The 57,671-nt window shown below is 39.2% G+C and carries 40 protein-coding genes (2 of these 40 cut by a window edge); 5 read left to right on the plus strand and 35 right to left on the minus strand.

Features of this window, described 5'->3' with window-relative positions; all coding sequences use genetic code 11:
• The 6 genes from ACQ334_RS15420 to ACQ334_RS15445 all read right to left on the minus strand — a co-directional run.
• Positions 1–625 carry the 5' portion of a fumarylacetoacetate hydrolase family protein gene (locus ACQ334_RS15420; RefSeq protein ID WP_430989136.1) on the minus strand. 233 nt of this gene lie to the left of the window's left edge, so the window shows 625 of its 858 coding nt (coding positions 1–625); it begins with the start codon at positions 623–625; its stop codon lies beyond the left edge, outside the window.
• 505 nt (positions 626–1,130) lie between these two features.
• Complete coding sequence (locus tag ACQ334_RS15425; protein ID WP_430989137.1) at positions 1,131–1,895, minus strand: SDR family NAD(P)-dependent oxidoreductase; 765 nt, start codon at positions 1,893–1,895, stop codon at positions 1,131–1,133.
• 120 nt (positions 1,896–2,015) lie between these two features.
• A complete protein-coding gene (locus ACQ334_RS15430) occupies positions 2,016–2,354 on the minus strand; it encodes an L-rhamnose mutarotase (RefSeq protein WP_430989138.1) in 339 nt (112 codons plus the stop codon).
• A gap of 12 nt (positions 2,355–2,366) precedes the next feature.
• The gene (gene fucP / locus ACQ334_RS15435) at positions 2,367–3,659 is read right to left on the minus strand and encodes an L-fucose:H+ symporter permease (protein ID WP_430989139.1); all 1,293 of its coding nucleotides are present in this window, start codon (positions 3,657–3,659) and stop codon (positions 2,367–2,369) included.
• A 120-nt stretch (positions 3,660–3,779) separates the two neighbouring features.
• Complete coding sequence (locus ACQ334_RS15440) at positions 3,780–5,213, minus strand: glycoside hydrolase family 28 protein (protein WP_430989140.1); 1,434 nt, start codon at positions 5,211–5,213, stop codon at positions 3,780–3,782.
• A gap of 268 nt (positions 5,214–5,481) precedes the next feature.
• Positions 5,482–5,853: a winged helix-turn-helix transcriptional regulator gene (locus ACQ334_RS15445; protein WP_430989141.1), complete on the minus strand. Its 372-nt coding sequence runs from the start codon at positions 5,851–5,853 to the stop codon at positions 5,482–5,484.
• 128 nt (positions 5,854–5,981) lie between these two features.
• Between ACQ334_RS15445 and ACQ334_RS15450 the strand changes: the two genes are divergently transcribed.
• Positions 5,982–6,389 carry a DoxX family protein gene (locus tag ACQ334_RS15450; RefSeq protein WP_430989142.1) on the plus strand — a complete coding sequence of 136 codons (408 nt, stop codon included), beginning with the start codon at positions 5,982–5,984 and terminating at the stop codon, positions 6,387–6,389.
• 27 nt (positions 6,390–6,416) lie between these two features.
• Positions 6,417–7,055 (plus strand): NAD(P)H-dependent oxidoreductase, encoded by a 639-nt coding sequence (locus ACQ334_RS15455; protein WP_430989143.1) that lies wholly within the window; start codon positions 6,417–6,419, stop codon positions 7,053–7,055.
• An 83-nt stretch (positions 7,056–7,138) separates the two neighbouring features.
• Here the strand turns inward: ACQ334_RS15455 and ACQ334_RS15460 are convergent, their stop codons facing one another.
• Entirely contained in the window at positions 7,139–7,519 is a 381-nt protein-coding gene (locus ACQ334_RS15460) for a DUF4625 domain-containing protein (RefSeq protein WP_430989144.1), read from the minus strand.
• 131 nt (positions 7,520–7,650) lie between these two features.
• On the opposite strand from ACQ334_RS15460, the gene ACQ334_RS15465 reads away from it, so the two are divergent.
• From ACQ334_RS15465 to ACQ334_RS15475, 3 genes are all read left to right on the plus strand, one after another.
• Positions 7,651–8,838: an MFS transporter gene (locus ACQ334_RS15465; RefSeq protein WP_430989145.1), complete on the plus strand. Its 1,188-nt coding sequence runs from the start codon at positions 7,651–7,653 to the stop codon at positions 8,836–8,838.
• Between the two features lie 219 nt (positions 8,839–9,057).
• The gene (locus ACQ334_RS15470; RefSeq protein ID WP_430989146.1) at positions 9,058–9,393 is read left to right on the plus strand and encodes a hypothetical protein; all 336 of its coding nucleotides are present in this window, start codon (positions 9,058–9,060) and stop codon (positions 9,391–9,393) included.
• Between the two features lie 10 nt (positions 9,394–9,403).
• Positions 9,404–9,922, plus strand: coding sequence for a hypothetical protein (locus ACQ334_RS15475; RefSeq protein ID WP_430989147.1), 519 nt, complete (start codon positions 9,404–9,406; stop codon positions 9,920–9,922).
• A gap of 23 nt (positions 9,923–9,945) precedes the next feature.
• Here the strand turns inward: ACQ334_RS15475 and ACQ334_RS15480 are convergent, their stop codons facing one another.
• From ACQ334_RS15480 to ACQ334_RS15615, 28 genes are all read right to left on the minus strand, one after another.
• Positions 9,946–10,878, minus strand: coding sequence for a glycoside hydrolase family 43 protein (locus tag ACQ334_RS15480; RefSeq protein WP_430989148.1), 933 nt, complete (start codon positions 10,876–10,878; stop codon positions 9,946–9,948).
• Between the two features lie 369 nt (positions 10,879–11,247).
• On the minus strand, positions 11,248–13,095 hold the full coding sequence (locus tag ACQ334_RS15485; RefSeq protein WP_430989149.1) for a glycoside hydrolase family 2 protein: 1,848 nt from the start codon (positions 13,093–13,095) through the stop codon (positions 11,248–11,250).
• Positions 13,096–13,139: 44 nt separating this feature from the next.
• On the minus strand, positions 13,140–14,384 hold the full coding sequence (locus ACQ334_RS15490; RefSeq protein WP_430989150.1) for a DUF2264 domain-containing protein: 1,245 nt from the start codon (positions 14,382–14,384) through the stop codon (positions 13,140–13,142).
• A 51-nt stretch (positions 14,385–14,435) separates the two neighbouring features.
• On the minus strand, positions 14,436–16,271 hold the full coding sequence (locus ACQ334_RS15495) for a glycoside hydrolase family 35 protein (protein WP_430989151.1): 1,836 nt from the start codon (positions 16,269–16,271) through the stop codon (positions 14,436–14,438).
• Positions 16,272–16,295: 24 nt separating this feature from the next.
• Positions 16,296–17,507, minus strand: coding sequence for a glycoside hydrolase family 88 protein (locus ACQ334_RS15500; RefSeq protein ID WP_430989152.1), 1,212 nt, complete (start codon positions 17,505–17,507; stop codon positions 16,296–16,298).
• Between the two features lie 224 nt (positions 17,508–17,731).
• Positions 17,732–19,042, minus strand: coding sequence for a BNR repeat-containing protein (locus tag ACQ334_RS15505; protein WP_430989153.1), 1,311 nt, complete (start codon positions 19,040–19,042; stop codon positions 17,732–17,734).
• A gap of 108 nt (positions 19,043–19,150) precedes the next feature.
• The gene (locus ACQ334_RS15510) at positions 19,151–20,770 is read right to left on the minus strand and encodes a RagB/SusD family nutrient uptake outer membrane protein (RefSeq protein ID WP_430989154.1); all 1,620 of its coding nucleotides are present in this window, start codon (positions 20,768–20,770) and stop codon (positions 19,151–19,153) included.
• Between the two features lie 23 nt (positions 20,771–20,793).
• Positions 20,794–24,114: a TonB-dependent receptor gene (locus ACQ334_RS15515; RefSeq protein WP_430989155.1), complete on the minus strand. Its 3,321-nt coding sequence runs from the start codon at positions 24,112–24,114 to the stop codon at positions 20,794–20,796.
• Positions 24,115–24,286: 172 nt separating this feature from the next.
• Positions 24,287–25,399, minus strand: coding sequence for a FecR family protein (locus ACQ334_RS15520; RefSeq protein ID WP_430989156.1), 1,113 nt, complete (start codon positions 25,397–25,399; stop codon positions 24,287–24,289).
• Positions 25,400–25,498: 99 nt separating this feature from the next.
• The gene (locus ACQ334_RS15525; RefSeq protein WP_430989157.1) at positions 25,499–26,092 is read right to left on the minus strand and encodes an RNA polymerase sigma-70 factor; all 594 of its coding nucleotides are present in this window, start codon (positions 26,090–26,092) and stop codon (positions 25,499–25,501) included.
• A 49-nt stretch (positions 26,093–26,141) separates the two neighbouring features.
• Complete coding sequence (locus ACQ334_RS15530; protein ID WP_430989158.1) at positions 26,142–27,386, minus strand: glycoside hydrolase family 88/105 protein; 1,245 nt, start codon at positions 27,384–27,386, stop codon at positions 26,142–26,144.
• A gap of 19 nt (positions 27,387–27,405) precedes the next feature.
• Positions 27,406–30,261, minus strand: a complete 2,856-nt coding sequence (locus tag ACQ334_RS15535) for a glycoside hydrolase family 2 protein (protein WP_430989159.1) — start codon at positions 30,259–30,261, stop codon at positions 27,406–27,408.
• 3 nt (positions 30,262–30,264) lie between these two features.
• Positions 30,265–32,739, minus strand: a complete 2,475-nt coding sequence (locus tag ACQ334_RS15540) for a glycosyl hydrolase 115 family protein (RefSeq protein ID WP_430989160.1) — start codon at positions 32,737–32,739, stop codon at positions 30,265–30,267.
• A 151-nt stretch (positions 32,740–32,890) separates the two neighbouring features.
• Positions 32,891–33,844: a family 43 glycosylhydrolase gene (locus tag ACQ334_RS15545; protein WP_430989161.1), complete on the minus strand. Its 954-nt coding sequence runs from the start codon at positions 33,842–33,844 to the stop codon at positions 32,891–32,893.
• A 4-nt stretch (positions 33,845–33,848) separates the two neighbouring features.
• A complete protein-coding gene (locus tag ACQ334_RS15550; RefSeq protein WP_430989162.1) occupies positions 33,849–35,234 on the minus strand; it encodes an immunoglobulin-like domain-containing protein in 1,386 nt (461 codons plus the stop codon).
• A complete protein-coding gene (locus tag ACQ334_RS15555; protein ID WP_430989163.1) occupies positions 35,200–36,726 on the minus strand; it encodes a glycosyl hydrolase family 28 protein in 1,527 nt (508 codons plus the stop codon). Before ACQ334_RS15555 ends, ACQ334_RS15550 begins: the two co-directional genes overlap by 35 nt.
• Positions 36,727–36,737: 11 nt before the next feature.
• Positions 36,738–38,207, minus strand: a complete 1,470-nt coding sequence (locus ACQ334_RS15560; protein WP_430989164.1) for a family 43 glycosylhydrolase — start codon at positions 38,205–38,207, stop codon at positions 36,738–36,740.
• Positions 38,208–38,463: 256 nt separating this feature from the next.
• Positions 38,464–39,027: a hypothetical protein gene (locus ACQ334_RS15565; RefSeq protein ID WP_430989165.1), complete on the minus strand. Its 564-nt coding sequence runs from the start codon at positions 39,025–39,027 to the stop codon at positions 38,464–38,466.
• A gap of 114 nt (positions 39,028–39,141) precedes the next feature.
• Complete coding sequence (mgrA, locus tag ACQ334_RS15570) at positions 39,142–40,158, minus strand: L-glyceraldehyde 3-phosphate reductase (RefSeq protein ID WP_430989166.1); 1,017 nt, start codon at positions 40,156–40,158, stop codon at positions 39,142–39,144.
• Positions 40,159–40,265: 107 nt separating this feature from the next.
• On the minus strand, positions 40,266–42,230 hold the full coding sequence (locus tag ACQ334_RS15575) for a glycoside hydrolase family 97 catalytic domain-containing protein (RefSeq protein WP_430989167.1): 1,965 nt from the start codon (positions 42,228–42,230) through the stop codon (positions 40,266–40,268).
• An 18-nt stretch (positions 42,231–42,248) separates the two neighbouring features.
• Positions 42,249–43,640, minus strand: coding sequence for a TolB family protein (locus ACQ334_RS15580; protein ID WP_430989168.1), 1,392 nt, complete (start codon positions 43,638–43,640; stop codon positions 42,249–42,251).
• A gap of 46 nt (positions 43,641–43,686) precedes the next feature.
• Complete coding sequence (locus tag ACQ334_RS15585) at positions 43,687–45,108, minus strand: hypothetical protein (protein ID WP_430989169.1); 1,422 nt, start codon at positions 45,106–45,108, stop codon at positions 43,687–43,689.
• A 64-nt stretch (positions 45,109–45,172) separates the two neighbouring features.
• Complete coding sequence (locus ACQ334_RS15590) at positions 45,173–46,822, minus strand: alpha-L-fucosidase (protein ID WP_430989170.1); 1,650 nt, start codon at positions 46,820–46,822, stop codon at positions 45,173–45,175.
• Between the two features lie 131 nt (positions 46,823–46,953).
• Positions 46,954–49,785: a glycosyl hydrolase gene (locus ACQ334_RS15595; protein ID WP_430989171.1), complete on the minus strand. Its 2,832-nt coding sequence runs from the start codon at positions 49,783–49,785 to the stop codon at positions 46,954–46,956.
• Between the two features lie 191 nt (positions 49,786–49,976).
• Positions 49,977–51,224: an oligogalacturonate lyase family protein gene (locus ACQ334_RS15600; RefSeq protein WP_430989172.1), complete on the minus strand. Its 1,248-nt coding sequence runs from the start codon at positions 51,222–51,224 to the stop codon at positions 49,977–49,979.
• 307 nt (positions 51,225–51,531) lie between these two features.
• Positions 51,532–52,959: an arylsulfatase gene (locus ACQ334_RS15605; RefSeq protein WP_430989173.1), complete on the minus strand. Its 1,428-nt coding sequence runs from the start codon at positions 52,957–52,959 to the stop codon at positions 51,532–51,534.
• Positions 52,960–53,503: 544 nt separating this feature from the next.
• Positions 53,504–56,452, minus strand: a complete 2,949-nt coding sequence (locus ACQ334_RS15610; protein ID WP_430989174.1) for a sugar-binding domain-containing protein — start codon at positions 56,450–56,452, stop codon at positions 53,504–53,506.
• Between the two features lie 246 nt (positions 56,453–56,698).
• A protein-coding gene (locus ACQ334_RS15615; protein WP_430989175.1) for a glycoside hydrolase family 88/105 protein crosses the window boundary here: on the minus strand, positions 56,699–57,671 show its 3' portion. It continues 170 nt past the right edge of the window; 973 of the gene's 1,143 nt are visible here — the last part of the coding sequence; the start codon falls outside the window, past its right edge; its stop codon occupies positions 56,699–56,701.

Here is a 57,671-nt window from a genome sequence, read left to right on the forward strand (position 1 = left end):
TTGTATCGTTCACCTTCAACCACAAACGTAAATTATGCGGATCGGTAATTTCATCTTTGGTTACCAGCCAGGGGCCAATAGGGGCAAATGTATCGCAACCTTTTCCTTTATCCCAGGTGCCGCCACGTTCCAGTTGAAATTCTCTTTCGCTCACATCATTATGTAAAGCATAACCTGCCACATAATCCATCGCTTCATGCTCTTCTACATAACTGGCCTTTTTTTCTATTACAAAAGCCAGCTCCACTTCCCAATCTGTTTTTACGGAATTCTTTGGAATGGTGATCGTATCATCCGGACCGTTTAAAGAAGTGGTGGATTTAAAAAAGATGATCGGTTCTTTAGGTATCGGCGCATTGGTTTCTTTAGCATGTTTGGCATAGTTTAATCCAATACAAACAATTTTTGAAGGCCTTGCTACCGGGCTGCCCAATCTTTCTCCATCCGGCACTTTGCGCAGCATGTCTTTATGTTGATGCAGCATCCATGCTAAGTGCGGCAATCCGCCATTGGCAAAAAAACTTTCATCGTAATCTTTAATAAAACCACTCACATCATAATTCACTCCATCAATATGTACCCCGGGTTTTTCTTTTCCCATTTCTCCAAACCTGATTAATTTCATTTTTTTTATTTTTTACGGGTGAGTCACCCCTTCAAGGGTGGCTCACCCAGTTCATGATCATTTACTATTTGTAGTGCTGATACATCCTCTGTTGTGTAACCGCTTTATACTTTGCCGGGTGAGTCACTCTTTAAGGAGTAACCCACCCAGTTGTCAATCATTTAGTATTTTGTAGTGCAGGTACGCCTCAACAAAATGACTCTGCTTGTTTTGTAACTGCTTTTTATTTTACCGGGTGAGCCACTCTTTAAGGAGTGACCCACCCAGTTGTCAATCATTTAGTATTTTGTAGTGCAGGTACGCCTCAACAAAATGACTCAGTTTGTTTTGTAACTGCTTTTTATTTTACCGGGTGAGCCACTCTTTAAGGAGTGACCCACCCAGTTGTCAATCATTTAGTATTTTGTAGTGCAGGTACGCCTCAACAAAATGACTCAGCTTGTTTTGTAACTGCTTTTTATTTTACCGGGTGAGCCACTCTTTAAGGAGTGACCCACCCTAACGGTTAATTATTCAACTTAATAAATCCACCGTCAATAGGATAATCATTGCCCGTTACAAAGCCGGCTTCATCACTGCATAAGTATAAAGCTAATGCAGCAATTTCTTCCACAGTGCCCATTCTGCCAATAGGCTGACTTTTGGATAATTTTTCAAACATCTCTGTTTCTTTTCCGGGATAATTTTTTGCAATAAATCCATCCACAAATGGCGTATGCACTCTTGCAGGTGAAATAGAATTGCAGCGGATATTCTCCTGTAAATAATCTTTCGCCACACTTAACGTCATTGCAAATACAGCGCCCTTACTCATGCTATATGCAAAGCGATCAGGTATGCCCACCCATGCGGCAATAGAAGCCACATTTAAAATCACACCGCCATTGTTATTTTTAAAGATGGGAATTATTTCGTGCAGGCAATTATAAGTGCCCTTTACATTTACGTTAAATACTTTGGTAAAATCTTCTTCGCTGGTAGTAGCTGCTTTGCCCACGTTAGCAATACCTGCACAATTCACTAAAATGTTTATGGAACCTATGGCTGTAAAAACAGCATTTACTTTTTGCTGATTACTTACATCACAGCTATGTGCAATAGCTTTTCCTCCTAAAGTTTCAATTTCTTTTGCAGCCTGCGTGGCACTTTCTTCATTCAATTCAATGATATGCACTACAGCACCTTGTTTTGCAAATACGGTGGCTATCGCTTTACCAATACCACTTCCTCCTCCTGTAACTACTGCGGTTTTATTTTTTAACGAAAACATAATGCCGATTTCTGATTTATGATTTTGGATTTATGATTTGTGTGAGGTTAGCCTTCAGGTATGACTAAAACTTTTGACCGAAGGTTCTTTACTCACAACTGACGACTCACGACTCACGACTCACACTAAATTAAAAATTTCTTCCATCAACACCCATTTTTCTCCTTCTTTTGCCCAGGGTAAAGCCAGTTGATATTTCCACATCAGCTGTTCCCATTCCTGCACTTTTGGGTTGGCAGCATCCATTGCTGCTTTGGTTTCAAAATTAAAAGAATCGTAGGTATCCATTATCATGAACAGTCTGTTGCCGGTGCGGTAAATTTCCATTTGTGCAATACCGGCATCAAAAATACTTTTCTTTATTTCGGGCCAGGCATTTTCAGTTTTATGCCAGTGTTCGTATTCGGCAATTAAAACAGGGTCGTCAACAAGGTCAAGTGCGAGGCAATATCTGTTCATGCTACAATAATTTTATGCTGTTACATTTTTTACTTTATAGCCACTAAACCCAAACCATCCCACTACTGCAAAGCAAATCAACGGAACTATATACCCATATTGAAAATGCTTAGTAACGTCTGCAATATATCCCATTAATGGAGGAAAAACAGCTCCTCCCACAATTGACATAATGATCAGGCTCGATCCTGGTTTCGTATCTACTCCCAGATCTTTGATTCCTAATGCAAAAATAGTTGGAAACATGATTGACATAAAAAATGCCACCCCAATAATTGCATATATTGTTATTATGCCACTACCAAAAATTGTTACACTCATTAACACCACACAGATCACCGCATATATCGCCATCAATTTAGGCGGTGCAACAATTTGCATTAAAGCCGTTCCTACAAATCTTCCTAACATAAAAGCCAGACCAGCCGCACCAGAATAATAAGAAGCCTGTTTATCTGTAATACCAACAGCCTTTGTAGCATATAACACTAACAGGCTCGTAATACAAACCTGCGCACCTACATAAAAGAATTGTGCAACAACTGCCCAGGTAAGATGTTTATGTTTGAACGCATGTAAAAAACCTTTTTGTCCTTCCTGCTCATCCTTATCCCTTATATCCGGCAATTTTGTAAATAAGAAAACTGCTGCAATTATTAATATTACACAACCCAAAATAATATAAGGCAGTTTTACAGATGAGGTTTCACTTAACAGGTAAGCAGTTCTTGCACTCTCTGTCATAGCTGCCAATGCATCGTCTTTAAGCGGATCTTTGGAAAGAATAAGATAGTAACCAACAATGGGTGCAAGGAATGCAGCCAATCCGTTAAAGGACTGTGCAAAATTTAAACGTTGTGTAGAAGTGGCAGGGTCGCCTAATATTGTTGCATAAGGATTAGCAGCAGTTTCTAAAATAGTTAAACCACAAGCTACAATGAATAATGCGGCAAGAAAAAAAGCATATAACATTGTATTGGCCGCAGGAACAAATAAAAAACACCCTGTTGCAAATAAACCCAGGCCGATCAATATACCTGTTTTATAGCCGTGTTTTTTTATGATCATGCCTGCAGGTATGGCCATTAGGAAGTAAGCAATAAATACAGCGGAGTCAACAAGAGAAGCTTGTAATGTAGTAAGACTGAAAGCTCTTCTTAAATGTGGAATAAGAATCGGATCAAGGTTATGTAAAAAGCCCCAGAAAAAGAAAAGGCTGGTAACTAATATAAAAGGAAAAAGATAATTTGTTTTTGCATTTGCGTTAGTTGATGCAAGCGGAGCAGGTTGAACTGGTAATGCCATGTTGTTGATAGTTAGCCTCGTTAATGTTTATAATATGAATTATTGTTATGGTTGCACTAAAGATATTCCTTATTTGAAAAAGTATTGCACGAATTAAAAAAAAATAGTGTATTCAATAAATCATTTCAATCTTTCTTCATTAGCCTGGCCGCTAACTTTTGCAGGTGGCGCTGCCTTATCAATACTCAGGTTAAAATTATTATACTTCCAGCCTTCAATATATTCCATCGTACCTAATACTTCTGCAGAAACAGTGCTGTTGCTGAATACAAAATTCTTTAGGGTGGATTGCGGATAACCTACGGCTTCAAATACAAGTTTTGCATGTGTGGCAGTGATATTACTGATATAGAAATTTTTTGCCACAGGAATACCTTTTTCCGGCGGCGTTACTTTCTGCAACATCGATTTCCAGTGTGCAGGAATAGAATCGTATGAATAACCTTTTGGTAATTCCGAATAACTGTATGCCGGGTACCAGTTTAAATTAAATTGAAAAACATTTCTTACAGAATCCAATACAGAGTTTTGAAAATAAATATCTTCCACTACACCGCCTCTTGTAAAAGCAGATTTTACACGCAGGCCATTATCGGTGTGTTTGGCATACAGGTCGGTTGCTAAAATATGATTGATGCCTCCTGAAGTTTCGCTACCCAATGTTACCAGCCCGGCACCTCTTCTTGCCACACATTTGCGTATCACCACATAAGCAGTAGGCCTGTTCACACGCAAACCATCCCAGTCTCTTCCGGCTTTTAAACAAAAATTATCATCGTTACAATCAATATCACAATTCTGTATTAATACCCATGTAGAGGAATCAATGTCAACCCCATCGGTACTTGGCCCGCTACCATCTTCATTATTTTTTATAACAATACCATCAACAGTTACCTGTTTGCTGTATAATAATTGCACCGTCCAGAAACCGGCGTTTTTAAAAGTCAGTTCTTTTACGGTTACATTTTCTGCATTTTGCACGAGTACGGTTCTGACTCTTTTCACATCGTAATCAACTATCCATCGCAGCCCTTTTGCATCATACTCTTTCCGCATCCTCCAGTATTTATCCCAACAAAATTTACCTCTTGCATTTACAATGCCTTTGCCTGCAATGGCGGCATTTTTTACATCAATTAAATTAATCAATGCTGCCGGCCAAACCATTTCCAATCCGGCTACTCTTGTATTAATATCGGGATAGTCATCAAAATTCTGAGAGCCTAAAATTAAAACGCCTTTATCAACCTGTAATACCACATTACTTTTTACAAAGATGCTGCCACTTATATAAGTGCCGGGTTTAAATGTTACCACACCGCCACCTTTGGCAGCACAATCATCAATTGCTTTTTGAATAGCCCTGGTGTTTACTGTAGTGGTATCGCTTACCGCACCATAGTCATTTACACTGAATATTTTTTTTGAAACAGGAAAAGATCTGGAACCAACCTTACTCACCCAATCCATTTTGGGTGTTTGTGCTTTAGCTGCACCGGCAACCAATAGAAAAACAACCAGTAACCCTGGTAAAAGCCTTTTATATATCATAGCAATCAATGTTAAGCTTGTAAAGTACATTATAAAGGCAAGGGTGGTATCCTGTTGTATCCTGACCGGCGGTAATGGTGATAATGAATTGATGAGCAATAGCATTATGCTAAAAAGCAATAATCAATGTTCAATGCTCAATTTTCAATATAAAATACAGGTTCATTCTTCCCGGATATGCAACACAAAACGCAGCTGTATTTTAATTGAGTATTGAACATTGTGCGTTGAACATTGCACATTAATTTAGAGTTCAGCCATAGCGCTGCTACACCCCTTGCTTCTTCATGATCCTCCTCCTGTGCTGCACGCCCCATGCCCTTAGTTCCACAATCACTTTATCCAACGAACTGCCATAATCTGTTAAAGAGTATTCCACCCTTACCGGTACGCTATCATACACCGTGCGTTTTACCAGCTGGTTTTGTTCCAGGTCACGCAATTCTTTGGAGAGCATCTTATCGGTAATGCCCTGTACATCTGCCGCCAGTTCTTTAAAACGTTTGTTGCCGAACGATAAAGAAATAATGATGGGTAATTTCCACTTACCACTTAAAAAATCTAATGCATCCCTTACCGGCAGCAACATGCCCATGCATTGTTTATGGTCTTTGGCGGGGGTGGTTTTTTCTGTAATCATAAATTCAATGTTTAAACACTATACTGGAGTATAGCGCTTTACTAAAGTATAGTACTATATAAAGTATAGCAAATGTACATAAGTTTGCAGTGTCAAAAAAAAATAAATCAAACACAAAATTTACAACCATGAAAAAGAACACAATAATTTACTGGGTAGCAACAGGCATTTTTTCTTTTATGATGCTGTTTAGCGCTTACAGTTATATTACTAAACCTGAAATGGCAGCTGCCTTTAAACACCTGGGCTTCCCGGATTATTTCAGAATTGAACTTGCCATAGCCAAAATTTCAGGCGCATTGGTTTTGATCATACCTCAAATACCGGTGAAAATTAAAGAGTGGGCTTATGCTGGTTTTGGTATTACGTTTATCTCGGCAACCATTGCACATTTTGTAAGCGGCGACCCTGCCAATTATGTAAGCATGCCCATCATTTTTCTTGCAGTGCTGATCGTATCCAATGTTTTCCTTTACAAGAAAAACAAACCGGCATTGGTTAACATCAACAGCAATATCAAGACATCATTAGCATAATCATATAAAACATATAAAAACATAAAAATGGAATTACTAGAAAACTTAAACTGGCGCTATGCCGTAAAAAGAATGACCGGTAAAAAAGTACCGCAACAAAAAGTGGATGCCATCTTAGAAGCGGCACGGTTATCTGCTTCTTCTGCCGGTTTACAACCGTATAAAATTATAGTTGTGGAAGACGAAGCGGTAAAAAAACAATTACAGCCTGCTGCATATAATCAACCACAGATAACTGAAGCATCGCACCTGCTTGTTTTTGCGGCCTACGAAAAAATAACCGCACAGGATATTGATGATTTTATTAACCTGCAGGCTACAGTGAAAAATGTAGCTGCAGAAAGCCTGGCACCTTTTAAAGAAAGATTGGTTAATACTATTTTACCAAGGTCAGAAGCAGAGAATTTTAACTGGGCTGCAAGGCAATCATACATTGCATTAGGCACTGCATTAATTGCTGCTGCTAACGAAGCAGTTGATGCCACGCCAATGGAAGGCTTTGATCCGGCAGCCTTTGATGAAATTTTAGGTTTAAAAGCACTGGGACTTAAAAGCGTAGCGTTACTGGTTTTAGGTTACCGTGACGAAGCCAATGATTTTTTAGCCAAGGCACCTAAAGTGAGAAGGGATATGAAAGATTTTGTGGTGAATTTTCCTGCAATATAATTTTCAATTTATAAAAAGGGTTTGTTGCTTTTTATAAAGCACAAACCCTTTTCTTTTACCTGAACAAGAGCGCCTTTTTAATATTAGTTTACTGTAACAATTATTTCTTTTGTGGTTGAATTGCCGTCTTTATCATTTCCTTCCACTTCTACTTTATAAGAAGCTTTCACCAGGTCGGGTATTCCATATTTACTGGAGAAATTATAGGAAGTAGTATTTACGCCACTGAAATGATTGTGAAAGAATTCAAAATTGGTGGTGAGGTTGGTCATGTGTACAGCAACTTCAATCAGTTCTGTTGTGCAGGTAATATTTCCTGTAACACGTATCGTATCTCCTTTTACAAAATGCTGATTTTCCGAAGGCGTATTTACCACAATTACCGGTACCGGACGTTCCGGCGTTTCATTTTTTTTACACCCTAATACCAGGCAGAGGCCGGATAAAACAACTATTTTTTTCATAAAGGATAATTTCTTTAGAAAACGGCTGTTTAAAACCAAAGGTTGCCTCAGCAAAATACTCTCCTGTAAATACTACTTTTAAAAGTCTGGTCAAACCTACATTTTGATACCATTGATTTTAATTTATCTTTGTGTCATTATTACACAATTTGACAGCAACTACCACCTTAGCGCCGGCATATTCCAAACTACAGATCCGCATTGCGGTATCAGTTTTCTTTTTTTGCCAGGGCGTGTGTTTTGCCAGCTGGGCCAGCCGCATACCGGATATTAAAACAGCCTTACATTTAAATGAAGCTGCATTAGGAACTCTTTTACTAGGTTTACCCATCGGGCAATTTGTTACGATGCCTTTTAGCGGCCGGGCTGTTACCAGGTTTGGCAGCAAAAATGTATTGCGTATTGCCATATTGTTTTACGCTTTTGCATTAACCAATATTGGTTTGGTAAATGCACCGTGGCAGTTGGCTTTGTGTTTATTTATGTTTGGTGTTAGTGGTAACCTCTGTAATATTTCAGTGAATACACAAGGTGTAAATGCAGAAGCCATGTATGGCAGGCCTATTATGTCTTCCTTTCATGGCGTGTGGAGTACAGCGGGTTTTACAGGAGCATTAACCGGTTTGCTGATGATGAAATTACATGCAACACCTTATGTGCATTTCTGGATCATTGCAGGTATGGTGATGATATTATCTTTTATCTTTTCAAAATATTTATTACATACCCCAACCAGTAAATCGGCAGCATCTTTTAAACGTATGAGTATGCCGCATGGTTTATTGTTGCAATTGGGTATCATTGGTTTTTGTTGTTTGAGTTGCGAAGGTTGTATGTTCGACTGGAGTGGTGTTTATTTTAAACAGGTAGTAAAGGCTGAAGGTTCGATGGTATCATTAGGTTATGCCTGTTTTATGATCATGATGGCAACAGGAAGATTTGTAGGTGATAAACTGGCTGAAAAATTCAGCAGAAAAAAAATGGTGCAGGTAAGTGGCGTATTAATTTTCAGCGGAATGATGTTTGCCGTACTGCTACCCTATTTAATTACGGCAGCTATTGGTTTTTTAATTGTTGGTTTTGGTGTAAGTACAATCGTTCCATTATTATACAGTACCGTTGGTAAAGCTGATTTAAAAGTTTCTAAAGGTATTGCCATTGCTACGGTAAGCAGTATTGGCTTCCTCGGTTTTTTAATGGGGCCTCCGTTGATTGGCTATATTGCTCAGTTAGCAGGTTTACAATATTCATTTATGACGATTGCATTTTTGGGATTGGGGATTAGTTTTTTGATTAGCAGGGTGAAGGAGATTGAGTGAGGGGATATTATTTTAGTGCTTAACTACATATCTTTCTAAATACCAACCTAAATAAGTTTAAAGTGCTACAATTAGGCTCATTATAGTTTAATGAGCCTAATTGTTTAAAATATAACAAAAGTCCCAATTCAAGAAGTTTAACTCTCACAAATTTTTCATTAATACATTTTAATAACCCTCCTTTCAGTTTACAATCACTACATTTGAATAAACCGAACTATGAACAGAAAATTTATTAAAAAAATAAAGGAATGTATCGAAAAAGATAAGTTAGAAGAAGCTCAAAACTTTATTGACGATCTAATATCTTCTCTTAATGAAGATTATAAAAATGAGTTTTATCATGAATGTCTTTATTTGTTAGGCATCATAAACACCAAGAAATTTAGCAGTACAGGTTCTAATCAATTCTCTAATGAGGCACGTACTTATTTTACAAGTGCCAATAATTACTATTTGGCTATACATAACAAAAACTCCGTTAACTATCTGGAAGCAATTCAATATACGGAAAATGCTTATCGATTTAAAAATATTAAAATCATTAATTCTTAAAGGAGTAATTATGAAAAAAATAATTTCACTAGTCATAGCAATCATAATCGTAAATTTTACATATTCACAAAGCACAAATGAGCTTGATAAAAAAAATGGTATTAACAAATTTAAATTAGGAACAAGCTATGAAGTATATAAAAAAGATTTAACTTTTATAATGACAACAAAAGAGACAGGATGCAAAATGTATAAATATACAGGACCAAATATTGTTGTTTTATTAGGAAGTATTTATGAAGAAATTAGCTTACTTTTTTATAAACAAAAGCTTTACAGCATAAATATTTATTACACTAATCTATTGGACCCCGACGGAATCAAGATAAGAAAAAGATTAACAGTGTTGTTTGGACAACCTAAGAGTGTTAATCTAGACAATTTTGATTGGGCTTATCGTTGGACAGGAGAAAAAGTTATTTTGGGCTGGGATAAAGTTTCTTGTAATAGTGATTATAAACCTTGTGTTCATATGGCCTGGGTTACATCTCAAGCTATTAGAAGAGAAGTTGAAGGAGGTGAATTTTAAAAATTTTATAAATAATTGTAACCCTATTTATAATACTCATTAAATTTCTCCAACTCTTCCTCACTCACCACAAAAATACTTCCATGCCTTATTCCTTTTGGCAAACTAATTTTATCACTCACGTCCGTCCAGTTCTTTAGGTCTGTTGATTGCACCGCACCATATTTATGATCCCTGTACTTATCAAAATATACCACCCAGGTATTCCCGATCTTTACTGTTGTGGGGCCTTCTGCCCAATAGTTACCGGTGATAAGCGCAGATGGTGAAGAGAATTTTTTATTTAATTTTTTACTGGTGGCCATTTTAATATTCTTCTGCGGCGGTATCCTTGTTTCGTCTTTTAAGAACATGATGTATTTTTTTCCATCGGGTACAATGGTGGCATCAATTACATTAAAGCCTTTATCGTATAATAATTTTGTTTTGCTGAAAGTTTTAAAATCTTTAGTAGTTACATAATACAGGCGGTGATTGTAGCCGCTTTCCACAACACTATCCATTTTATATTTACCGGCAATGGTAGTAGCCCAGTAGATCATGTAGTACTTTTTCTTTTTATCATACGTAATTTCGGGTGCCCAGCAATTTCTTGCGCTGTCCTCTCCTTTCATTACCGGAATAAATTGTTGTTCGCTCCAATGTATTAAATCGCTGCTATTGGCATAACCAATGCCTTTATCATTCCAGCTCACTGTCCATACCATATGAAATAATCCATCTTCGCCTTTGATGATGCAGGGATCTCTCATTAATTTATCATTGGCTACCATTGGTTTTAGTACTGAGCTATCATGGTTTAACGCAGTCCAGGTATAGCCATCTTTACTGTACGCTAAATGCAAACCATCCTTGCCATTGTTATTGAAATAAGCAAACATGTACACTGCATTATTTTGTGCAACGGATTTTAGCTGGGCTATAAAAAATATTACAAGACAAAAAACAATTCTCATAAATATTTTTAAGCGGGTATCTTTTATATTTTTATTTAACAAGAGCATTGTGGTATTTATTTTTTTAATTTTCTAGGCCCATAAAAATAACAGTTACAGTGTATAAAGTGCAAATAAATTTTAAAACCCCGGCATTGGGCTAAAGCCCGTTTGGGAGTGAGAATTTTATCCCTGCCCTGAAGGGCAGGGCAAGTCATGAAGGGCTGGACAAATCATGAAGGACTGGGAAAATCATGAAGAGCTGGGCAACAATCCTGGAAAAGAAGTTTGCCACTAATGACAGGAATTAACACTAATAAAAACCATTCGTGAAAATTCGTGTCATTAGTGGCAATCAATAATTACGCAGTAATTTATCCGCAGCGCTGCTTATTTATCATAAAGCTTTTCCATCTCATCATAATACGCTTTCAGGATATAAAAAGATTTTTTCTTCCTGCCTTCATTATCAATTACACCTTTCCTGTTCCAGCCTTCCTGGTTAATCGGATTATTTCTTTTAGGTGATTTAAAATCGCATAATATCCAGGGAGAAAAACCAATATAATTATCCGGCATCCTTTTCATCATGGCAATTTGTTCCCGGTAATACCACATTTGATAATCCTCGCTAAAACGGGTTAATGAATCTGCAAAGAAACCGGTTTGCGCTTCTGCGCCGGTCTCACTAAAAAATAAAGGTTTATTAAAAACTGTTTCCCATTGTGCGGTACGGCAACTGCCCGGTAAACCGCTGTACCAACCAAGGTATTCATTTACCGAAACCAGGTCGGCATCATTACCCAATACATCATCAATAATATTTTTTCCATTGTTGTAATGCACTTCCAATGCTGCAGATACTATTCTTGTGCTGTCTGTTTGTTTTGCCGTTCTTATTAAATTTTGCATAAATAAATTCCTGGCATCACTAACAGGTGTTTCGTTACCTACCGACCAGATGATAATACTTGCCCTGTTCTTATCTCTCATGATCATTTCTGCCAATTGTTTTTTCGCTTTCGCCAATACTTCTTCATTAGTAAATTGAATGGTCCAGTACACCGGAATCTCCGACCATACCAATATGCCTAATGAATCTGCCATCCTGGTCATGTTTTCATTATGCGGATAATGCGCCAGCCTTACCATATTACAATTCAATTCCTTTGCCCAGCCCAGTAATTTTGCAGCATCAGCATAACTATTCGCTCTTCTTACTTCTTGTGCAATTTCTTCATGAATACAAATGCCTCTTAAAAAAACGGGCTTGCCATTCAGTAATATTTTTTTGCCTTCCACTTTCACTGTCCTCAACCCGATCTTATCTTTTATTTTTTCTTCGCCTGAAGAAACCAACACTTCGTAAAGCTTGGGCGTTTTCGGCGACCATAACTGTATATTTTTTACCGGGAATTTAAACGACACCTCACTACCTGTGACAGTAACGGCATTTTTTATTTTCAATTCCGGAATTTCAATCACCACTGTTTGTGAAGAAGCAGTATTTAATTTAAGAGTACCTTCAACCACTGCATTTTTAGGATCGATGATTTTACCTGCTGCTGCCGGTTGTAACTGGATGGTGTAATCCTGTACAAACACAGGCGGTACCTCTACCAGTGTTACATCACGGGTAATGCCACCGTAATTCCACCAATCCGTATTCAATGTAGGTACTTCATCGGCATACCGTTTGTTATCGGCCTTTACCACTAAAAAATTTCCTGTGGGTTTTAAGATAGAATCTGCAATTTCAAAATTGAATGGTGTAAAACCGCCTTTGTGTGCGCCGAGTTTTTTACCGTTTAAATACACATCGGCTTTGTAGTTAACTGCACCAAAATAAATATACAGGTGATTGGCTGCATTTTGTTTTTTATAATCAAATGTTCTTTGATACCATAATGTGCCTTCGTAATATAAAAACTTAGGGTCCTGCGAATTCCAGTCGCCGGGTACTTTAAGCGAATACTTTACATTATAACCATGTTCCTTACGGTCCCAGCGGTTTACCTGTACCGGGTTATTCCAGTATGCTTCGCCATCATTGGGGGCACGTTCTTTAAAGCGGTAATCGTAAAAGCCGGTTTCATACTGATCAACAATATAATTCCATATACCGTTTAAGCTGGTGGTTTTACGGGCTTGTATGTTGGTGATTAAATTTTGCTGGGCCATTAAATTATTTGCAATAATTATCAGCAAACAAAAAACTACAATCTTTTTTCTTTTCATTTTTATTTTTTTATCCGGGGTTGTCACCCTCATGTGAAATTCATTTATTCCACTGCATGATCAGCAGGGAAATTTTGTCCGCTCCATACTTTTACAGCTGTCCATGGCATATCAGGTTTGCTCCAGAAATCATCTGTAGCAGGTAAGCCTAATGGCAAAAATATTTCGGAGCAGAGGTACACACTTCCGGTATTGATATAACTTTCTGCCAGCCCGGGTTGCGAACCATACAAGCCAATATTTAACCAGCCTTTATCAGTAAATGTTTGTGGCGCATCCAATGTTTTTTTCAGCACCGCTGTTAATGCACAACGAATTTGCTCCGGTGCAAGTTCTGCAGGCAACTGGTGTGTAAAAGCCATATTAGCCAGGTGATGAAAAGCCCCGCCACGATAAGTGATCGATCTTCCTGTAATTGGAAAACTTCCATCTGTATTGATCAACCTTTCCTGTATTACTGCATAACGTTTAGAAATTTTATCCAGCTTTTGAGCAAACAGTTTGTAGCTGCTATCTTTTTTATTTACTGTTGCAACAATAGTTTGCAGGTAAGGCTGAATTACATAACTGTTGTAATAATCATAATGAAATTCCATTCCGTCAGAAAATAAACCATCACCCGTGTACCAGTGATTAGCAAATTCCTTTACGCCAAAATCAATTCTTACTTTATCATAAGGGAGATCATATTTGCAGAAAAAAGTTTCGATCATGGCCGTAAACAATAACCAATTACTATACACAGGTACTGTATTACGGGTAGTTAAAAAAGCGTCCTGTATATTTCGTTTGGTAAGTGTATCGCAATTTTCCCAGAGCCACGGGCAACGCACTAATGCCAATGAAAGAAAAGATGCATCTACCAATGGTTGTCCGCCTGACCATTGTAAATAATCTTTTGCATTGGGATTAACTGCATTAGACAAGGCTTTTACTGCCAGCTGGCGATATTCATCACGTAATTTTTTTTCTTCGTTATCACCCTCACCCGATTGCAGCCAGGGTGCAATGCCCGAAAGTGTTCTTGCAAATGCTTCTAAATAGGCAGCCTTGCCTCTTGCAATTTTATTGTCCACCTTTTCAGATAAAACTACAGGCATTTTTTCTTTTAATGTATTGGCCGCCAGATTGGTTAAAACAGGGCGTGCAATTTTATCTAGATAGCCAAGCCATAATTTTCTATCCTTAGTGGTGGCATTGTTTTGTGCATACAGGTTGATAATGCAAAACATACTACAACAGAACAATATTATTTTTTGCAGCTTTTTATAACCAATATAAAAATACATGACGTTATTTTTTTGATATTCTGTTATGCAATCAATGCCATTTGAAATTGATTATTTTACAATTGCCGGATACAATTCTGCCAATACAGGCTTCTCCACACTTTGCAATATTATTTGATCGGTTTTCAACAATTCCAGTATCGCTATTTTATTTTGTCCTTTCTTCAACCATTCTGCAGGAACATATAGGGTTTGCTGCGGGCCGATATACCAGTACCTTCCTAAATTATGCCCGTTTACCCAAACCACACCTTTACCCCAGTTGTGCATATCAAAATAAGTATCCGCAATTTCTTTTAGTTCAATAGTGGCCGTTTTAATAACAGGTGCATCAGCCGCCGGTTTTTTATTCTTTAAACCTATTGCATTTATATTATCAAAAGGTAGTGAATACATTTGCCAGTTGTTTAATTCTTTATCGCCTAACAAAACTTTTTCTGTTATGCCTTTTTTATTTTTTAATAAGTAAGGGCCAAAATTAATACGGCCAAGATTTTCCACCAGTATTTCTAAAGTCACTTTTCCTTCCGGCACTGTGATCATTACGCTGTCCTGCTTTAATCTTCTGTCTAACACTGCTACCCTTTTTCCATTGATAAAAATTATTCCATAGTCTCGAAGGTCTTTAATTTTTAAAAGGCCCGATGTAGCACCGGTGATATCTGTTCTGTACAAAACAAAACCATACGCCTGGTTAAGGTCTTCAAAAGTTAAAGGCGTGGCATTTAATTTTGCTTTGGGTAAAACGTCAAACAAACCGGTGGCTTGTGTAAAATTTATTGCCGGTAATTTTATTACAGGCTTTGCTGCAGGCACATCAGGCAAAACGGTACCGGCAGGTAAATTTTTCTGGATCACTTTTCTAAAGTCCATAAACTTTGGTGTAGCATTCCCTGCTTCATCCAGTGGTGCATCATAATCATAACTGCTGATCTGTGGTTCGTAAGGATTTCTATCATTGTAATTAGCACCATTCATAAAATCACGGGTAGTGCCGCCATGAAACATGTACATATTAATAGAAATACCGGCTGATAATACACGCTCTAACCCCGGTGTATATTTTTCTGCAGGCACCGTATGGTGTTTTTCTCCCCACCAGTCAAACCAGGCAGGATACCATTCGGCCACATAGAAAGGGCCTTTGCCATCATGATTGGTTCTGACTAAATTTTTTATTTCATCCGGCTTATCTGTTCCGTTTACTGCAGGCAACAATCCATCCAGGTGCCCGTCTTTTACATCACGTACAGGATCACAGGTGTACAACAATCCGTCGAAACCTGCTTCAATAAACATCTTGCGGTTAACGTCTAAATACATTTTATCTTTTCCATAAGAACCATATTCGTTTTCCACCTGTACCATAATAATATTGCCCCCATGGTTTACCTGCAATGGGGCAAGACGTTTGCCCAGTTCCTTAATATACTTTTTGTACTCCGCCAAATACTGCGCCTCTGTACTTCTAACGGTTAAGCCTTTTTCATTTTGTAACCAGTAAGGATACCCGCCAAATTCCCATTCGGCACATACGTAGGGGCTGGGGCGTAATACTACCCACAAGCCTTCTTCTTGTGCAGTTTTTACAAATGCGGCAATATCATTGTTACCTGTAAAATCAAATTTGTCTTTTTGAGGCTCATGCAAATTCCAGAATACATAAGTACCGATAGTATTCAGTCCCATTGCCTTTGCCATTTTCATTCTCTGCCGCCAGGCTTCTTTAGGTACACGTGGGTAGTGCATTTCGCCTGAGATCATTTGAAACGGTTTTCCATCTAATAAAAAAACAGAATCGCCTAATACAAAGCTGTGTACATTTTTTTGTGCCTGTGCCGAAAAGCAAAGAAGGCCGCAGCAAAAAATAAATAGTATAAATTTCATTGGTTACTTTTAATTTTTAGTTTTTTATTTCTTTGTACTATTCTTATAGCGCAGCATTGCTTCTACAAAATAATAATCGCCATAGGTAAGCGGTACATCAATCTCTGTTTTGTTTGGCATATGCCCTACGCCATGTTGTAAAATAAAACCGCCATTAGTTCCTGCAGCAGCTTTATATTTTTCTGCAGAGAGATTCTTTAAGATCATTTCGGCAGTGGCAAAATATTTTTTTGCTGTTTTTTTATTTACATAACCACTCAGCTCAATAAATGCGGATGCCATTATTGCTGCAGCAGATGCATCCCTTAATGCATCAGGAATATCCGGTGCATTAAAATCCCAGTAAGCAATTTTATCAGCAGGAAAATTGGGATGATTTAAAATGAAGCTGGCAATTTTATTGGCCTGGTCAAGATATTTTTTGTCTTTTGTTTCCCTGTAAGTTTCTGTATAGCCGTACAAACCCCAGGCCTGCCCCCTTGCCCAGGCAGACTCATCTGCGAAGCCTTGTGCCGTTTTTTTCTGTTGCACTGCACCTGTAGTGGCATTATAATTCAAAACATGATAAGAACTGTTATCGGCACGAAAATGATTTTTCATTGTTGTGTTGGCATGTGATACTGCAATTTTATAAAAAGAGGAATCGCCACTTGCCTGTGTTGCCCAAAATAATAATTTTAAATTCATCATATTATCGATGATCACTAAATATTCATTCGGTTTCCCGTCCCATGATTTGATGCAACCTACTGCCGGATTAAAACGTGTGGCCAGCGACTTTGCACTATTCAATAAGATCTCTTTGTATGCAGGTGATGGAGCAATCTGATTAGCATTACCAAAACTGCAATACATCATAAAGCCAAGGTCGTGGGTAGAAGTATTGAACTGCTCTTTTTTAAGTACTGCCAATATCCGCATGGCTTCATTATACAAGGCTGTATCCTTTGTTTCCTGGTACAGGTATAGCAATGTGCCGGGATAAAAACCACTGCACCACCAACCGGAATTACTGAATTCATATTTACCCGTGGCAGGAAAATATGTTTTAGGGAATTTATCTGCAGGCAGATTTTTTTCCAACACTTTGTATTGTGCAGCCGCATCGGTAAAGTTTTGCTCAATGGTTTTTAGCAATTTCTTATCGGCTTTGGGATGGTAATTATTTTGTGCAGTAGCGTTTATAAAAAACAAACCCAACACTACCATTGCTCCCAATATTTTTTTTACTTGCATATTTTTTTTATTCTGATACTCTTTATATTAATTGATACCAATCTTCCATAATTTTTTAGCTCTCTGCAAAAGCACCTGGCGTTCCTACGGAACGGTGTTTTCTGAATTATTTTTTTTACCCACCTGGCTTCCCATACGGGACGAAAGAATTACAGCCTGATTATTATTAAGACAATTTCACACATCATAATCATTGTCAGCACAGCAGGAGTAAACTTTAATCACTATTTAATTTTAATCTCCAATACCTGCACCGGCTGCGGTAAAATATCCGCTTTGCCTTCGCCATCTTTCTGATCGGTATATTGTACAAATAAATTCAAGTGTTTTTTATGCTTCCATAATTCGGTATCATAAGTGGGTTCCCAGGATCCAACTGTAGCAGCTGTTACATCTTTCAGTTGCCATTTATTTACATTGATATCAGTATTAATAGCTACAGAAACTTTACTACCCCTTTCTTCATCCCTGAAAAGTAAAATTACTGCATTGGTATTGCCTTTTTTAAAACTTAAAATTTGCGGACGACTGACAGGGATACGTTTAGTACCTGCTCCGCTTAAACTAAATGCTGTTTTTCTAAAACCTGTATTTTGAATAGTCCACTCTGCACCGGTTTTATAAATAACATGATATTGCGGTATACTATCTCCCTGGTCTTTCCAGTAAGAAGCAATAAACGGATGGCCATCTTCATCTGCATACATACTGGTTTGATTGATGAGTTCACTTTTTTGCGGAATGCGGCAAACATATTCTGCTGTAGTGGCATTAATGGGTAAAGTGTATTTTTCATTTTTTGAATTACTCCATGTGATGCCACCATCTGTTGATTGTGCATAACACATATCATGATTACTGGCTACATCAGGGCTTTCCCGCCATACCCATGAAAGATGTATCGTTCCTTTTGTATCTACACAAGCCTGCCAGTAGGCGTTGCGTTGTTTCTCCCCATCAATAAGATTACTTTGTAATTGCTCCCATTTTTTTTGGGGCGTATTGTAACGATCTACTACGAGGTTGCCCTGGCCCGATCGTCCGTCTCTGTAAAGAAATAATATATTGCCATCGGGCAAACAGTGAAATTCGGGATAGGTAACATTGGTTTCTGCAATACCTGTCATAGGCAATTCTTCCGTCAATTGCAAAGAACCTGCTGCGATACTTTTACTATAGTGCAATTTATTACCATGATGATTCCATGACATATGCAAATAACCATCGCCATCTGTAATAATACTTATGGAACGATGAGCATCAGTAACATCTCCTTTAAAATTGGTAGTTTGTAAAAGCCATTGGGTTGTACCGATTGTTCGCTTACCCAACACAATTACGCCATCTTTATTATAATAAGAAATGTACTGGGTGTTTTTAAAAGTGCACAAAGAATTTTTGCGAAAAATCACCGTGTTAACGGAATTATTGGCCCAGCCGCTATCAACAAAAACGGTATGAACACTTTTAATGGATTGTGCTGACAGCCCCTGAGTAATTACTAAAAGTACAGCTATAGAATAAAATCGAAACATTGCAACAATTTAGTGCAAAAAGATGAAGTGTAAAAAGAAAAGGCCGGTAAGCCTTGCTTATCCGGCCCTCTTTACCAACTGCTATATGAGAATCTTTATTGCTCTGTTTTAATAGCCTGCATTTTGTTCCAATACAGCATCTTTGTTAAGATCAATTTCTGATTTTGGAATAGGTAATAATAAATTTTTAGCAGTAAGTCCTAAAACAGGATTAATAGTTTGCGTATTCAATGCAGTAGTTCTGGCAACCAGTGTACCGGTACGCATTAAAGTCATACGCCTGTTTTCTTCAGCCAGCAATTCTCTTGCTCTTTCATCTAAAATAAAATTCAGCGTAACCTGTGCTGCCGTTATAGCTGTAGCACCGGACCTGGCTCTTAAAATATTTAATGTTGCAGCGGCTTCGGGTAATTTGCCTTGTTTAAATTGTGCTTCTGCCAGCAGTAAATACGTTTCACCTAAGCGCATTAAAATAAAATCTTTGATCATTGCAAAACCAAACACATCATTAGGATCGTATTGATTCCATTTGGTAGTACAAGGTGCAATTTTAAAAATGGTATCAGCACCTACATATGGTACTTGTTGCCCGTAATTTGGAGCACCGGGTGTATTGATATAATATTTTCTGCGCAGGTTATAACTGGAATTACGCATGTCGGCATTTTCATACAAGTCATACACTACCCAATTGGTTAAGCGCATACGCCCGATACCCCTTCCGCCAAGAGAATCGCAAATAGTCATACCACTGATCTGGTAATATGCTGCCCCCCAGTTGCGGCGTTGTTGCGGATTGTTGGTAATACCGCCGGTAATTGTACTTGGATTTTCCTGCTCCATAACCCAGATGGCTTCTTTATTGCCCTGTGATCTTCTCTCATTGCCATACAAAAACATATCAGAAAACGGATCGCCGGGTTGTGATGCCTTTATACCATACCTTGTATTAACCAAACTGAATTTACCACTGTTGATGACAGCATTACACTGTGCTTCAGCCAGGTCAGGTTTGCCTGCCCTGAGATATACTTCGGCCAGTAATTGCATGGCCATATATTTATTGGCCCTGCTGATGGGTTTACCATTAGCATTTAGTTTAGAATTTACAGCACCTATTTCAGTAAGGTTTGCTGCAGCAAAAGTAAGATCCTGTATGATCAGGTTATTCACACTGTCCAGCGATGATCTTACAAAATCTGTTTTGGGAGCTGTAAGTGGCACCGTAATGATAGGTACTCTTCCAAATAAAGTAGCCAGCGTATTGTAAGCATAAGCCCTGAAGAAGAGTGCTTCGGACTTTACACTGTTTTTATTGGCTTGTGACATACCAGAAGACCTGGTATCTATATTACTGATGATCACGTTGGCATTGTTGATCATACGATAGGCCCAGCCCCAGGTATAGGATGCGGCACCATCTGTAGCGATCAACTGCGTGTAGTCGTAATAGGGAATTTCGATACCCTGTTTTTGAGATGGTGGTACAAAGGCTACATCTGTGCCCGCATGCCACACACTTGGCCAGCCCTGCGGATCGGAGTAACTGAAGAAAGTACTCAGGTGATTATGCAATCCCACAATGGAAGCTTCAAGGCCCAATGAATCGGCTAATGTTTCGGGAGCATAAGCAGAATAAACTTTTTCATCCAGGTAAGTTTTTTTACAGGATGAGAATAATTGCAACAACGCAATCATTCCGATACTTATGATGATATTCTTTTTCATTTATAAAGAGTTTAAATGTTCAATTAACGAAGTGTGATGTTTGCACCGAATACTATAGAACGTGTAAGCGGATAGTTATTTGTCCAGTCGCCGGAGCCCCTGAAAGAATAATTATTTTCAGGATCCCATCCTATCCAGTTGGTGAATGTATACAGGTTTCTGCCACTGGCATATAAAGTAAGGCTACCCAGCCTTGCCTTATTGAGTATTTCCTGCGGAAATGTATAACTCAGTGTTACATCTTTTATTCTTGTATAACTATTATCTGATGGATAACCATATCCTTTACTATTAGAATAAGATAAAGAAGGACGGCTGTTGTTTCTATTTTCTGCTGTCCAGTATTTGGTATCTATCGGAATATTCATACGGCCGGCTTCATCGGCATAGGTAAGGGTAACATTATTTTTCAATGCCCCTTGCACGGTTTGAATAAAAATACTCAGGTGAAAATTTTTGTAATGAAAGGTATTGGTAAACCCACCGATCCATTTAGGCGCAGTTTGTCCAAGGATCATCTTATCATCGGCTGTTATTTTTTTATCGCCATTGATATCTGCAAATTTCAGGTCTCCGTCTTTTGCGCTGGCATCTACTTGCGAACGGTCTTCACCAGGCTGCCATACCCCATCTAATTTATAATCGTAGATCACGCCAATAGGCTGCCCGATAAACCAACGGTTACCCAGGTCATCTTTTTTATCGCCATAAAGGTCAACGATCCTGTTTTTATTAGAAGAGAAAGCAATGCCGGTCTGCCATTTAAAATTTCCTACTGTAAGATTGGTAGAATTTAAAGTGATCTCAATACCATTGTTCCTGGTGATACCTAAATTATCAAGTACGTAACTGTAACCTGTAATGATGGGCAGGTTACGTCTTAACAATAGCCCTTCAGTCTGGGTTCTGTAAATATCGATCGATCCGCTGATCCTGTTATTCAGCACACCAAAATCAATTCCTGCATTAAAAGTTTTTGAAGTTTCCCAATGCAGGTTGGCATTACCCAAGTTGCTGGCTAATACACCTATAGTACTGGCCCCTCCAAAAGGAAAACGTACCGAACCATCTGTGGTAATGGTACCATATACACCTATTGCTTCATTACCTGCCTTACCATAAGATGTACGTACTTTCAGGTTATCGATAAACGTTAGGTTGTGCATAAACTCTTCTTTACTTGCATTCCATGCTAAAGCAAAAGAAGGAAATAAACCATATTTATTGGTATTTGCCCCCATTACTGAAGAGCCATCACGCCTTGCCGTTACTGTTAAAAGGTATTTGCTGTTATAAGAATAGTTAATTCTTCCCATTTGCGATACCAGGCTGTATTTATCCCTGTAAGAACCGGTATAAGGAGAGAAAATGGTAGCAGCGCTGAGTGTTGCACCGGCACCAAAATTATTAAAAGACAATTCGTCGTTGATAAAACCGGTGGCATTAAATGCCGTAGCAAAATAATTTCTTTGCTGCGAACTATATAAACCGGTAAAGTCTATATGATGTATACCAATATTTTTTTCGTAGGTCAGGATATTCTCCACCACATAGTTACCGGTTTCTGAATTGGAAACACTGGCACCACCTAATGTGTTATTGGCATTTCTTCCGGTATAACCTCCCTGGCGGGTGGTAACATAAGTATAGCCTGCATTAAAGCGGTATTTCAAACCATTTAATACGCCTTTGAATTTCAGGTCGGCATAGGCATTACCATTAAGGTTACCACTGCGGTCTACCCTGTCGGTATTCAGTCCTAACAATGGGTTAGCATATAACAGTTCAGGATTCATAGGATAAATTTCATATCCACCTGCTGAATTATATTCTGTTCCATAAGGGCTCATAGCTGCTGCCAGGTAAAAATTGGCACGGCCGCCATCATAATTATTATTGGCATAAGATAATGATGTTCCAATAGAAAGATAATCGGTAATGTTGATATCCAGGTTAGAACGTACACTTGCCCTGTGATACTGATAGCCTTTTACCGGGCCTTGTTGTTTTAAATATTCACCGGATAAATAATAACGTACATCTTTTGTACCTCCCGATACATTTACATTATGATCCTGTATAGTTCCTTGTTGTGTGGTCTCTTTGATCCAGTCTACAGTTTTACCGGCATTATAATTGGCAATTTCATAAGCGTTAGGTAAAATATTGGTTTGTGTTTGTGTGGGGTTGGTCTGCTTAAACCAGTCGGCATATTTTTGTACATAATCCTGCGGACTTAATGGTTTTAAAATATGAGCAATATTATCAAAACCGGTATAGGCATTATAGCGAATAATGGGTTTGCCTGTGGTACCTCTTTTTGTTGTAATAAGAATTACACCATTAGCACCATTAACACCATAAATAGCTGTAGCCGATGCATCTTTTAAAATTTCTATTGATGCAATATCATTAGGATTGATATCATTGGTAACACTACCGGTTTTACTGAAAGGCACGCCATCTACCACAATGAATGGGCCTGTACCTGCAGTGATTGAATTTTGTCCCCTTATCAATACCGCAGCAGAACTACCCGGCACAGAAGAAGTTTGTGTAATATTAACGCCGGCAACAGAACCTTCAATAGCATGTAAGATATTGGTTACTGGTAATTGAGATAATCTTTCTTTAGGTACTGAACTTACTGCACCTGTAATATCACTGCGTTTTTTTGCACCATAACCTACTACCACTACTTCATCGATCGCTCTTTTATCTTCTTCTAAAATAACAGAAAAATTATTGCGGCCTTTCAATGCTATTTCCTGTGCTTTGAATCCTACATAACTGATCACCAGCACCGCATCTTTATTGGAAACGTTTAATGAAAAACTACCATCTTCTTTTGTTGTGGTACCGTTGGTGGTTCCTTTTTCCACCACACTTACCCTTACCATGGGTTGATTAGCAGCATTTACAATTTTACCGGTGATGATGATATCTTTCACTTCTTCCGGTACTGATTTTTTTTCTGTTTCGTCTGCAATCACTACAAGGTTATCTCCTACTACTTTATATACCAGCGGAGTTTTAGCCAGTACTTTGGTGATCACATTATCTATTGTTTGATCCTGTACTTTAATACTTACTTTATCGCATGCAGAAAGATCAATATCCTTGTACACAAAACGAAAAGAAGTCTGGCTTTCAATTATCTTAAATACCTTTTTAAGAGAAGCGTTTTCAAGGTTGAGGGAGATCTTTTCCTGTGAGTACAGTTTGCCTGCAAAAGACTGGAATGTAAAGACGCAGGTTAAAACAATAATAAATTTCATAATCAGCAAGGTTTTGGCGATTGGAGAGGTGGCATACCATAGTACGCTACGTCGGTTTTTTTTCATAACTTAGTTTTGAATTTGTTAATGAATAGCGCTCCTGCAAGAGCGTTTGTTCTGGGCAGTTTAGAAACGGGGGATGCTACAACATGCTCCGTTTTCTTTTTATGTTATTGGTATTTACTCATAAGCATCTCAGGTTGGGTTTACAATCGTTAAAAAATAAATATCATATCAATTACCAGATGGTAACATTGGATCCTTTTACCTGGTAATGCAGGTGCGCTGCAAGGCATAAGGCTTCTAACACATCGGTAAGCGGCTTATTCTCAAACACACTGGTAAAACGAAAGCTTTTTACTTTCTCATTCTTCAATTCTATATCCACATTATACCAGCGTTCTGTTTCTGCTAAAATTTTCTCCAGTAATTCATTATCAAAAGCCAGTTTGTTTTTCACCCACATCGTTTCAGTTATGTCATTCTCATTTTTGTCGATGTGTACTTTTTTCATTTTCACCAGTTGCTTATCGGCACTGTCTTGTTGTGCTGCTGCATTGTCGGCAATAGCAGTGATATTGTTATTTAAAACCAGTTTATCATTCGGTTTCAGATAATATTTTTTTTCGGGGTTGTTATGTAAGGATACTTCAACAGCACCTCTCAGCAATGCAGTTTCTGTTGTGGCTTCATCGGGATAAGAGCGTACATTAAATGCGGTGCCCAACACCTTTACATCCATCTGTGTGGTATGAATAACAAAAGGTTTTTCTTTATTTTTCACCACGTCAAAAAATGCTTCTCCCGTTAGTTTTACTTCTCTCAGTTTTACATTAAAATTTTCGTTGTATTCAATCTTGCTATCGGCATTCAGCCATACTTGGGTACCATCCGGTAATTGTATTTTTGATTTGGAACCTGCTTTGGTGCTCACTGTATTTTCTGCAAGTTTTGTGGCCTTATTTATTTTGTTATTGTTTGAAAGTATGCTAAACAAAATGACGACAACTGCCGCAGCGCCTGCTGCCATCCAGTACCATTTGCGATGGGTATTTTTTATGGGTATTACCTTTCCTTCAGCCTGTATTTCTTCTGCCATTGCATTTTCAAATTGCAATGCAGGTGCTGTAAGCTGGTTGCTGAGGCGTTGTAAATGCCTGTCAAATGCAGCCTGTGTAGTATCCGCTGCAACCGTTTCGCTTTTAGATTGCCAGATATTGATGATCCGCTTTGCCTTTACATCCAGCCCGGGATGCTGCTGCAATAGTGCTTCCAGTTCGGTTATTTCTTCGGGAGTAGCTTCATTGGAAAGCTGCAAACTCAGAAGCAACCATATTCTTTCTTCATTCATATATTACGCTAATATTGTTATAGACAAGAGGCGGGAATAGAAAGTACCAAAGGAAAAAAAAATATTTTTTTCTTACCCGGTGAGAGAAGAGAACGAGGGCTACAAATTGGCAGATTTTGTAAAGACCCCGGCATTTGAAAAGATATACCCCGGAATAATTTCAGCAATTTTACGGGTGGCAATAAATACCTGGTTGCGGACGGTTAAGACTGAAATGTTGAGATGTGTGGCCACTTCTTTATAGGTAAACCCATCCTCTTTCACCATTTGAAAAATGAGCCGGCATTGTGGCGGCAGTGAACGAATACATTGACGGATATTATTAAGTATGTCTGAGGAAATGCATAGTTCTTCCGGGTTTCCAAAGCTGATCACCGGTTCAATATCCATATCCTCCAGTCTTGTTACCGGGTTCTTATAATTTTTAGTAATGTAGTTGAGCGAAAAATTTTTGGCAATCGTATACAGGTACAATTTCAGGTTTTCTATTTCCGGCAGGCGGTTCCTGATCTGCCATATCTTAATGAAAACATCTGATACGAGTTCCTCTGCAGCTTCATCAGATTTTACATAAGAAAAACAATAATTTTTCAATTTACCAAAAAGCATTTCATACAAAGCCTGGTACGCTTTCATATCGTCGTACAAAGCAATTTTACTTTGCAGTTCGCTTATTTTTTCCTTTTGCAGCAATTGCTAAACTTGTTTTGGTATAACAATAGTAATATAAAATAATTGATTTTTATTTCTTTTTTATCAACCATTCATATTCTATGCAAGCCTGGATGAATGGCCCGATAGCTTTCAGGTCATCGTCACGTTTAGGTTCTTTTACATAATAATCATAAGTACCATCACGATAAGGAGTGCCGCCCAAACCTGCGCCGGCAACAGCTTTGGTATAATGCACATTACCATCTTTATCTACCACTACAAAGTTTTTAATCACTCCGTTATAGGCTTTTGTAATAGCCGGCACAAAACTTTTACTGATATAATTTTTATTAACCGCTTTTGACAACGCATATACAAACATTGCCGATGAAGACGATTCCAAATAATTCAATTCCTTGTTGGCTTTATCCGTTACCTGCCACCATACTCCTTCTTTTGCATCCTGGAATTTTATTAATGCGGTTGATAAGCGATTGAGTATAGCAATTAACTCTGTCCTGCGTTTATAATTTGCAGGCAACTGATCCAGCACATCCACCAAGGCCATCATGTACCAACCCATGGCCCTGCTCCAGAACTCCGGTGACAAACCGGTTTTGGGGTTTGCCCATTGCTGTAACTTACTTTCATCCCAACCATGATACAATAAACCTGTTTTGCTATCCCTGCTGTATTTTTCCATCCATACAAACTGGTTTACGATATCATCAAACTTTTTAGTATCGTTAAACATTGCAGCATATTCCGCAGCAAATGGTTCTGCCATATACAAGCCATCCAGCCACATTTGTGTGGGGTATTTTAATTTATGCCAGTAGCCGCCAATTTTATTGCGTGGCTGCCAGGCCAATTGTTTATACAAGGAAGCGGCTGCGGTTTTATATTTTTCTTCTTTGGTGGTTTGATAAAGATGTAACAGTTGCCTGCCCGAAGGAATATTATCCAGGTTATATTCTTCCATATCATATGTTCTTATCACACCATCAGCAGTAATAAAATGATCAATTATATTTTTCGTGTAGTCTGCATATTTTTTATCAGATTGCAACACGGCTAATTTTTCAAACCCTGCCAGCACTACTCCCATTTCATAATTCCACACCGCCGGCCTGTTCAGTTGCGCCTGCTCCACTGTTTGCCCAGGTGCAATTTGTTTGTCCTGTTGTAAATGACTGGCATATTTTTTTACCACCATCGAATCTTTATAAGTATTCATAATGGTTTCGGCAAGTTTGATAGCGTAGTTAGTTTGTGCGAAACTGTATTGGCACAAAAAAATAATCAGCGAGGAAATTAAAAACGTTTTTTTCATAAGCAAGTTTTATTTTTAATTAAAACACATTATCAACCGCCGGTCTGCTATATGTTTCTTTACTGTCGCTTGTTTTAGGCATACCAAAATAAAAATACAATGTACGTTTTTTGCTGCCACTTAAATGATTCAATTCGCTTTGCGGACCATACACTTTCGTATTGGTAGTTAATCCCATTGCCAGTTTGGTGCCAATTGGCGGAATAGCGTCTAAAAAAGAAATATTGCCTGTTGGCAATTCAGGGTGAGGTTTTGCCGCATCACTCAATGCATAGAAATCAAACAGGCGCACAAACAAGCCGCTGTCTTTACTCGCAATATATAATTTACCTTGTACTGTACTTAATTCCATCCAGTTTATTTCGCCGTAATAACCTTTAAACTCAGGATACACAATTGGCGCATAACCGGTATGGGTATTGTTGTAAGCATTTTGCCAAACATTAACCGGCGTGCCCTGCATGCGGTTCTTCCATTGCCTTGATGGTCCTTTGCCCAACCAGCGGCTTGATAAAACATAATTCTCAGGATAATTAAAACTAATGCCTGCAAACGGCTGGTCTCCTTCTATGTTATACTCATATTCCAGGGTTACCCATCCGCTGGAGTTGATTTTCCATTTGGTATATTTCATACTGCCGCTATAAGTAAACTCCACCACCTGTTCATTATCTTCTTTATAAGTTTTACTGCTTTCCACCACAGCACTGCCTTTAACTACAACTGGGCCATTGTTAAAAGACAATATATAATCATTACTGGTGTTTTTTGTTGTGACCAGGTTGCCTGATTTTTTATCGACTGTAATACTTACATCACCACCGGTAATGGTATATACCGTATCCGTTTCTTTAACCAAAACAGCATCGCTTTTTGCAGTTACAAAACTGCTGATAATGGATTGGTTGCTTTTTATTTTACCCGTCCACTTGTACAACTCTTTACCATAATTATCTTTTGCCACAATCACCAGTGCATCATAATTTTTATAATCAGCAGGCAGATTAACCTGCAGTATGCCCATTTTTGTTGCGGCAATATCCGGGGCAGTGATCGTTCCTTTTTGTTGTACGATATATCCATCAAACCTGTCGAATGGTTTACTGTAATTCACCAACGCCCAGTAAAATGTACATTGATTGGCATTGAGAAAATGGAAACGGTTATCCAAAGCGATCTGCCCGTTAAAACCTGCAGGTAATTCTACCGGCATATTTAATTTTATGGGAGAAAAAATTTCACGCAGTGCATAATAACTGCCTTCCTTTTCCCTGTGTGGGCCAAGGATACCATCATTGGCATTTAAACCATTCGCATCCAGTATATTGTTGAGATCCGTACGCACAACGGATTCATCCACCATTGCCCAGATGAAACCACCAGCTGATCTTTGCGATTTCCAATGCAGGTTCCAGAAATCATCCATGGCTGCACCACCTCCACCATCATCCTGTGAATGTAAAAATTCGGTAGGCATGTAGATCAATGAATCATTCAGTATTTTTTGTGTGCTGTAATAATCTTCATAGTGATTGCAATCAATGCCATTAAAATCATTACCGGGTTTATGATGCGGATGTATCACCGGACGTTTCTGAAAATCCCATTGTACAAAATCATCATCCAGTTCTTTATTGGTGCCGCCTTCATTACCATTATCCCAGAAAATTATTGAAGGATGGTTCATATCACGCAATACCATTTCTTTTACCAACGGTTCGCCTGCCTTTGTAGAGTAAGCTTTTTGCCAGCCCGCTAATTCATCTAACACATAAATACCAAGGCTGTCACAAACCTTTAAAAAATATTCATCTGGCGGATAGTGAGAACAACGCACTGCATTCATGTTCATTTCTTTTAACAGCAATGCATCATTCAATTGCTGGTCTTCACTTAATGCCCTTGCCGTTTCGGGCCAGAAACAATGGCGGTTGGTGCCTTTGAATTTTACCTGCGTACCATTGATGTATACGCCCATGCCGCGGCGTATTTCTATTGTGCGGAAACCAAATTTTTCATTTAACTCGTATAGTTTTTTTCCAGCTGCATCTTTTAAAACAACATGTGCAGTATAAAGATCGGGTGTTTCTGAGGTCCATGGTTTAATGCCTGTAAACTGATCCGACATAACAAAACTTCCGGAAGTATGTATGGGAAGTGAAAAGGAAGTACCTACAATTTTTTTATTCACATCCATAACAGTTGTCTCAACCCACATGCCCTGTTTGGGATCATTAATATTTACCTGCATTGAAAATTTACCATCCGCTTTAGCATCGATGCCTACGTGATCGATAGATTGTTTTGGAACGGCTTCTAAAAACACGGGGCGAAATATCCCGCCGAATACCCAATAATCAGCCAACCGTTCTGCATTATTTACACTTGCATCTGCACTCATCTTACTAACAGTAACTTCCAGTGTATTCGGCTTGTCAAAAAACAATAAAGAACTGATATCATATTTAAAACGATAGAATGCGCCCTGGTGAATTGATCCTGCACTTTTGCCATTGATCTTTACTTCTGTATCCGTCATGCTGGCATCAAAAACGATATTGATATTTTTTCCTTTCCAGGTTGGAGAAATTTTAAAAGTATATTTATACAAACCCTTCTCATCATAAAAACGAAAATTTTTACCATTGGTTTTATAATCTCTGCCGTAATTATAATTGCCAAAGCCTTGTTGTTCCCAGCAGCTGGGCACTTCAATCTTTTTCCATGCACCACTGTTGCGGCCTGCGGTACACATAAAATCCCATTGCACCGTATGTTTGGTATCTGTACCGGAGAGATATTGAATTTGTTTGGTTTGAGCAAGACTCTCTATTCCGTTTAAAATAACCAGTAAAACAAAAAAGCTTTTTCTCATTTCTTAATTTTTATAAATTTCAACCTGGCTGATCACGAGGTTTTTATTTTTCAATACTATAGAGATAGTACCCGGTGTATCTTTTGCTATTGCATGCACGCTTGAACCCTGCGAATATCCTCTCAGCACATTTTCTTTCCATGCTGCAGATTCAGCTTCTGCATTTACATTTACGGTTTGAGGTGTTTCATTATTTACAGCAATAGTATAGTTCAGTAACCTTTCTTTTTCCATGGCAAAAGTGGGCAGGCATTTTATCACAATGGTGTAACTGCCGGATGTCATAGGCATTTTGTAAGTTATCATTCCGGCATTGCCTGTAAGCGCTGCACCACTGATACCTACACCGGGTAATAATGAGCAGTTCATTGTATTTTTATTATCATACAATTCTTTAGCAGTGAGTATTTTTACACGTTGCGCTTCTTTAATTTGTTTTTTAATCAGTAGCGAATCTGTTTTAATTTTCAAACTGTCAAAAACCAGTGGTGCATTAAATACTTTCTGATCACGAGGGTGAAAACTCATCATGCCATTCCATTTACCTCCGGCAACAAACCTGTTATAACGCTCGGTAGAAGTTTCAATAGACTGATATGCTATAGATGCCGTTTGTAAGTTTGATTTTGCTTCTTCAATCCTGTTTTCATTAAAAGCAATTGCAGCCAGCCTTTCGTAAAGAATTTTATAATTCAGCATCCTTGCAGCTTCAGCAGGATAGGTTACCAGCTCAAATAATGCCGGCTGCAGACCGGTTTTTATATTTGAAACAAAAGTATCAACCATAAAACCGAGATCTTCATATTCTTTTAACCGGTCGTATATTTCTTTTGTTGAAAAACTAAGCATTCCAAGATGCTCCGGCTTTGCAGATGCAGCTAATTGATAATAGCGCTTTTTAATTGCCGCAACCGTAGGGGCATTTTTTTCACCAAATGTTTCTACCGCCCATTTTTTAATGTATGCATCCGGATCTTTTGCATTATAGGTATTGATATCATACCCCATATCCATGGCAAACTGTATTTCCATTTCTGCTGGTTTAATATCACCCACATTAAATACCCATAATTTTTTTGCTCCATAATCGTAAGATTTTTTCATCTCATAACCGATCAATGCAGGCGACATAGAGCTCAACCACAAATAGTCAGCAGGACTTCCCCAATAAGATAAATGATAATACACACCATTGCCACCACTTCTTTTTTGTTCTTCTTCATTGGGCAACTGACGCATGTAGCCATAATTATCATCCGGCCAGATGATAGTAACATCTTCGGGCAATTTCATTCCTCTTCTGTATAAACTCAACACTTCTTTGTAAGGCACAAATATTTGCGGCAATGCATCGGGAGATTTTTTAAAATTGTTTTGTAAGATCTCTCGCTGATCGGCAATTACTTTTTCTAATAGTTTTACTTTTTCATCCGGGTCTTTCGGTCCGGGCATGCTGCCATCATGCACGCCACGCATGCCTACTGTGAAAACAGATTCGTAATTCACGGCCTCTTTAATGCGATCATCCCAGTATTTATATATTTCATCTTTGTTTACATCATAGCGCCATTCACCCGGCTTCTTTTTATATTCTTCCTCGTAGGTTTCTGCCCATTCGCATACATTATTACGCAGCATGGGTTCGCAATGGCTGCCACCCACAACAATGGCATAATCATCGGCCACTTTAGGATTTTGTTTGTAATAATAAAATGCTTTAGTACATGGATGCATTGCCGGCCAGATATAATTAGCTTTTAAACGCAGCAGCAATTCAAAAACACGGGCATAAGTTTTAGGGCCAATGTCTTTAATATCAGTATCCATATTTTTTGCGGCCCAGGGTTGCATACCCCAGTCTTCGTCATTGATAAAAATACCACGGTATTGCACTGATGGTGCCGGCGACATATAATTGCCGGATACAAATAATTGATTTTTTTTCTCAGGCACTACATCTGCCCACCACACAAAAGGTGAAATGCCCATTGTTCTCGACAGATGAAAAATACCGAAGGCGGTGGCTCTTCTGTCGCTACCGGTAATTGCCAGAATTCTTTTAGCATTTTTATAAGGCTGATTGATCACCGTAATAGAAAATTGTTCCCATTTATTTTGTATTGCTGCTACATCAATACGTTTTGTTTTTATCAGATCATCAATTAAAGATGACTGGCCAATGGTGCCGGCAATAATTGCATACTCATCAGTAACTGTATTGCTGCTGTTTAATTTTATTTGTTTGCCGGAAAGCAAACTAATATCATTTGCAAATGCGGTTGCTGCCAGCTGCACCACTTTGGCATCTTTAGCATCATAATAAAAAACCGGTGTTACTGTATTTGTAAAAAGAGGAAACGCAACAGCTGAATTTTGTTCTGAAATAACAACACTATTTTTTGTTTGCGCAGGCAGGCTTTGCACATTAAAAAGCAATAGCAATACAAAACTTATTGAAACAGTGAATCTTTGCAACATACAATCGTTTATAGAGCTTGTAAATTAGACTTGTAAGGTAGTTAATCCATCCTGAAGCATCCTGCGTAAAAAAACTGCTGTTGCCAGTATAAATACCGTCATTCTTAGCATCAGAGCAAATCAGTAAAAAAGATTTTTATTACTGAAAAAATTATTTGTTGTGAATCTTAACAGCCTTAACTTTTTCAAAAACATCAACAGGCAGGATATTACCTTCTTTATCAAACCGCATGGGAGAAATACAGGTTTCCCGGTTATAACCATTACCGCCAGGAATTTTAAACCGGTGGTAGGCAATGTACCATTCATCTTTACCGGGCACTTTTACAACAGAATGATGCCCGGCTCCCTTTACCACTCCTTTACCCTTTAATACCGGGTAACCCTCCGCTTTTACAAAAGGGCCTAAAGGCGAGTCTGCAGTAGCATAAGCAACAGAATACCTCGGGTCCCTGGTATCATACTCCGACCACATAAGGTAATATTTTCCGTTTCTTTTAAAAACAAAGGAACCTTCGTTATACCCTTTGGGTTTGATGGATATAATTTTTGCAGAATCGTAAGAGATCATATCATCGCCCAGTTGTACCATATTACAATTACCCTGTCCAAAATACAGGTACGCTGCACCGTCATCATCTACAAAAACCATCGGGTCAATCATTTGCCCTTTCAGCATCGCTCTTCTTACCAATGGCTTGCCTAAAGCATCTTTAAATGGGCCGGTTGGTTTATCTGCCACTGCCACACCTATATTTACATCAGCAGAGAAGTAGTAATAATATTTTCCATTTTTGTACGCTATAGCCGGGGCCCAGGCACGCTCTTTTGCCCAGCCGATATCTTTGGGCAGATCCAATATCACCTTTTCATATTTCCATTTTACCAGGTTTTTTGAAGACCAGCAGGTAAAGCTGGTACCTTTCCATCCTTCTGTGCCATCGGTAGTAGGATAGATATAAAATTTTTTGCCAAAAACAGCAATATGTGGGTCAGCAAATACTCCCGGCAAAACTGTTGCAGGCGCATGTAATGTATCCGCCTGGCAATATGCATTTGCTGAAAGCAAAAACAAACTAAAAAAAATAATTACTGCATATCTCATATCATCAGTTGTTTTCTTTACTATTTTTTAATAAAAGCTCCGGCACTCCACTCCATTTTTCATTGAGGCGTTTGGCTTCTTCTTTGGTTATACCAATAACGCTTCCATGACGGGGGAAAAAGTTTTTGGTAAATGATTCCGGTATTGGTGTAAACTCATACAGATCTTTACTTCTTTGAAATTCGTAACGGTGATTGGTATACAGATCGTACATCAACACATAATCAGTTGAGTTATTTAATTTAAATACACTCGATCCTTCCACCACTATTTTTTTTGCAGAATAAGCATCAAGATATTCAAAATTTTCAATCCAGGGCCCCTGCAATGTTTTGGCTGTAGCCTGGCGGATACCATTCTTAATTTCTTTTCCTGTATCATCCTTGGTATTTCCTTTAAAGAAGAAATGATAAGTGCCATCCTTATAAATAATATCGCCGTCGATGGCACCATACTTAGGATTAAACATCAACGCAGGCTCCGATTCAAAACCGCTGAAATCTTTATTGGCATAAGCAGCATAAAAATCTAATTTCAGATCGTCTTTAAATTTAACGGTGAAATATACCAGGTATTTACCGGCAGCGGGGTCATAAATAGTTTGAGGTGCCCATACCCATTGCACGTTAGTAAATTTGTTGGGATATTTTTTTTCGAGATCAACAAAAGAATGATCCCAATTAACCAGGTCTCCGGAGTGTAACATCACGATACCCGGATTATGCCCCCAGCCATTTTTTGCAGTACTCATATCGGTTGCTACCAGGTAAAAATTGTTGCCGTCTTCGCCACGGAGTATATGCGGATCTCTTATTCCCCCGGTTCCCGATATTTTTTCTGAAGCAATAACAGGTTGATTATTGTTTAATGCAAACCAGTTTACAGCATCGGTACTTGCACCAAAGCGTAGCTGCTCATCCATATTTCGTGGACCGGAGCCTTCAAAATAGGCAAATAAATAGCCGTCAAATGTTTGTTCAGGATAAGCCACCTGTATTGTAAATGACTTTGTGGTTTTCGCCTTGCCGGCCACAATAGTAGCAGTCATACTCACTTTTATTTTTTTATTACCAGGAGCTGACCTTTTCAACAGTTTTCCATCATTAGAAATGTATTCCGCATTCCCGGATTGCCAACTGATGGAAGAACCATTTTTACCAATAGAATCCAGCAAGAGATTCCAGCGCAAATTTTTGGTGTACCCTACAGGGATTGTCAATGATTTTGCATCCAGCGCTGCTTTCTTCTTATCTGTAAGAGCAGGTTTATCCTGTTCAGGTGCAGCAATGGTACTCACCGAAATCATTAGGATGATAGAAAGAACGAATAATTTATGAATTGTCATGTTTTTCATTTCAATAAATAATTTCAGTACCGTTAGTAATAACATACTCCGGCTTTGCACCACTTGCTGATTTTACACCGGTAAAGTTTATTTTTTCAGCGTCGTTAATGATCACCTTTGCACTATCAGGTAAAAGAATATTACTGAAGCTTACATTCCGCAAGCGGTGAGCAGGATCATTAAATCCATTGATATTAATAACAGGCTCTTTTACCGATGCCTTTGACAGGTCAATATTCTTAAATATAAAATTTTCGAAGATGGGTGGTTCAGGTGCCCCCTCGCCATCATTATTATAATTGAGTTTTGAAAAAACAGTGATCTTCAGTAACTGGCAATCAACGACTGTTACATTTCTTACATAACCGCCTCTTTCTTTGGTACCTTTTATCTGCAGACCATTTATTAAAGCGCCTGCTTTACAATCCTGCACCAGCACATCACTTACGCCACCACTCATTTCGCTGCCAATAGAAATACCATGACCTCGTATAAAATCACAATCAGTTATTCTAACATTCTTTGTAGGTTTGCCCACATAAAAACCTTCCGGATTTTTGCCTGATTTGATGGCAATACAGTCATCCCCATTATCAAAACTACAATTGAAAATATAGGAGCCGGTGGAAGAGTCAGGATCTATACCATCGCCATTGCGTATGCCATAGGTAATAATATCCAGGTTGTGGCAAGTGATATTATCACTATAAATATAATGGATCGTCCAGCTTGATGGCTCTGTAATAGTAAGGTCAGAGATACATACATCCTGGCAGTTTACTAAACAGATAAGCCTGCCACGGCTTCTTTCGCCGCCTGTAGTCCACATTGCATTGCCTAATTTTTTTCCCCCACCGGAAATAGTACCGCCTCCGGTTATACGCAGATTCTTTACATTGTAAGTGCCGTTGCGGTTTAATGTACCTGCATTCAACAGGCTGGCATAAGTTTTTAATTCCCATCCTTCAAAACGATTCAGGTACATAGGCAGGTAATCCTCAACATCAACAGCACCTTTCAGCGTAGCTCCTTTTTCAATATACAAGGTCATATTACTTTTTAAATACAAAGCGCCGGACACAAAAGTACCTTTTGGTATATACACCGTTCCGCCTGTTGTACAGGCATTGATCGCTTTTTGAATAGCGGTGGTATTTTTAAACGCAGTGTCGTCTTTTGCCCCATAATCCAGTATGTTGTAGATTTTTCCTTTAGCAGCCGTTTTAAATTTAACTGCATATAATTGTTTGACATTCCCTTTATCATTTTTTAAACGAAGTGACACTGTATATGAAGTATTGGGTAAGAGATTAGTTATGGTAAAATTTGTTTTAGCTGCCGTACCGGATAATTTTCCGTTCAGTAAAACTTCATACTCCACATTCCCTGCGTTGTATTGTTTATCCCATAAAAGGGTTACTGCATTTTCGGTAAGTGTACCGGGAGCAATAAGTAAGTTGTATTTATTGGGAGATAATGCAAATGCATCCGCCGTAATTATTAATGCAACAACAAGAAGAAACTGGTATTTTTTCATTTATAAAATATTTATAGATTTCTATTTAGTACAACAATTTTTTCAACCGAAACAACATCTCCTTTACTCCCCGAAAGCCTTCCTGATTTTTCTTTCCACCACCACCTTTCACCCGATACCGTAACAGTTACAGTATAGCTGTCTTTTTTAAACACAGGGCTTAAAAACTTCAGTAATACAGTTGGATATTTTGAATACATATCTATTGAAGACCTGAGTATTGTTTTACCCTTGCTGTTGCGGATGGTAATACCTGCATAGCCTCCATCGGGCCGGGCAAGTCCGAATATACCAACCTGTGTGCCTTTTACAGTAAAAGAAAAGGAGGCCCCTTTTTCATTGGAGCTTTTAACTGCTAATGTATCGGACTGCCAATTACCTGAATAATTAATTGGTGTATCGGTTGCCTTTATTTCATTTCCTTTTATGCCTGCTGTCGACACCACTCCTGTTGACAAATTAATTGCCCATGCTTCCTTAAATTCAGGAAGTGAAATATTGTAACCGGAAACAATAAGCGGTTGCCATACATAAGTGGCAGCACTTGCCTGTTTAGGGAAAGACCACCTGTCGCCCATGAACATAAAGGTTGTTTCTTTTGTTCCTTCTATTGGCAATACAAATGTGGTTTGTGAGTTCCAGGTAAGTGTGCCTTGTGGTGCAAAAAATCCCCGTTTGGTCCATGGCCCTTTTAACGAAGTAGCAGTAAAATAATAATTATCATTGCGTTCCCATCCTGTAAGGTCAGCACCTAAAAAATAATAAAGACTATCCTTTTTAAAAATCGCAGGTGACTCAAATCCTTTTTCAAAAGCTTTATTTACCTGCTCACTGATGCTCTTATAATCATCATTCAGTTTATAAATATCTCCTCCATGCAGCAACACATAACCACTTCCATCTTTATCCTGGAATGTTCCCATGTCCCATTTTTTAATTGGATTGCCATTAAACAACAACGGGCCTTTAAATGTATAAGGCCCCGTAATATTTTTCGCCACTGCATAACCTGTAAACTGATCTTTATACCCCAACGTATCTGCATGCATATACATGATGTATTCCCCTGTTGCAGGGCAGCGCATTACTTTCACTCTTTCTCCCAAACGGTTTGGGCCCAGCTTACCGCTTTGCTGAACCGGCAAGGCAATGCTTTCAAATTTCCAGTTGCACAGATTTTTTGATGAATAGCAATTGAAGCCGGCAAAGGCGTTCGTTCCATCTTCATGGCGCTCTCCAAAGAGGTAGTACCTGTCATTTTCTTTTACAATATTGGCACCGTGTGCACTCACTGTATTTCCGTTGTTGTCAAACCAGGGAATACCGGAGTAAATAGCTGTTTGTTTTTGTGCAGATACTGCAAATGCATTTGATAAAAAAAGGCAAACCCATATTGAGTGGTAAACCGGTTTAATCCATACACCCGGCCACTTATTTTTAAATTTTGGAGAATATAAAACAGGGGTGCAAAAATTCGTCATACAGCAATACGTAAAGTTACTGTAAATGTATCTTGTTACAGATGAGGAATTGTCCTGTGCTGTACCGACGGGAAAAAGACACCTATAATATTGATGCGGCTGCCGGGGCACCGGTCGTTCCTACGGAACGATTGCACTCTCTTCAACTCTTTTCTATCCACCTAACGTTCCGATGGAACGAATAGATTGCAACAGGTGCTTTACTAAGATACAATTTATTCAGTTTTGCAATTGAAAGAAAATATAAATGATCAACTTATGGCAATTTGTTTACAATTGGCATGTTCAAAAATGCCCGCCTAGCTATTTTTAAAAACTTTTTTTCAAAACCTAAATATCTAACTGAAGATAAAGCCTCTTTCAACTCATCAATATTTGAATAATAAAATCCGCTTATTATTTTTTCAGCCTTTTTATTTTTTACCAAATAAACAGCATTATAGTCGCTTTCCCTGTAATTTGGCAAAGTTTCGATATAACCATCAAAGTCAGAAAATTTATACAGCATCATCTGACGAGTAAAAATATTTTTAAAGGATATTACTTTTTCTTCCTTATCAATACAAACAACAAGTGCGTAAAGCAACCATGATTTAATGATTGCAACAAGAGCTAATAAATTTATGAAAATGAAAATTATTGCGCCAAACCTGGAAAGCGTTCCCCTCTGTAAGATATGTCCATTAAAAAACACAACTGATACTAAAACATAAATATAAAAACAAATTCCAATAAAGAAAATTACACTCATTGTTATTGCAAAAATTCCATAAGGCTTAAATTTAGATTGTGCTATTGATTTTAATTTATGATCATCCATCTTCGCCTAGATAAAAGTTAAACAATGATATATTGTTGAACGGAGCCCCGAATGCTTTCGGGATAAACTCTGCCACTACAGTTCCACCAATGAACAAATACCCGTCTCAAAAAATCATTTCAATATTGCTTCAATTGCTTCCAATTCTTCTTTTGAAAATTCAATATTTTTTATGCTGTCAATAGAATTCAGTAATTGTGCTGATGAACTTGCTCCTACCAACACAGAAGTAATGCGTTGGTCTTTCAACAACCAGGCAATGGCCATTTGTGCCATGGTTTGGTTGCGTTGTTTGGCCAGTTCATTTAATGCAGCTATTTTTTTAAGCACGGTTTCATCCAGGCCTTTTTCCGTAAGGGCACCATTAGGCAAATGCCTTCCCACTCTTGAATCAGCAGGAATACCTTTTAAATATTTATCGGTTAATAAACCCTGGGCCAATGGAGAAAATACAATACAACCCACACCGTTTTCATCCACCACTTCCAGTAAATTTTTCTGAACCGTGTCATTTTTATTTTCCACCCAGCGATCGAGCATAGAAAAACGGGGCTGATGAATTAAACATGGTGTGCCTAATTGTTTTAAAATTTTGAATGCGGCAGCGGCTGTATCGGCAGGGTAATTGGAAATGCCTGCATACAATGCTTTGCCTTGCCGCACAATAGCATCCAATGCCATCATGGATTCTTCCAATGGCGTGTTAGGATCCGGGCGATGATGATAAAAAATATCAACGTAATCAAGTCCCATTCTTTTTAAACTCTGGTCAAGACTGGATACCAGGTATTTTTTGCTGCCCCATTCCCCATAAGGGCCGGGCCACATATAATAACCTGCTTTGGTGGAGATCAGCATTTCATCACGATATGCAGTAAAATTTTCTTTAAAGACCTTACCGAAATTTGTTTCGGCACTACCCCCCGGAGGACCATAGTTGTTGGCAAGATCAAAATGGGTGATCCCATTATCGAATGCCGTGATTAATGTCTGACGGTATACATTGATATCATCCACATCACCAAAATTTTGCCAGAGGCCTAATGAGATGGCAGGTAACTGAATACCACTTTTTCCGCTGCGGCGGTATTGCATTTGCTGATACCGGTTTTCATTTGCTGTATAAGACATAAAAAATTTTATTGCTGCAATTTATACAATAATGTGCCTCGTAAAAATAAAATTGCCAATCATCTGTTTTAACCCGAAAAGGCTAAAGACTGAAAACTAATCTTATTTTATTCATACACTATCACAAATCCATCATCAGGTTTTATGCTGACTGATATTACTGGCTTCAAAAACAAAATATCATCTAAGGTGAATATGTCCTTCATTACCGGGTCAGTAAAAAAAGCCGTACCTTTTTTTATGGATTTTAAAAACGGTAATTTATCGATTCGGATGTCATGAGCAATTGTATCTGCATTGATACCTGCCACATACCATTTCTTCCCCGCCCTTCTTGCCACAACATAAAATTTTCCGGGGTAACCATCAATAAATTTCACATCATCCCATTTTGCCGGAACGTTCTGCATATAGTTTTTCACCGCATCAGGCATCTTCGCCATACCATCCGGGCTCTCCGCAAAATGTTGAATGCCCGATAAAAAGATCACTGATGTTGCTAATTCAAATGCACTGGTCGTTTTTCTATTGATACGTGGTATCTTATATAAATTCACCGGCGTAAAATCCATCGGGTCAAAAGCATTGCGTGCAAAAGCACACATCACCATGTGAGCAGGCGCAACGTCTGCATCTTTCTGATTGAAAGTAATCATCTCGTAACCATACACCGCTTCTGTCGTCATTAGGTTGGGATAAGTTCTTTGCCATCCTCTTGGCAATGTGGCACCATGAAAATTTACGAGTAAATGATATTGTGCGGCATCCTCTAAAATGTCCTGGTAATAATTGATCATCGATTGTCCGTCGCCGGCAAAAAAATCTGTTTTAATACCTTTGATGCCCATTTGCTGCAGCAATGCAAATTCCTTCATCCTGCTTTCGTGTGTAAGCATTTTATCTTTTGGTGTATACTTTACCGTATTCCAATCACCTGCAGAATTGTACCATAATAACAGGCCTACATTTTTTTTAGCAGCATATTCAGCAAGTTCCTTTATTTTATCGTACCCGATCTTTTTATCCCATGCAGCATCAATCAAACAATATTCCCAATGCATATCGGCGGCATAGTCGATGTATTTTTTCTGTTCATCATACACAATAAAATTATCCTTACTCATGATCCAGCTCCAGGATGCCCTGCCGGGTTTTATAAAACTGCTGTCCACTGCAATCGCTGGAAATGCAAGATCAGTTCCCAATGTAGATTCTGCAATGGTTTTCAAACTACCCAATGCAATAATACGCCAGGGTGTTTGCCAGGGTAAAGTTGATTCAGGAAATAAAACACCATTGGTAACCCTTTCAGAATCTTCCGGAAAATTAATTTTGTATTCGTTGTTATTGGAGAATTGTTGTAATGAAGTACCACAATACGTTCTTCCCAATGCCGCTTCTGTTATCAGCATCCAGGTATCAGCGTAATGCAAAAGAGCAGGATACACCCAGCCATTTTTTCCCGGTGCTGCTGTACCGGTTTTAATATCCATCATATAATGTGCTTCGTAAGATGGATTGCTGTGTTCCCACCCACTCTGTGCTTCTGTCTTGGGTTGCAGCCAGGCCTTAGTACCTTCAAAAAAATGAAAGCTGGTTGTTTCCCGGGTTATTTTTTTTATAGTAGAAGATATTTGCGGAAACACATAACGGAATGCCACACCATCGTTAGATACCTGGAAGATGACCTGCATGGCATCGCCATTTTTATTTTGTACAGCGATGGTTCTTTTATTAGCCCCATAACTGATCGTAGATTTTTTTGCCGTAAGCATATTGTAACTGTCCTTTACATACGACATATCCGAACTGCTCAGCCATTGCATGCCTGTTGAAAAATCAGCATCTTCACGAACAATACCCAATGCAGAATTTTGCAATACTGTTTTTCCTGCATACTGGATATTGTACACCAACTGCTGGTCTTTATCCAGCAAAACCTGCACTGCAATTTTTTTATCCGGACTAGTGATGATCGTGTTCTTTATCACCACTCTTTTTTGTTGCGCCTGTGTTACAACAGGACTATAAAAAATAACCAGTGCCCATAAAACAACCTGTAATTTTTTCATCGCTTCAATTTTATCTTTTTATTTATCGTATTTTCTTTTTAACCATTCTTCCGGTACCGGGATAATGCAAATATTCATCGACCGGTTATCAGCTGATAACATCGCCGATTCAATTTCAATTTTTGTACCATCCGGGCTCATCGTTGGATGCGGATGATCTGCGGCTGTAGTTTTATGCCCTGCAGATAGCAATATCATTTCTCTTGTATGCCGGTCGATCAGGTAAATATTTCTTGCAAAGTCATCCCCTACTGCCCATCTTCCATCCGGCGATCCGCTTACATGCCATAAGCCACTGCCGCTTGTTGTTTGTCCAACGATCGTCATTTCCCTGGTACGCAAATTTACAATTCCCAAACCGGTTGGCTTCTCTCTTGTACCTGATGGGCCCCATGCAGCTTCCTGCCCGGGGTTGGCACCACTCACTGCTGTGCCTGCTTCGGTTTGCTTTTCTGTTCCCGGAATTTTTCTATGCCCCATAATAGCAATCGCTACTTCATCTTTTGCAATCACAGCTTCATGTGTTACCCATTCATATTCTGATTCGGGATATAAAGGACGAAGGCCTGTACCATTGCTCATCACCGTCCAGGTGCGTTGCGGTGATTTTCCTCCTGTCTCCCAGCAAAAAACAATTTCACCGGCTACCCATGGATTGGTTTGTATATGGCCAATTTGAAAAGGCACTGACACTACATATTTTATTTCGCCGGTGTGTATATTCATTCCTGCAATGCCTGAGGGGCCGGCACCCATATTACGTGGACCAAAGTTTTTTTCAAGTACGGTGCCCGGTGCTAAATGTTTAGCTGCTTCCTGGAGGCCTACACGAAAATAAGCCCACTCTTCATCACCATCCAAAGCCATATCGCCACCAGCTCCCAATGCTGCCGGTGTAGTGCCGCAAACACGTTGATAAGCATTTTCTTTTTTTAATGTACCAGCCTTGCTGTCTGCAAACAATTTTTCAAGATCTACTTCTATAATTTGTACCGGCCTTTGTACACGCCGCCTTGCAGTATCACCTGGCGTTGCCGGAATAGTATCTGTTTTTTCATTCTTCATAAAGTACAGCTTCATTGATTTGCGTGCCACATTCAGCATGCCGGTATAACCTCCTTCTGTTACTTGTACGATATCGCCTGTTTTTTCATTCACGGCCATCGCTTCTCCCTTTACACGATTGCTGCGGAAGATCAGCCACTGCCCATCTGATGTCCATTGATTATGCGTTTGATAAATTTTGGAGTCCCCGCTTTGTGTGCTGGTTAAAAATAATAGTTTAACTCCTGTAACAGGATCTACCACTTCTTTCCGCTCCGATGGAAATCTTTTTCCGATCTGTGCATGAACTGGCATTGAAAATAAAATCCCGATACAAAAAATTGCAAATAACAAGTAGTGTTTCATTGTAGTTTTATTTTCATTACATAATTATTAATGTAGATAACATAAACTATTTTATTCCGATTTTAATCAAGCCTGCTTCTCTTTTATACAGGTAAGGCATAATGATACCTTGCTCAGGAATAACCCTCGACTTTGATAACATATAATTGTAGCGTTCATTCACCCTCAGGTAATTATATCCCAGGCCTTGTGTATCATTACTTGTTACCAACAGTAACCCTTTTTTTCTATTAAAAAACTGGTGTGCTACCATTAAATATTCTCTACTGTCTACTTTAAACCTGGTAAATTGACCCGGAAATATCGTATACCGGTCTTTGTTGTTAGGCATGAGGCTATCGCTGATAATTTTAAAATCTTTATTCAGTAAAGAAAAACGCACCCCCATTTCATCTGAATAAGATACATTATTGCCTTGTGTTATTTTTGTAAGCTGGTTATCGATATCATACAGGTCCTGGTTGGCTGTGGCAGACATTGTATAATCTTTATAAACTGTTATTCTATCATCATTAAAAGCAGCAGGAGAACGTTGCTGCCATTTTGCGAAATTCATCCATTTCGAACCCCCATCTACCAGTATAAAATTAGTATTGGCTTTTTTCCGAAACTGTGATTTTAAAATAGCAAAAGGCGCCTGCTCTACCAATATTTTGTTAAGCCGGCTTACAAATACAAACTGCTTAGCTCTGTAATTTAAATCGGGATCGATAAGCAATGCTGAGACTGTAACAGTAGAATCAGTTGTATTAAAGTCAACATAGGGCTGGGCATATAAATACCCCGAACTATGAAAGTTGTTGCGTATTGTAAAGCCTGTAGCCAGGTTCACTTTCATTAACTCCAGCGAAGTACCACTTTCTAAAGTTTTTAAAACGAACAAATAACGGCCAAAGATGAGAATTTCCTGCTGCAACTTTTCTTCATACCTTTTAAAATCGTAACTCACTTTATGTATAAACGAAACATTAAGCAGGCTGTCTGCTTGTAACATTACCAGGGTACTTTTCTCCACATCATCAATTGCTGTATGATACAACATCCATAGCTGTCCCTGGTTAGGAATGAGTTGAAAACCCAATTTTATATTATCTGACTGTGACTGTAATAATTTTTGAAAAGCGTCCGACATATCAGTGCAATTCCCATTACCATCAACTTTCCAGAATAAATATTGTTTGGTAAAATGTGGCCGGATAAAAACATAGTAAAAACTGTCGAAGGGTACGATTCTTAATTCCGCATTATCGGGAAAAGTAAAAGGCATATTCGTCTTTTGCACAAATTCCAACTTAGCATTATAAATAGATATTTCCGGTTTTTCATTGTGACTGAAACTCAACAAGTGATGATTACCGGCAATATTAGCTACCAGTTGAAAATAATCAGGATTGTTAATGTACATATTACCTCCTTTGCTGTAAGCAATCGTTTGTGCTATAGCATTGTTGCCATTAACGAATAGCATGTAGCACCAAATAAAATATTTTACAAAGAATCTTAATTGCATATTAACTCTTACCATTCCTTTATCATGATATTTTAAATGCGATAGCGTAATTTGTTTCAGGCTTATCGGCAGGCAATATTATTTCTAGTCCTTCAATACTTCTTTTAAATTGTAATGCTGTACCATTACACAATGTTACCGAATTGATAGCTTTAAGGTGCAATGCATTATCTGAAGATAAACTTTTGATCAATACCTTTCCATTTTCCGGCCAACCCAATGCAACAGCGTATAAAATATTTTCTTTTGCAGTAAACCTGATATCTTCCGAAGTAAAGGGCTTGCCTTTTCCTTCATTAAATCCTTGTGCACTAAGTGCGGCTACATTTTCCAGTGCAGGGCCTTCGCCAAAAATTTTCCACGGCCTTGTATCATAAATACATTCACTGTTTACAGCCATCCATTTGCCAATATCTTCCACAATTTTTCTTTCGTCACTATCGATAGTACCATCACCTTTTACCGGTACACTTAAACAAAGGTTACCATTCTTACTTACTACGTCCACTAGTGTATGAATTACTGTTTTGGCTGATTTATATTTATGATTAGTGAAAATAGATTGCTGGTAATGCCAGCTGCCGATACAGGTATCAGTTTGCCAGGGCAATGGCTCTATATTGTTGCTTTGACCACGCTCAATATCCCATACCATACATTTACGTTGCTGTTCGTCCAATATCTTTCCAAAGATCACTGCCTCTAACTTTCCTTTTTCTTTAATGCTTTTATTGTAAAGATGTGCGGCTATCTTCAATCCGGCATCACTTACCGGCCAAAGCGGTAAAGCCGTATCATCAAAGTAAATGAGATCAGGATTGTATTTGTCGATCAGGTCAATAGTACGGTTTAAGAAACTTTTACAATAGGCTGCCGAAGGAATATTTACACCATTGCCCCAGTTCCATTGTTTATGTATGGCACCGTTATCACTGCTGTTCTCACTTAACGGGTGATCCTGTGCATAGAGTTCCTGCGGATCATACCCTTCCCACCATTTCCCTTTGCCATCTTTTTTGGTGAGTTTACCATCGTAAGGCACACCTGCATAAGCGCCGCTTTTGTCTGAGCGTTGTGCGGTTTCATACCAGCTCCAGGCATGTGCTGCATGCACACTAACGCCAAAGTGTAGCCCGTTTTTACGTGCCGCTTTTTCCCAACCGCCGATCAGATCCTTTTTGGGACCGATATTGGTAGAATTCCACTTATGGTATTTGCTGTTATACAGATCAAAATTATCATGATGATTGGCCAGTGCCATAAAATATTTTGCACCGGCATTTTTGTATAATGATACTAATTCTTCCGGGTTCCAGTTTGCTGCTTTCCATTCATTGATCACATCTTTAAAACCAAATTGCGAAGGGTGCCCGTATTTTTCCAGGTGGTATTTATATTTTGCGCTGCCTTCCATGTACATTTCCCTTGCATACCAGTCGCCGGATTCCGGCTGGCATTGTGGCCCCCAGTGTGCCCAGATGCCAAACTTGGCATTACGGTACCATTCCGGTGTTTGGTATTGCTGCAAAGATTCCCAGGTGGGTTTGAATGTGCCTTTTAAAATATTATCACCGGCTTCATTAAATAAAAAAGAAGCTGCCTGTAGTTGATGATGCAACATTGCCGCAGGTATTGCTGCGGCTAACTGTTTGATGACTGTACGTCTTTTCATATAGTGTTGTTGTTTTGCAATCCTGTTAAAGATTGCCAATTTACACCAGTTTTGTATCTGTCTTTGTTATTGCACCATTATAAAAACGAAATCGTTTTCGAGGGAAATTATTGCAAGTGGCGATACATTACTTACTTTATCGCAGTTAATGTAACAGGGCCCGCCAGTCCGGATATCTTAGGTTCCCATTTAGAGGCATCAAACAAACCATCTGCTCCCCTGTTTGTTGCCAGCCTTGCAGGAAAATTAGTATTGTTGAATTTTTTCCATACTACTTTTCTTTTATCCAGGTCGATAATACGATTGGCCATACTGTTAGCCACTTTTATTTCTATGGTATTATCTGCTTTCAGGTCTTTGGCATTTATAACGGTACTATACGCAGGTCCGATCAATGTGGCTATCTTTCTTCCATTCATAAATACTTCTGCACTTTCATATACCTTACCAAGATCAAGCAGGTATTTAGTTGCAGTGCCGGAAGGCTTTTTAAAATGTGTACTATAAGATGCGCTGCCGGAAAATGTCTTATAACTTTCAGCTTTAGCATCTGTCCATGGTAGTAAGCCTTCGCTTAGTGTAACGGATGGAGGCAAGGTTGGGCCACCTTCTTTAAACTGCAATTGCCATTCTCCTGTAATTTCAACTGGTGCTGCAGTTTCTTCGATATAAGGATACTTTACGCCGTTAATTCTTTTAGCCGAAGTTTGAACAATATAACTTTCATCAGGATTCAATTGTATACGCACCGTAATAAAATTATCGCCATTACTGGTTTCTGCAATGCCCGCTGCACCATTCATTGGATTGTATAATGCAGCGCCACTTGCTTTTATTTGCAAGGGAATAAAATCATCAATTTTTTTATTGCTGCGATTGGCAACAAAATAAAAAGTACTGCCATCAGCATTTTTTCTTCTGCTGAATTGTAATCCTTTATCCACCATAGTTTCTTTTCTTATGGCGGCAAGATGTAATAAAGACTCCAGGTTATCCCCTGTTAAAAATCTTCCTTTACCAATTGTGGCAGACTTTACTTCTTCAAAATCAGTGTTACCAAATTTCAACTGGCTTAATAAATTTTTAAAGGCTGCTGTATTTTTTTCTAACTGGCCATAACCAGGTACATCAGATGGTAAATTTTTATAGGCAATAATAGTTGCGCCATTCTTTGCCAGTTCCATTAAATGTTTAAGCGTTTCCACTTTCATAAATTTTGCATCGGGCAATACAATAGTTTGATAGGCAGTTCCACCTGTGATGATTTTATTATTCGCCGTTTGCAAATTCAATATCTGCCTGTCGGAAATATAATCAAAAGCATAGCCTTTTTCCTGCATCATCGTTGCCGATGTTTCAAAAGGCGTTCCGTTAAAATCCGGCTTCATGCCGTCAAAGTGCAATAACAGATCCCTTCCCGGTTCGGAGTATTTATCATAAATGGGGAAATATAATAGCACATCATTATCAGGTTTCCCCTGTTGTAAAAAAGATTGCGTTTTGGTAACATAACTATTCAATGCTGAAAAATTATTCCAGAAAGGATTGGCTTGTGTAAACTCTACCGCAGCATAAAATAACCTGCCCGGCCATGGTTCAGACGGCGGCGAATAGGACGTACCGTGATACACAATGTGATTTACACCACCTATAAAATATACATCCAATGCTTTTTTCACATCGCTTAAAGAAGAAACAAAATGTTCATTGAGCCAGGTAGCAGATTCTGATGCCGCTAATGGTTTGCCCATCACATGAGATGTAGAGGGCGCAAATTTAATACGCAATATTTCTGTGCCTTCTGTTTCAGGAATATCTACCACACCATACAGGTCTAATGTGTTGGCAGGCGAACCATGCGATTGATTACGAACGATCTTTCCTTTACTGTGTGCCCACTTCTTCCATTCACCTGTAAAGTCTTCCAGAATTAATTCGTCGATCGTCATCCTGTAATCACATAATATCCTGTTCGTTCTGTCGGTATGTGTTTTGGTAAAGAGCGCAGGCAATTCTGTTTTCAGATCATAGCCTCTTCTCTTTTTAAATTCTTCAAATAATAAAGGCGTGTAATTAGATTGGCCCCTGGCATCATCCACTTCATACGAATCATTAAAAAATCCACGCAGGCTGCTGATGTCAGTATTTTTAAACGCATCATCAAAACGTTTTAAATAATGTTGCAAGGCACTGGCAGAAAAATGATCGATCACATTGCCTTCGCCGCCCGGTGCTGCTCTTTCTACCTGTTTGCCATGCCATCCCATAAACAACGCATACAAATTCCATTTGCCATTGGGTGCTGTCCAGTTTAATTTACCTTTTGTATCTACTTTGTTTGTAAGGTCAATACTTTCGCCGGCATCGGAATAGGCCATTAAAGTTTGCAATGGTAATGGCCTTACAAACCTTACCTGGTCCATTGATAGTGCCTGTAAATTTTTATTGGCAGATATTGGCTGCAATACATCTTCAATCTTAACCGGCTTGTAATTTTCTGTACGCACCAATGGCTCCTGTATAAATTGAATCGTATCTTGTAAAGTTTCGCCACCATTAAGACTATACATTTTCACCTGCATATTTTTACAGGCATCTTCATCACCTATCCACGGGCCGCCAAACGGCCACCCGGTAGCGTTAGCAAGATCAATCCCTAAATTTAAGCGCTTGCCTTCCTTTAAAGTATGACTGAACACCTCCATCCATTCTTTAGACAAAAACGGGATGTACTGTTCCTCTTCTTTCTGTACGCCATAGATCGGAGTTATCTCCAGGCCACCCAATCCCACTTGCTGGTATTGCTGCATCACAGTGGTAAGGTCATTTTTTTTAACCTGGCTGCCCAGCCACCACCATCTTGTCCATGGTTTGGTTTGATTAGTGATTGCCGGCCATTTTACCTGCGCCATTGCAGAACTAAAAACTATAACTACAAAAAAAGACAACAATACTTTACGCATAATATATTTTAATTTAACAAGCTCAAAATTTTCGTGAGGCGTCAGTCGTGAGGCGTCAGTCGTGAGACGTCAGTCGTGAGACGTCAGTCGTGAGACGTCAGTCGTGAGACGTCAGCCGTGAGACGTCAGTCGTGAATAGCTAAAAGAAATAACCATTCTTAGAGTGCCACTCACGACTCACGTCTCACGACTCACGACTTCTTCACCTCCACCGCATACACATTCGATTCTCCTTCAAAATTCGCCCTGAAGATGATCCATTTGCCATCCGGGCTAAAATGCACATTAGGTTCTAATTTATATTGATGGTGTTTCATATTTACCAGTTTCTCGGTATCAAAATGATCGCCGTTTGGTGTAAACAAATTGATCCATTGTCCATCAGGTGCTTTAGCTACCGCACCGGGATCGCCGCCATCACCTGCAAATAAAGTTTCATAAGCATTGCTGTTGTAATGTACACTCCAGTCGTTACGTGGCAGGCTGTATTTAATTTCTTTTCCGGTAGCTACATTGTAACCGCCTACAAAAAAAGTTTGTCCTTTGGGTTGCTGCAGGTCAAACCACATGGTTTTGCCTGTTTGGCCAAACCATTCATGTCCCCATATTTCCATATCCATAGTGCGGTGATGCACTTGTGTGATCTGTTTGGTGTTGACATTGATATGCCATATCCTGTTTACTTTATGCCATGGCCCTTCATGACAAAAAGAAAGCAATGCAGGATCAGTAGTAGAAAATTGCAAATGATTCAACCAGGCACTGTCGGTAAATATTTTATTCAGCACACCTGTTTTTACATCAATGGTGAATAATGTTTTAGGCAGGTGAGCATCGTAGATCAAATTAAAATAACTGCTCTTATTGGGATTATTTTTTAAAATTTCTTTCTCTGCATCGGTAGCTCTTGAACCTGCCAATAAAGTACCATCAGAGTTTACTGTCATAATACCCGACTTAAAATCCGCAGGATATACCGACACCAACCTTTCTTTTTTAGTAACAAAATCCAACGCAAATATGCTGTCCTTTACCTGGTAAAAAACAGTTTTTGTTTTTTCACACACCACTTCTCCGCTCATCGGTGAGGCATGAAAAGTAAGCTGTGTTAATTTTTTTGTTTTCAGGTCTATACTCCACAGCTGAGTATTATTGATATTAGTGGCAGGCGTGGCTTCTTTTTTCATATCGGTTACATCAGCAGCTTTTTGTTTGCTGTTGTTGTAAAAGATCATGTTGTTGCCAATAAAAGGATTGTTGTGAAAATAAAAACTCAGGCTATTCCCAGGCAGGCCATCCGATAAACGCACTATTTTATGATGGGTATCTTTATCGATCCATTCCGCAGGCATTTTTTGTCCGCCGGTTTCCAATACTTCCTGTGCATGTAATGCAGTACAGGCAGACGCTATCAGCAATCCTGTTAAAAAAACTTTCATTATTGTAAAAGATTTAGTAGTGATACAATCGTTAAAATCGTTATTGGTGGATCTGAATAGCAGCACAACTTATTTAATCGGATGACTTTATCCATCCTGTAGTTACATGACCGGGAATAAGAAATGATATTTTGAATTGCCCCGGTCTTTTCAATTGCCCTGGTCTTTTGAATTGCCCTGGTCTTTTCAATTGCCCTGGTCTTTTCAATTGCCCTGGTCTTCAGACCAGGGAATAATAAAAAAGAGTTACAGGGCTTTAGCCCATCATTTAATCCCTGCCCTGAAGGGCAGGGCAAGGATTAACACATTAATCATTCACCATCTTCTTCCCCGCTAACTCTTCGGGCAGCAACGGCCAGTCTTTATTTGGAGTATGCACTTTTTTAATCATCGCATTCAATTTCTTTACAATGCCCGGAAACTTATCTGCAATATCATTTTTTTCACCGGGATCATATTTCAGGTCATACAATTCCACTACAGTGGTTGCGGCAGTATTCACATTCAGTTTTACCAGTTTCCAATCTCTCCAGCGTAAAGCCTGACGGCCATTGTTTTCATGAAACTCCCAATACAAATAATCATGTTGCACTTGTTTGCCCTGGTGTAATAATGTAGGTAGTATGGAAACGCCATCTACTTTTTTATTTACAGGTAATCCGGCTACTTGTTGAAACGTAGGATACATATCCCACAATGCCAGCCACTGATCCGTTACAGCAGGTGGTATCTTTCCTTTCCAATAAGCAATAAAAGGCACACGAATACCACCTTCATACAGGTCTCTTTTAATGCCACGGTAAATACCATGGTTCTGAAAAAATTCAGGGTCGCCACCATTCTCTTTATGCGGACCATTATCACTGCAAAAAATGATGAGTGTATTTTCTGCCAGGCCATTTTTGTTGATCGTATTTACAATCTCTCCTACATATTTATCCAGCCTGCTTACCATAGCTGCAAAAGCGGCGTGTGGATAGGGCTCATAAGCCAGGGTATCTTTTTTATTACCCAAAGGAACAGGTATTTCATTAAATTTTCTGATGTAATAATTGTACACACTGTCGTGCGGTAATATCACATCGCCATGTGGTAAGGTATAAGGTAAGTATAAAAAGAAGGGTTGATTGCTGTTTTGCTGGTTGATGAATTGCATGGCTTCCGCATGAATGGTATCAGCAGAGTATACAGCATTGGCTGTAAGGTTGGCAGTAAAATCAATTCTATCATGATTATGCCATAAATGATCAGGATAATAATCATGTGCTAACGACTGGCAATTGTATCCAAAAAATTCATCAAAGCCTTTTTTGGCAGGATCGCCGGAAGTGGTGATAAATCCTAAACTCCATTTACCAAAGGCGCCTGTGCGGTAACCGTTTTTTTGTAAAAGGTTAGCAATGGTGATTACGTTGTCTTCCAATGGTGTTTGTCCTTCGGGTGTAAAAGTTTTATTGCCCCTTATGGGGGTGTGGCCTGTGTGCAGGCCGGTCATCAGTGTGGTACGTGCAGGCGCACATACAGTGGAGCCGGAATAGAATTGCGTGAATCGCATGCCTTCTTTAGCAAGCTTATCCAGGTTAGGGGTTTCTGTTTTTTGTTGCCCGTAGCAGCCGATGTCTGCATAGCCGAGGTCATCGGCAAGGATGAAAATGATATTGGGGGATGGAGATTTTTTTTGTGCGGTTGTAGTTAAAGCAGTTAATAATAAAATGGCGGTAAATATTTTTAACATGGGTTAGCGTTATTTCTTTTTTGTTATCTCTTTTTAATTTAAAGCTTTCACCTCCTCAGCCGTCCCGAAAACATTCGGGATGCGTACCTGCGCCGGCGCATCTTTTGCTTCTTTCGAAAAATTATCGCCTGCCGGCGAATTTTTCGAATCCCGCCTTCGGCGTCACCGAACCAAAAGATGCGCCTTACGCAGGTACTGGTGGAGAAATAAAAACAGTTTCCAATTTAACACTCCTGCCTTTCATTGAACATTGAGCATTGAGTGTTGAACATTGATCATTTGTACTTACCTGAATAATATTGAACATTGATCATTCCCTTCCCTACAAATCCCCCTTAACACAACAAGGTCTCCCGCCTTTCATTGAGCATTGAATATTGAACGTTGAACATTGAACATTTCCTCCGCTACGAATTCCTATAACAAAACAAAGTCTCCTGCCTTTCATTGCACATTGAGCATTGAGTGTTGAACATTGATCATTTTCCCTCGCTAACAATTATTCTTGCTGAAAGCAAACGCCTTTGCCATTAATAGACATTCTTTATAATTTTTCATAAATCTCTGCCTCTATAATACTCAGCGTTCCCTTCGCATTCGCATCATTTCTTCCCACACCATCATCTAATTTCTTACCGTTCACTTCCATTCCTGTAGTAGTGGCGGCGCTAATGGTTTCTTTTACCAGTTCAATCCTCACTTTTTTTCCTTTGGTGGGTTTGCAGATGAGGGTGCAATAGCCAAGGCTTTTCGGGGTGCTGTCTTTATACACTTCTTTACCATCAACAGTAATACGCAAGGGATAACTGCGGCTGCGGAAATTATTCAGCTTCAAGGTAATTTCACTTACGGTGGCAGCTCTTTCAAGATCGTATTCTATCCAGGCCGTATTCAGTTTGCCATCATTTACCCAATCGCTCAGTTCATTGTCATCATAACTGGCAAAGGCACTGTCGGCATGTGCACCGGCTGTGGCTTTTATTATGTTAATTGGTGTACGGGTGATAGTATAAGAAGGCGTGGCAGGTGTTGGCCCTCTTTGTAAATTAGAGGGCAGTCCTGCGGAAGGTAATATTTTTGATAAGCCCCCTTCGGTTACAAACGGTGTAGTAGTTAACGTTAGTGTGGCCGGTTTCAATCCATCTGCTGTAGCAGTAATTTTAATTTCGCCGGGCGAAGTAGTGGAACGTATCAAAAACCTGTTCACGCCACCTTCTACCGGGAACTGCTGCGATAAAATATAATTATCCGGGCCAATGGCCATACCGCCTCTCCATACGGCAGGACCATCCAGGGTATAACTGATCATGTTTAATGCAGTAGGGCAACGGCTGCCTTTGGCATCAATTACTTCCACTTCCACCAGGGCAAGGTCATGCCCGTCGGCAATAAAATCAGTGGGGCGTTTAATACTTTTCAACCGCAATGCCACCGGCTCGCCAACAGTAGTCAACTGGTCTGAACAAACTACAGTATTTTTTTCATCATAACCTTTGGCACTGATATTACCCAGTTGCCATGCTACATTCTTAAATGTAAACAAAAAGCCATCGCTCTTTGTGCCGAAGCCTAAAGAAGTGCCATTAACTTTCAGTTCCACTTTTGCTGCGGTGGAAACAACATAGATATCTTTTTTTACACCCGGCAAATAATTCCAATGCCCTATAATATGGATATGTTGTTTCTCAGGATTCACCCAGCCATCCCACATCACCTGGTTGGCATAAAAATTTTCTTTGATGATACGTAGTGCATCCACTTCCCCACTCCTGCGGTAATTATCCACACCACGGTGGTGCGTATTGGTTTCGCTGAAAACAATGTTCACACCGCCGGCGCTTACACGCTTTCCGGTACCCGGCCTTTCGTTCCAGAATTCGAACCAGCGTTTTACATTTTCCACCGCATGGCTTTCCATATTGCGGTTGTAGGCAGAAGCATCCTGCCCGTTGTGCAAAGGGCCTACACCATCTTTATGATAAGGTGGTGTATAATCGTCCCAGTATTTTCTCGAACCTTCATCACGGGAATATTCCATAGCCCACATAGGAATATGGGCACTTTTGTTGGTGTACAACATTTCGCCGCCATACTCTGCTACTTTACTATCCAGCATTTCACGGCTGCCAATAGCACGGCCGCCTTTAGCATCATAAGTGTTGCGGATATCTTTCATCTCCTGCATATGAGCATCAGAAATACTTTCATTACCACATTCATAAAAAATAATGCTGGGGTTATTGCGGTTGTAAATGATCGCATCTCTCATTACGGCTTTGCGTTGCTCCCATCGCACACCTTCCACGTCTTTTTCTGCATCGCCTGCCTGCATGGATTGCATCAGGCCCACACGGTCGCAACTTTCAATATCCTGTTTCCATGGGGTAATGTGCATCCACCTTACTAAATTACCGTTACTCTCCACCATCAATCCATTACTGTAATCACTCAGCCATGCCGGCACACTTAAACCCACTGCCGGCCATTCATTGCTTGTTCTTTGTGCATAGCCATGCACCATTATCACACGGTCATTTAAATAGATCATGCCGTTTTTAAATTCTGTTTTTCTAAACCCGGTGGTGGTGGTTACTTCATCAATGGTAATATTATTTACCGTTAACCTGGTTTGCACATTGTACAAATAGCCATAGCCCCAGCTCCAGAAATTTAATCCGTTAACAGCAGCAGCTGCTTTCACGGTTTTTATTTCTCCCGGGGCAATCATGGTTTTATCTCCTGTAAAAGTTTTTATTATTTTTCCGTCTTTGTCACTTACCTGTACTTCGTAAGTAATATTCAGTTTAGCAAGACTTTCATTCTTTACTTCACTCTCTGCATGTACCGTTGCAGTTTTTGCTTTAATGTTGTAGTTATCCGCATACACATACACACCGGTTGTTTTTAAATTGTTGTACAAAGGCAAAGTCTGGTACACTTTCGGCACCACATGCAGGTACACATTTTTACTGATGCCGCCATAGTTGGCATTAAAGTTTTTATCCTCCCACTGAAATTTGCTGTTGGTGGCTTTTTCCCTGTACTCCCAGCTGTTATCAATACGCACCGCAATCACATTTTCTATATCGCCAAATTCTGCAAGCTCAGTAATATCAAAACCAAAAGCCATCACCCCATTTTCGTGCAGGCCGATAAATTTCCCGTTCACATAAAATTCACCCGCTTGTCGTATACCTTCAAATTCCAAAAATATTTTTTGACCTTTGGCATTGGCAGGAAGGCGAAAATGTTTCCGGTACCATACAATGCCGGTGCTCAGGTCGGCAATATCTTTTTTAAACGCATCATCTTCGTTCCAGGCATAGGGCAGCGTAATATTTTTCCAGTACGAATCGGCGAAAGTTTTTTTGGCATAGATGCTGTCATCCTGCAGGCTCAGTTTCCAGTCGCTGTTAAAATTGTATTTGGTGCGTTGCGCCTGCGTGGATTGCAGCAATAAAAAAAGAAGAAAAAGAAAACAAAGTTGTTTCATTAAAAATGGTTTATGTATGTAGTTCACTGCGTGAACTGATGAGCAACAAATGTCGCAGATTTATTGAATTCACTTCGTGAATTTTTGTTAGCCACAGATTGCACAGATTACACAAATTATTTTAATTCACTGCGTGAATTGTTTTGCCACAGATCGCACAGATTACACAGATTGTTTAAAACCAATTGCATTTTTCTGTGTAATCTGTGCAATCTGTGGCTAACCCTTGCTGCGCAGCAGCAATTCTTATCGTTTAATCTTATACACTTCACTCCCGGCTAACAGAAAACAGCCCAATCCAAAATCCTCAAAATCCGGTTCCCTGTCGTACGTTACAGGTTGCGATTCTTTAGGCTCTTTGCCCGTGCCCTGCACCCAACCTAAAAAGCCATTGGCATGCACACTCTCTTTGGCCATTGCATTCCAGGCTTTGGTAACGATGGGTAAATAAGTGGCACGGTCTAAAATTTTATTGTTGATGCCCCAGGCCATACCGTATACAAATAAAGAAGTGCCCGTTAGCTCCTTGCCGCCAAAATTAGTGCTGTCGTGCAGGCTGGCATTCCAGTAACCATCATTGCGCTGAATGGGAATTAATGCTGCCATCATTGCTTTATAATCCGATACATATTCTGCACGGTGCGGTTCATTTTTTGGAATGTTACTCAGCACTCTTACCAATGCCGCTACTACCCAGCCATTGCCACGGCTCCAGTAACAATCTTCGCCATTGGGTTCTTTGTAAGGCGGATCAAAATCCTTATCCCGCCACCACAAACCTTCGGCAGCGTTGAACAAACCATTATCGCCGTGTTTGTTTCTCGTGTACGCATACATCTCGTACATGCGGTGAAAATAATTCGTGTCTTTATAAATTACGCCCAGTTTGGCAAACACCGGCATCGCCATTTGTATCGCATCCACCCAATGCCAGTCGTCAATTTTTGAAGATTGAAGCATGAGGTCAACAGAAGCTTTGATGCTGTCGATATGCGTTTTGTTTTTATCAATAGTATAAAGGTCAATATAGGTTTGCCCGCAGGCCTGGTTATCACCGTTACGGGTCTTAATACCATCCCTTAAACTCCAGTTGTGTTTGGCGCTCCAGTCTACCGCATAATTGTAATAGGCCTTTTGTTTATCTACACTGTACAATGCCATCAGGCCTTCGTAATACACGGCCCTCGTCCATATATGGCTGGGCCAGGTGCGGTTGCGG

Source organism: Ferruginibacter sp. SUN106, from assembly GCF_050611765.1.
Classification (GTDB): Bacteria; Bacteroidota; Bacteroidia; order Chitinophagales; family Chitinophagaceae; genus Ferruginibacter.

Coding starts and splice junctions, on each gene's coding strand:
- ACQ334_RS15425 (WP_430989137.1), bottom strand. CDS start 1,895: ATGTTTTCGTTAAAAAATAAAACCGCAGTAGTTACAGGAGGAGGAAGT.
- ACQ334_RS15430 (WP_430989138.1), bottom strand. CDS start 2,354: ATGAACAGATATTGCCTCGCACTTGACCTTGTTGACGACCCTGTTTTA.
- fucP (WP_430989139.1), bottom strand. CDS start 3,659: ATGGCATTACCAGTTCAACCTGCTCCGCTTGCATCAACTAACGCAAAT.
- ACQ334_RS15440 (WP_430989140.1), bottom strand. CDS start 5,213: ATGATATATAAAAGGCTTTTACCAGGGTTACTGGTTGTTTTTCTATTG.
- ACQ334_RS15445 (WP_430989141.1), bottom strand. CDS start 5,853: ATGATTACAGAAAAAACCACCCCCGCCAAAGACCATAAACAATGCATG.
- ACQ334_RS15450 (WP_430989142.1), top strand. CDS start 5,982: ATGAAAAAGAACACAATAATTTACTGGGTAGCAACAGGCATTTTTTCT.
- ACQ334_RS15455 (WP_430989143.1), top strand. CDS start 6,417: ATGGAATTACTAGAAAACTTAAACTGGCGCTATGCCGTAAAAAGAATG.
- ACQ334_RS15460 (WP_430989144.1), bottom strand. CDS start 7,519: ATGAAAAAAATAGTTGTTTTATCCGGCCTCTGCCTGGTATTAGGGTGT.
- ACQ334_RS15470 (WP_430989146.1), top strand. CDS start 9,058: ATGAACAGAAAATTTATTAAAAAAATAAAGGAATGTATCGAAAAAGAT.
- ACQ334_RS15475 (WP_430989147.1), top strand. CDS start 9,404: ATGAAAAAAATAATTTCACTAGTCATAGCAATCATAATCGTAAATTTT.
- ACQ334_RS15480 (WP_430989148.1), bottom strand. CDS start 10,878: ATGAGAATTGTTTTTTGTCTTGTAATATTTTTTATAGCCCAGCTAAAA.
- ACQ334_RS15485 (WP_430989149.1), bottom strand. CDS start 13,095: ATGAAAAGAAAAAAGATTGTAGTTTTTTGTTTGCTGATAATTATTGCA.
- ACQ334_RS15490 (WP_430989150.1), bottom strand. CDS start 14,384: ATGTATTTTTATATTGGTTATAAAAAGCTGCAAAAAATAATATTGTTC.
- ACQ334_RS15495 (WP_430989151.1), bottom strand. CDS start 16,271: ATGAAATTTATACTATTTATTTTTTGCTGCGGCCTTCTTTGCTTTTCG.
- ACQ334_RS15500 (WP_430989152.1), bottom strand. CDS start 17,507: ATGCAAGTAAAAAAAATATTGGGAGCAATGGTAGTGTTGGGTTTGTTT.
- ACQ334_RS15505 (WP_430989153.1), bottom strand. CDS start 19,042: ATGTTTCGATTTTATTCTATAGCTGTACTTTTAGTAATTACTCAGGGG.
- ACQ334_RS15510 (WP_430989154.1), bottom strand. CDS start 20,770: ATGAAAAAGAATATCATCATAAGTATCGGAATGATTGCGTTGTTGCAA.
- ACQ334_RS15515 (WP_430989155.1), bottom strand. CDS start 24,114: ATGAAAAAAAACCGACGTAGCGTACTATGGTATGCCACCTCTCCAATC.
- ACQ334_RS15520 (WP_430989156.1), bottom strand. CDS start 25,399: ATGAATGAAGAAAGAATATGGTTGCTTCTGAGTTTGCAGCTTTCCAAT.
- ACQ334_RS15530 (WP_430989158.1), bottom strand. CDS start 27,386: ATGAAAAAAACGTTTTTAATTTCCTCGCTGATTATTTTTTTGTGCCAA.
- ACQ334_RS15535 (WP_430989159.1), bottom strand. CDS start 30,261: ATGAGAAAAAGCTTTTTTGTTTTACTGGTTATTTTAAACGGAATAGAG.
- ACQ334_RS15540 (WP_430989160.1), bottom strand. CDS start 32,739: ATGTTGCAAAGATTCACTGTTTCAATAAGTTTTGTATTGCTATTGCTT.
- ACQ334_RS15545 (WP_430989161.1), bottom strand. CDS start 33,844: ATGAGATATGCAGTAATTATTTTTTTTAGTTTGTTTTTGCTTTCAGCA.
- ACQ334_RS15550 (WP_430989162.1), bottom strand. CDS start 35,234: ATGTTATTACTAACGGTACTGAAATTATTTATTGAAATGAAAAACATG.
- ACQ334_RS15555 (WP_430989163.1), bottom strand. CDS start 36,726: ATGAAAAAATACCAGTTTCTTCTTGTTGTTGCATTAATAATTACGGCG.
- ACQ334_RS15560 (WP_430989164.1), bottom strand. CDS start 38,207: ATGACGAATTTTTGCACCCCTGTTTTATATTCTCCAAAATTTAAAAAT.
- ACQ334_RS15565 (WP_430989165.1), bottom strand. CDS start 39,027: ATGGATGATCATAAATTAAAATCAATAGCACAATCTAAATTTAAGCCT.
- mgrA (WP_430989166.1), bottom strand. CDS start 40,158: ATGTCTTATACAGCAAATGAAAACCGGTATCAGCAAATGCAATACCGC.
- ACQ334_RS15575 (WP_430989167.1), bottom strand. CDS start 42,230: ATGAAAAAATTACAGGTTGTTTTATGGGCACTGGTTATTTTTTATAGT.
- ACQ334_RS15580 (WP_430989168.1), bottom strand. CDS start 43,640: ATGAAACACTACTTGTTATTTGCAATTTTTTGTATCGGGATTTTATTT.
- ACQ334_RS15585 (WP_430989169.1), bottom strand. CDS start 45,108: ATGCTATTCGTTAATGGCAACAATGCTATAGCACAAACGATTGCTTAC.
- ACQ334_RS15590 (WP_430989170.1), bottom strand. CDS start 46,822: ATGAAAAGACGTACAGTCATCAAACAGTTAGCCGCAGCAATACCTGCG.
- ACQ334_RS15595 (WP_430989171.1), bottom strand. CDS start 49,785: ATGCGTAAAGTATTGTTGTCTTTTTTTGTAGTTATAGTTTTTAGTTCT.
- ACQ334_RS15600 (WP_430989172.1), bottom strand. CDS start 51,224: ATGAAAGTTTTTTTAACAGGATTGCTGATAGCGTCTGCCTGTACTGCA.
- ACQ334_RS15605 (WP_430989173.1), bottom strand. CDS start 52,959: ATGTTAAAAATATTTACCGCCATTTTATTATTAACTGCTTTAACTACA.
- ACQ334_RS15610 (WP_430989174.1), bottom strand. CDS start 56,452: ATGAAACAACTTTGTTTTCTTTTTCTTCTTTTTTTATTGCTGCAATCC.